The following is a 57,671-nucleotide window of genomic DNA, read 5'->3' as shown; positions in this document are numbered from 1 at the left end:
CTTAAACTCATAGTGTTAGCGTAATCTGTTTTTAATCCCTGGAGAATGTAAGTCGTAGGCACCAGCCGGGATAGTTGTTCCTCGTTAATGCCTGCTAACTCCAGAGCTTCTTGATCCCAGGCCAGGTTGTATATGTTAAAGAGGCCGGTGGCCGAGGCCAGGGAATAATCGATTACATAGGTACCAAAGAGGCGAAAAAAGATATATTCTTTTATGGAAATAAAACGAGCGCTCTTCTTGAATACCTCGGGCCGGTTTTCCCTCATCCAGATTAATTTACATAAAGGTACCATCGCGTGAAGAGGTACGCCGCACCGATTATATAACTCCCTTCCCTTCTGGTCGTGACGCAGTCTCCGGGCAATAGGGGCGCTCCGGTTATCTGTCCAGATCAAGCAATGAGTTAAAGGATTACCCCCGGCATCCACCGCCATAATACCATGCATGGCCGAACTAAAGGCGACACCCGCAATTTCCCCGGGACGGGCACCCGCCCTCCTGACAGCTACCCCTATTACTTCCAGGGTATCCTGAAAAATTTTTTCAGCATCCTGTTCGGCCCAGCCGGGTTGAGGCTGGTCGAAACCGCTTTCTTTGGCGGCCTGCCCTCGTATCTGGCCGTGGAGATCGAAGACTACGGCTTTGGTGGTGGTAGTTCCCAGATCTACACCAATAAATAGACAGGTTTTTTTCATGTTATTCTCCTCTTAAATTCATATAATGTATTCTACATATTTTCTTCAATTCCTGCTGGATAGAAAAAAATTTTCTTAGTGTAAATTAAAAGCGTTTGTTGGCGATAGCACGGCGAATTTTTTGCAATCCACTCAGGGCTTCATCCTGACGCCGCAAAGATACACCTACCACCAGGGAGTCGATGATGGCCAGCTGGCTTATCCGAGAAGACATTGCTTCCGAGCGGAAACGTGTTTCCCGGGCGGAAGTAAAGAGGCAAATGTCGGTTACCCTGGTCAAGGGGGATTTCATGAAATTGGTGATGCCGATGGTTCTCGCCCCTGCTTCCCGGGCGATTTTCAAGGCTTCATAGACGTCTTTATTGGCCCCCGTATGGCTGATGCCCACCGCTACATCTCCAGGGCCGAGAAGAGAAGCGGCCATGACCTGCAAATGGGCATCGGTATGAGCCTGGCACCAGATCCCGGTGCGCATAAACTTATGATAGGCATCCATCGCTATGGCACCCGAACCGCCGGAACCATAGAACTCTACCCGCCGGGCGTTGAGTAGCATTTCTACTGCCTGTTCCAGGGATTCCTTCTCCTGGATTTTCAGGGTTTCCTGAAGGCACTGGACATTAGATTGAAATACTTTATGGGCGATAATCAACATGTCATCACTCGGCTGTACGTCTTCATGGATATTCTGTACAGGGTCTACCATTTCACTGGCCAAGGCAATTTTGAAGGCCTGGAAGCCGCGATAACCCAGGCGCTTGCAGAGGCGGAAAATAGTGGCCTCGGCCGTTTGCGCCTGTTCGGCCAATTCGGTAATTGACAGATGAATTATCTCTCCTGGGTTCTCAAGGATATAGGTGGCCGCCCTCTGCTCAGCTGCGGTAAGGCTGGGATAAATGCTCCGCAAACGCAAAAGCCCGCCTTGAGCAGGCGTATCATTGTTAGGAGCCATTAGGCCCCTCCTTTCTGGAGAAAATTTTTTTCACGAGAATAGGATAACATAATATTTAAATTTTGAGAAGCAAAAATTAAAACCCCGGGCGGACCGGGGTATAGAAGCAAGTAAGTAAATATAACCTTTACTGATGTGGTACCAACACGGGAAGACTATTTAACTGCTATAACTTCACGCATACGCTCCAAGAATACCTGGAGATCCCAGCGTAAGGCTACCAGCGTTTCCGGCAGCTTCTGGACCAGTCTTTCTAACCGTTCGGCTGCCAGGTTGAAACCGTAAACGTTACGAAAAACATGGCGGAAACCGCGGTATTCGTCCAGCAAGGCTGCTGTTTCTTTCCGGATTACATGGGGGCGTAGTTCCGGTAAATCGAGGGTCATTTGTACCAACAACTGGCGGTGCCATTCCGGATCGGCGGGTAAGCTGCGTATGCGGCCTTCTAAAACAAGGAATTGTTCACCGGTCATAATTCCTGTCCCCTTTTTTGGACTTCTAGCAATAAACCCGGTACTGCATCCTCGGCCAAGACAATACTGGGTGGAAAAGGTGCCGTGATGGCTTCTACTTCCGACCACATACGCCAGTAAAGTTCTTTAGTTGTAAACCCTTCTACCAACAAATCAATGTCTGAATAGGGTGTAAAATACTCACTCCAGGCCAGGGAACCATAAAGGTAGACCTTTTTAACCTGGTATTTCTCTTTTAACCAGCTGGCAGCCAGACGAGCCTTGATTAGCGCTTCCTGGCGGCGGTTTATTTCAGCCTGCTTTTCTATTTCAACCCGTCGCTGCCAGGTCTTCCGCATGGTACTAATGTCATCCAGCACCAGATTCCCCGCCTTTCTTAATTTAAGCTCACCAAATTTTACCTCTCACTCTCCCGCTCCCTGTATTACATTGTATCGTTACTTTTTTTACCAGTCAACGGCCATATCTTAAGAAGTGAAAAATAAAAGACGCCGTTATGGCGTCCTGTAAAAATGGTCGGAGCGACTGGACTTGAACCAGCGGCCTCTACCACCCCAAGGTAGCGCTCTAGCCAAACTGAGCTACGCCCCGTTCTTCCTCTGTGCAAGGAAAAGTATATCACCTGACGAACGGCATTGTCAAGGGGCGATTCTGGCGCAGCCCGGGGCAAGCAAAATTATTTATTCTGCAGGGCGCTGTGCAGCTCGCACAGGTGCCGCCTTTCCTGGCGTAACAACTCATCAATCATGGCTGTCTCAGTTACAGAAACAAGGTTCTTTAAACCGCTGAAAAATAGCAAGGCATCCTTTTCAAACTGGATGGCGAAATTAAGGGCTTCTATATCAGTAGTAATCTGCTTGGGCAGGGTCTCAGGATGCAGGTCCTTAGGGAAAACATTGCTATCCACCAGGGCCTGCATGTATGCCTCATATTCCCCCGGGTAAGACTCCGGGGGATCATATGGAGTTGCTTTCGAAGCTAGTTGATCAAAATCCAGGATATGCTGGCCTTCTTCTAAGGCCAAACGTTGGAAAAGCTTTCGGACTTTATCATCCCGGGCGCTGGCAGCCATGGCTTGATAAAAGGCCTGGCCCTTTTGTTCAATGGCCCGGGCAAATGCAAAGACTTCACTGGCGTGGAACATAACTTGCCCCCTTCAAAGGTATAATACCTGCTATCAATTGCCGTGTTAACTATATAGAGCCGCCACCGCAATCAGGGATATAACAGTTGGCATCGACAAAACTACAGGTTGACTGGCAGGAAGGACATTTTTCCGGCGGGGCTTCCCCTTCAAAAGCATAACCACAGACGGAACAGCGCCATTTATTCATGCCAATATGCCTCCTTATGTCTCTAGCCCGGCGAGCCTTTATGGCGTTATTGCAAATACAACCAGCCATTATAGTAGGCCTTCCGCTTAACAAGCGTTTTCAGGCTTCAGGTTCAAACATCTCTTTGCCGGCGCTGCACACCGGGCAAACCCAATCTTCGTTTTCCATTAAGAATACACTCCCTGCTCTAATTGTTGGATTGCCAGTGACCGTGGAGGTTGCAATAGGCGCGGGCAGTAGCAGTGCTGGCTGCAGTGGCGAATACCGCTTCGGGGGCGTCGCCGGGATCCAGGTGCTGTCGCAAGACCTGGCCGCCGGCCTGCAGTTCGATCCACTCAATGTAATGCTTTTCTTCCATTGGATGGGGAACACTGCCAACGGTCACTTTAAAACCACCATTAACTTTAGTAACTACCGGGACATGCTTTTCCTTGCTGGCGTCTACGGTGTTCTCCGTCAATAACTCCATGGGTTTGCCGCAGCAGACCAGGGTCCCAACAGCGGGATGAAGGACCTCGACGATATTACCGCAAACATTGCACCTGTAAACCTGGCCGATTGCCGTCATAATGAAATTCCCCCTTTTAGTAAGGATTACTATTTACAATTAATATTCGCTATAATTCCCCTTTTTTCCTGCCGGTTATAAAAGTTTTTCAAAAAAAATTTGCCTTTTAATTGCTTAAACCAACTGATGCCTGCCTTGACTTCCTAACTTTGGTAAGGTAAAATGGGGTCGAAATCTTATAAAGGAGTGAGCACTATGCCCAGTCTCAAAGGCACTCGGACGGAAAAAAACCTGCTGACGGCCTTTGCCGGCGAGTCCCAGGCCCGCAACCGCTATACTTACTATGCCAGTCAGGCGAAAAAGGAAGGCTATGAGCAAATAGCAGCTATATTTTTAGAAACTGCCGATAACGAAAAAGAACATGCCAAGCGTCTCTTTAAATTCCTGGAGGGCGGCGAAGTAGAAATTAGCGCCGCTTTCCCGGCCGGTACCATTGCCACTACTTCCTTGAACCTGGCCGCCAGTGCCGACGGGGAAAATTACGAACATACCACCATGTATCCCGAGTTTGCCCGGGTAGCCGAAGAAGAAGGTTTTCAAGAGATAGCTGCTGTCTTCCGGGCCATTGCCCGCGCCGAGAAGGGACACGAAGACCGTTATCGCGCCCTGCTGGCCAATATAGAAAATAACCGTGTCTTTAAGCGGGAAGAAAAGGTGACCTGGCGTTGCCGCAACTGCGGTTATATACACGAGGGCAACGCGGCCCCAGAAATATGCCCGGCGTGTGCTCATCCCCAGGCGTTCTTTGAACTACTAGCGGAAAATTATTGAGGAGTGGTGATGGCCTTATGTCCTGCCCGACAATTATGGCCATCCTGATTGACAACCGGCGCGAAACGGCGACTAAAGTTCAGGAGATTTTAACCAAGTATGGCTGTATTATCCGGGTGCGCCTTGGCCTTCACGAAACTGAGGCCTGCAGCGACGAAGGCTTGATTATCCTGCAGTTATGCGCCCCCGAAGTCCAGGTCCAGCAGCTAAAGGACGAGCTTAACTCTCTGGGCCGGGTAAAAGCTGAGGTAATAAAGCTGGCATTGGATGATTAAGTAGCCGCCCTGTTTTACTGATAAAATCAAAGTTGACCTGGCTCCTATATAAGGCGATGATGGCAAATAACAAACCGAAAGGATGATTAAGAATCCATGAGCCAGCCCGTTACCATTGCGGAAGGTATTTACTGGGTAGGGGCCATCGATTGGAACATCCGCTACTTTCACGGTCCCGCCTTTTCCACCCACCGGGGTACTACATATAATGCCTACTATATTGTCGATGAAAAAACCGCCCTGGTGGATACCGTTTACGGACCCTTTAAAGAGGAATTGATCGCCAAACTGAAGCAGATCAAGGACCCGGTGAAAATCGACTACCTGGTGATAAACCATACTGAAAGCGACCATGCCGGCGCCTTTCCGGCCATCATGGACCTCTGCCCCAGCGCCCATGTCCTCTGTACCCAGCGTGGTTATGAGAGCCTGAAGGATCATTACCCGTATCTTGATTTCCAGTATACCATCGTCAAAACGGGAACCAGCATCAGCCTGGGCAAACGAACCCTTACATTTATTGAAGCCCCTATGCTCCACTGGCCCGACAGCATGTTTACATATATACCCGAAGAGGCCCTGCTGCTGCCCAACGATGCCTTCGGCCAGCACTTCGCTTCCAGCGTTCGCTTCGACGATCAAGTAGATGTAGGAATTGTCATGGATGAGGCAGCCAAGTATTACGCCAACATCCTTATGCCCTTTAGTAACTTGATTACTAAAAAGCTGGAAGAAATTCAGAAAATGAACTTGACTATTAAGACTATTGCCCCCAGCCACGGTATTATCTGGCGGCAGGACCCCAACCGAATCATAGAGGCCTACGCCCGCTGGGCTGATGGTAAAGGTACGGCGAAGGCCGTTATTGCCTACGATACCATGTGGCTGAGTACGGAAAAGATGGCTTATGCCCTCCTGGACGGCCTGGTGGCCGGGGGCTGCGAGGTCAAGCTTTTCAAGCTCTCCGTATCCGACCGCAACGACATTATCAAGGAGATCCTCGATGCCCGCGCCGTCCTGGTGGGCTCGCCGACCATCAATAACGACATCCTGCCGGTGGTTTCTCCCCTCCTGGATGACCTGGTAGGCTTAAGACCGAAAAATAAAATCGGCCTAGCTTTCGGTGCTTACGGCTGGGGTGGCGGCGCCCAGAAGATTCTGGAGGAGCGCCTGAAGGCCGCCAAAATCGAGCTTTTTGCCGAGCCCGGCCCCACAGTGAAGTGGGTGCCCAAGAAAGAAGACCTGCAGCGTTGCTACGAACTGGGGCGGGAAATGGCGGCCAGAATTAAGGATTAACTTAGGAGGTAGCATTTTTGGACACCAAAGCCCTGCATACCATCTCTTACGGGCTGTACATCATTACGGCAAAAAAGGGTGACCGCTTAAACGGCCAGGTTGCCAACACCGTCTTTCAGATTTCCTCGGAACCGCCGACGGTTGCCGTTAGCATCAACAAGCAAAACCTGACCCATGAATTTATCCAGGCCGGCAGGAGCTTTGCCGTCTCGGTCCTGGCCAGGGAGGCCCCCCTTTCCCTCATCGGCCAGTTTGGCTTCAAATCCGGCCATGAGGTAGACAAGTTTGCCGGGTTGAACTACAAGCTAACGCAGTCAGGTCTTCCTTACCTAGCTGAACACACCCTGGCCTACCTGGAAGCAAAAGTAAATCAAACGGTTGACGCCGGCACCCACAGCATATTTATCGGCACTTTAACGGATGCCGCCGTCCTCCAGCAGGGTGAGCCCATGACCTATGCCTACTATCACCAGGTCAAGCGCGGCACGACCCCGAAAACGGCGCCTACCTTCGCGGTCGCCCGGGTGGAAGCCGGGCCGGCTACCACTGCTCCCAGGTACCGGTGCACTATCTGCAATTATATCTATGACCCGGCCCAAGGCGACCCGGAACACGGCATTGCTCCCGGCACCCCCTTTGAGGACCTGCCGGGTGACTGGGCCTGCCCCATCTGCGGTGCCGGGAAAGAAGCCTTCGAGAGAATTTGATAGCTGCCCCCTCTGGATCAACAAAAGCCATCTGTCTCACGCAGATGGCTTTTTGTTCATTCCACTCAATAAGCATACAACGTGCCATATGGCCGTTTATTGTAGGGTACCAACTTGGTAAAGGGACGGGCCAGGATCTTTTCGGCCTCCAGGTCAAAGTAACGGGCAAAATCGCCAACAATTTCCCGCAGGCGCTTCTGGTCGGCGGCTGTAGGTGGTACTGCTTTAACTTCTTTACCCAGGTAGAAGGAATCTACCTGGCCGCGGATAAAGATCTCGCCGCCGTGCATCCCGGTGCCTACAAAATTACCCACCATGGCTTCCCCGGGTTGCAAATCCAGGCCCAGCAGGACCAGGGTACCGCCGGCCATGTACTCGCCGAAAAAGTCCCCGGCCTTGCCGCCGATGACAATCAGGGGGTTTTTATCCCGGAAGGCCTTCATGTGGATACCCACCCGGTAGCCGACACTGCCGCGGATAAAGATGCGGCCGCCGCGCATGGAGTAACCGGTAATATCGGTGGCGTTACCGTGGATAATTACCGTTCCGTCGTTCATGGTGTTACCTACGCCGTCCTGGGCATTACCAAAAACCTCTATTTCCAGACCATCCATAAGGGCCGCCAGGTTGTTGCCCGGCACGCCGTAAACCTCCAGCCGGGCCCGGCCCTGGACCCCGGCACCGATATAACGCTGGCCATTGACATTTTTTAAAACCAGTTCCCGGCAGCCGTTATCCAGGAGGGTCCTGATAAACTCATTCAGGGCTTGATAAGACAGGCCCCGGGCATTTAAAGTTTCCATAAAATCCCCTTCACCTCACACTGCCAGCTGTTGCTGCCAGATGGTTTCTGGTAAACTTAAGAGACCAAAATCTGGCCGCAGCAATTCATCTTTAAAGGACGTGACCTCAATGCCTTCCTCGAGCAACTGGCGGTAGATGCCGGCCCGGTCGATTTTATTGATCAGCAGTGCACCGCTCAAGCGGTTATCCTTTAAGACCAGCTTGCGGTAGACCAGGGCGGCAGGGTCTACTTCCGTCAGGAGTTCATATTCCTCACCGGTGGCCGCACTGTTACCCATGCTGATAATGTGCAGCCCCAGGAAACCAAGGGCGTTATAGGGCGGTAAGGGTTGATAGATCTCCCCTGCTCCGGCCATATTGCGCCCGGCTATTTTCCCCTGGATGGCCGCATGGGGCAGCAGGGGCGGGTTGCCATCCACCACATCCCCGGCGGCGTAAACGCCGGGTAGGCCGGTGCTCAGGTCCGGCCCGACGACAACGCCACGGTTAATGGTGACGCCGGGTAATCCCGTGAGCAATTCCACGTTGGGGCGGACGCCAATGGCGATTACCAGGATGTCGGCCTTGAGTTCCCGGCCGGATTTAAGCTCTATGAGGAGGCGTCCATCATCCTCCTGGCGGATGCTGGTCAGGGTATCGTTTAAATAAAGGTTGACACCATTATCCTGCAGGAAGCCGGCTACTAAAGCTCCCGCTTCCGGGTCCAGGGCCGGAGCCCAGATGCGGTCGGCCAGTTCAACCAGCGTTACTTTAACGCCCCGCTGCACCAGGCTCTCCATGGCCTTGAGGCCCGTCGGCCCGGCCCCCAGAATGACGGCTTCCCGCCCGGGGATGGCAAAAGCCTCCAGGCGGCGAACGTCGTCATAGTTTATAAAGGTAAAATAGTTGGCCGCGGTTAACCCCGCAATGGGCGGCACAAAGGGCCGGCCCCCGGTGGCGAGGAGCAGACGGTCGAAGGGTAGTTTTTCACCGTTGTCCAGGTGCACCTGCCGGGCTTCCGGATCCAGTTTTACGGCCCGGCGTCCCAGGATGACGCGGACGCAATTTTTTTCATAAAACTCTTGCGGCCGGTAGGGCATATCCTGATCCTGGACCCGTTTTTCCAGCCAGTAGGAAATCAGGGGCCGGCCATATGCATAATAGTTTTCCGCCGAGACGATGGTAATGGAGCCTTCCCGGTCATACTCCCGGATTCCTGCGACAGCGTTGACGGAAGCTACGGAATTGCCGATAAGGACGTAGTTCATGCCCCTGCCCTCCTTTCCTCAAAAACAAGGGCCCGGTTGGGACAACCGGCCACGCAGGCGGGTTCGCCTGCCTCCCGGCAGAGGTCGCATTTCAAAGGCACCGGGCGGCCGTTTTTCTCCCCGGGCCGGATGGCGCCATAAGGACAGCCGGCCACACAGGTCCAGCAACCCACGCATTTATCTTCCTGGCAATAGACAATACCCGTCTCCGAATCTTTGACCATGGCCCCGGAGATGCAGCCGGCCACACAGCGGGGATCATCGCAGTGGCGGCACTGGACGGCTACCGAGAGGGGCAACCGTTCTTCGACAATAACCCGTGCCGTACCCCTTAAATTCTCGCGCTTATAGGCCCGGAAAAGGTCGCGGCTGCGGGAATGGGCTACAATGCAGTTCACTTCGCAGAGGTGACAGTTCATACAGTAGGCCGGCCGGGCGTATACTTTTTTCACTGGTATTCCCTCCCCTGCTACATAGCTTCGCCGGCATGCTTGACACCCAGGAGCTTCAGTTCCACTTCGTTCAAGCCAACGCCCCGCAGGTGCAGGCGGTTGCCGCGCAGGCTTTCAATGGAGTTGATGCCCATGCCGCCCAGCATTTCTTTTATCTCGTGGGACCATCCCCGCAGCAGGTTGTAGAGGCGTTCGGCGCCGATTTCCGGGTTCAGGCGCCGGCTGCGGTAGGGATCCTGGGTGGCGATGCCCCAGCTGCACTTGCCGGTATAGCATTTCTGGCAGAGGTGGCAGCCCAGGGCAATCAAGGTGGCGGTGGCGATGTAGACCGCATCGGCGCCCAGGGCTATGGCTTTCACCACATCGGCGCTGCTGCGGAAGCCCCCGGCAGCCACCAGGGATACCCGGTTGCGGATACCTTCCTCGCGCAAGCGCTGGTCCACGGCGGCAATGGCCAGCTCGATGGGAATACCCACATGGTCGCGGATCATGGTAGGAGCTGCGCCAGTGCCGCCGCGAAAACCGTCAATGGCGATGATATCGGCCCCGGCCCGGGCAATGCCACTGGCAATGGCCGCCACGTTATGGACGGCCGAAATTTTGACGGAGACCGGTTTCTGGTAACGGGTTGCTTCTTTTAAAGTAAAGATTAATTGCTTCAAGTCTTCAATGGAGTAGATATCATGATGGGGAGCCGGTGACAGGGCGTCGGTACCCTCAGGTATCATCCGCGTCTCTGCCACAGGCGCGGTAATCTTTTCCCCCGGCAGGTGGCCGCCGATGCCCGGTTTGGCTCCCTGGCCGATTTTAATTTCGATCACGCGCCCGGCATTCAGGTAACCGGCGTGGACGCCGAAGCGGCCCGAGGCCACCTGGACTACGGCGTGATCGGCATACTCGTAGAGATCCTCGGGCAGGCCGCCTTCGCCGGTATTGAACAGGGTGCCGAATGCTTTTGCCGCCCGGGCCAGGGATTCAAAGGCCTCATGGCTGATGGACCCGTAGGACATGGCGGAAAACATGATGGGGGTCTCTATGGGCACCAGGGGGGTCCTGGTTTTATCTTTGCTTTCCTCCCTGCTTACCGGCTCGGCACGGCTGCCCAGGTAAGTCCGCAGTTCCATGGGTTCCCTTAAGGGATCAATGGAAGGATTGGTCACCTGGCTGGCGTTAAGGAGCAGCCGGTCGAAATAAGGGGGGAAGGGCTGGTCGTTCCCCATGCCGGTGAGGAGCACCCCGCCGGTTTCCGCCTGCTTGACAATGTTGCGTAAGTGTCCTTCCGTCCAGTGGGCATTGGGCCGCATGGGCGGCGGGTTTTTATAAATAGTCAGCGCCCCGGCCGGGCAGATGCTGACGCAACGCTGGCAATTGACGCAGTTGGCATCAATGGCATAGAGACGGTCGTCTTCCGCGTCATACTGCTGGGCGTCAAAGCCGCACTGGCGCACGCAGGCCAGGCATTTAATGCATTTGTTGTCATCGCGGACGACACTGAATTCAGGTGGCATCAGGCTGAGAGTCGGCATTGGGATTCCTCCTCCAGGCGGCCGATGACCGGCTCGCCGCCCTGCGGGTACCAGACCCTTTCCACGTCAGGGCAAATTTCCCGGATGGCTGCTTCTTCACTGGCTACATACAGGGTAGCACCTTTAGAACCGGCCACCAGAGGACGCAGCTTGATGCGGTCATTCAGGGCCATGATGCCGCCGCTGAAGCCGGCAATGATGGAAAAGGGTCCGTTCATCAGGAGGCTACCGTAAACTACCCGCAGGCGGGTATAAAGGTCGCGTTCCGCTGCCGGCAGGCGGTCAATTTCCTGCCAGAAGGGGGCCGCCAGGACCCTGGCCGCCAGTTCCAGGGGCAGTTTATGGCGCCGGACCAGTAAATCTATGGCATAGGCCACTACTTCGGTATCGGTCTGCAGGGTCATTTTATAACCGTACATTTCTAAAAAGCGCCGGTTGGCCCCGTAGGAAGATATCTCCCCATTATGAACTACCGACCAGTCCAACAGGGTAAAGGGATGGGCGCCTCCCCACCAGCCGGGGGTATTGGTGGGAAAGCGGCCGTGGGCAATCCAGCTGTAGGCCTCGTACTCGTCCAGGCGGAAAAACTCGCCAATATCTTCCGGGTAACCCACTCCTTTAAAGGCTCCCATGTTTTTACCGCTGGAAACGACATAGGCGCCGTTGACGCTATCATTGATGCGCATGACCAGCCGGGTCATGAAGTCGGCCTCTGTCTCCTGGGATTCTTCAATTTTCGACAGCCTCGGGGTTACAAAATAGCGCCATAGTAAGGGCGCTTTGCCAATGGACCGGACATGACGGGTGGGGATACGGTCTTCGGCTTCAATATAAAAATTATCCTTAATCAACTCTTCCACCTGGTTGCGGCTCAGCTTATCCTCAAAGAGCAGGTGCAGGGCATAATAATCTTGATATTCCGGGTAGATGCCATAGGCGGCGAAGCCGCCGCCCAGGCCGTTGGACCGCTCCTGCATCAGGGCGATAGACTGGATGATGGCGCTGCCGTCAACCCGGCGGCCGTCTTTATTGATAAAGCCGCTGATGGCGCATCCCGAAGGTATCCGGTATTCTCCCTCCCTGAGCATCGTTGCTCACTCCCTCTCTCTATTAAAACTTGGTCAAATACTGGTCGATCTCCCACTGGTGCACCCTGGTACGGTACTGTTCACATTCGAGTTTCTGGGCCAGGGTCAGGCGCTCATAGATGTGGGGACCCAGGGCTTCCTTGATAACCTCATCTGCGGCCAGGGCTTCCAGGGCTTCATCCAGGCTCCCCGGCAGGACGCCGATGCCTTCCGCCTGGAGTTCGGCCGGGGTCATGGCAAAGATATTTTTATCCGTCGGCGGCGGCGGGGTCAGGCCTTTTTTGATCCCGTCCAGCCCGGCCTTCAGCAGTACAGCCAGGGCCAGGTAGGGGTTGCAGGAAGGATCCGGGTGCCGCACTTCAATGCGGGTGGAAGAGCCCCGTTTGGCCGGCACACGGATCAAGGGGCTGCGGTTGCGCGGCGACCAGGCTATATAGACCGGCGCTTCATAACCGGGAACCAGGCGTTTATAAGAATTGACCGTCGGGTTGGTTACAGCTGCCAGGGCGCGGGCATGGGCCATGACGCCGGCGATAAACTGGTAGGCGGTCTGGCTTAGACCCAGCTTGTCGCTGGGGTCGTAAAAGGCGTTCTGTCCGTCTTTAGACAAGGAAATATTAACGTGCATACCCGAACCGTTAATACCGTAAATGGGCTTGGGCATAAAGGTGGCATGGAGGCCGTGGCGCTGGGCAATGGTCCGCACTACAAATTTAAACGTGGCAATGCGGTCAGCCGTGGTCAGGGCCTCGGCGTATTTAAAGTCAATCTCATGCTGGCCGGGAGCCACCTCGTGATGGGAGGCTTCGATTTCAAAGCCCATTTGCTCCAGGGTCAGGACCATGTCCCGGCGGGCGTCCTCCCCCAGGTCCACCGGGGTAAGATCAAAGTAACCGGCCCGGTCGTGGGTTTCCAGGGTCGGCCGGCCGGAAGCGTCGGTATGGAAAAGGAAGAATTCGGCTTCCGGCCCGGCGTTCATGGTAAAGCCCATGGCTGCTGCTTCGGCCATAACCTTCTTCAGGGTACAGCGGGGACAACCAGCAAAGGGCGTGCCGTCGGGGTTATATACGTCGCAAATGAGGCGGGCTACCGTCCCCTCATGGGGCCGCCAGGGAAAAACAACAAAGGTGTCTGGGTCGGGGCGCAGGTACATATCCGACTCCTCAATGCGCACAAAGCCTTCAATGGAAGAGCCGTCAAACATGAGTTCATTATTGAGGGCCTTGGGTAACTGGTCCACCGGAATGGCTACATTTTTCAATACCCCAAAAATATCGGTAAACTGGAGGCGAACAAATTTTACCCCCCATTCCTCGGCCCGGTTTAGGACAGCCGCCCGTTTTTCTTTGTCATCCATCAGCATAAACCTCCTGCTAAAACTTTTTAAAGAAAAAAAGCGCCCCGCAAGGTATAAAAGCCCCTGCTTCAGGACGCCGTTGCCCTAAAGGGTTAGTCTGTCTTTTTGGCCTTATTGCTGCCACCCTGGAGTTCATGGGCGACAATAATGGCTTCCGCAATGCTTTTCATGGGGACACAGCGGTCCATACTCTGGCGCTGCATGCGCCGGTAGGCCTCGGCTTCCGTTAGCCCCATGGTATCCATGAGAATGCCCTTGGCCCGCTCAATTATTTTCCGGGCGGCCAGGGTCTCTTTCAGCTTGCTAATTTCTTGTTGCAGGCGGCTCATTTTCTGGTAATTGGCCAGGGCTGCTTCTACCGCCGGCAACAGGGTGCTTTCCTGGACCGGTTTAATTAAATAAGCAAAGATCGGAAAATCGCGCGTACGGGTAAGCAGATTGCGGTGCCAGGAAGAAGCCAGGAGGATAATCGGTGCTACCCCATCTTCCTCGATAATCCTGGCTACTTCCAGGGCATTGGTACCCTGGAGTTCGCTATCTAGAATTATCAGGCTGGGCTGCAGGGTGCGGATCATCCGCAGGGCCTGGCTGCCGTCCGGGGCTTCCCCGGCAATCAAGTAACCTTCCCGCACCAGCATGTATTTCAAGTTTTGCCGGGTAGATGGGTCGGAACTGGCAATAAAAATTTTGGGCTGCTGCATAAAATTTAATCATTGCCCCCTCGCGCTACACCATTGTAGCTGCTTCAAGGACCCCTTTGCCCTGCGAAATGCTTTTTCATTTGGTATGGCACAATTATAAAGGAAAAACACTGAATTGACAATAGGCAAAACTGATGTATCCAGTATTTCAAAAAATATTTTCGCATAGTGAAAATGCGTAAAATCGGCGAAACTATGCTGGCTAAAGGTTATGATGTGGAATTTCACTGCTGCTCCTCCGATAACAATTCCCTGGATGCCGTGGTCATCCCGGCCATTAAAGTAGCTCTAATCGATGGTACGGCTCCCCACAGGGTCGTGTCTGCCCAAGAAAGCGGACAAGCCTTCGAGGTGGTGGTTTTTAAATAAGGTTTGCGGCGCTTCCTCATTACTGGCATGTTTCAGACAAATATTCTGGGACAAGCAAGTTTTTTCGGCAGTGAGTTTAGAGGACCCATTACGCAAGCGCCGCTAGAAAACGATCGGCGCGAGTTTAGATGAAGGTTTACAAATCCTGTCGAAGAAAACATTTTGTGAAAACTCGCCCGGCTGCAAGGCCTGGACACATTTAACTTTTTCTGTCAGCACCCTGCCCGCAAATTCCTCAAAAGACGGGTTACAGAAACCGCAGCGAGGCGGCGAGATCCTGGATGTGTTTTGCGTTTGCGTACAGAATACAGAATAAAGTAGTGGTATTTCTCGCCCATGATCGCCACGGGCCGCGGGTAGCGCACCACGCAGCAGGCTCCGGCCCCCCGCGCCCAGCTCCGGCGAGGGAAAGACGAAATACCCTTCCCTCCCGTTGACCGTGGTCTTCTCCAGCCGCGGCTTCTCGCCGTAGGGCTTTAGCTTGTGGAAGGCCTCTTGCCGCGCCACCTCTTCGGGCGTCCAGCCCTCCCCGTTCATCACATTTACCAGGAAGAAGCCATCATCGCCGCCGTAGCTTTCCGGGATACCCGCAACATCGCCGTAACCCGTGCGCGGCTGCCAGTGACGCGGGAATTCAAGGCACACTCCGAATGCCGGATTCAGATAGGGCACCTTTGCCCCAAAAACTGTCTCCTCGTCCAGGTGGCGCAAAATCTCCGTCCCAATCACCCTGCCGTTTAAATCAAGGAACCGGTCCTCAGGAGTGTTCCTTGCCTAATCGGTGACAACCCGCAACCGGAGGTAAGGCCTGGGCTTATCGCCGCCTTCAAGCTTATCCACCCGGAAATCCACCGCCGGCTTGTCGAAGCGCAGGTAGGAGGTGTAGACATGTGCCACGGCGCCCGAAGCGACGCCACCTTCCAGATGCCGGCGTAGCCGGGTTCGCCCTCACCTGCTTTCAACCGCTCGAAGGCAAGCCACTTGCCCGTCGGCGACCATGCGGGGCGAGAAGTATTCTCCCCGGCGCCCAGCGCCCGCGCTCTGCCGTCCGGCAAATCCTTGACCCAGAGCGGAGAAACCATTTCCACCACAGTTTCCCGTTCCGGTGCGTAGTGTCAGCAGGGCCACCTCCGGCGGGCAAAAGAGGCGCAGCGGCAGGACGGTGTTGCCCAGCCCGCGATTGCTGTAGACCCGCGTAGAGCTTCCCGGCACCTCGCGCAGGCCGAGCGGGCATTCGCACCCGAGGGGTGGACAGTACAGGGCCCTAACCCCCGGCAACCGGGTCTGGCCACCGTGGCTGTCGCCGGAAAGCTGTAGCTGAATCCCCGCACGTGCCACGCGAGGCGCGAAGGCCGGAGCATGAACCAGGAGGATTTTGAAGTCCCCGGGCGGTATGGGAACCACCGCCTTTACCAGGTCGGGGTCGCCGGTCAGTGGATCGTCCAGGCCAACGCCGGCCGCCCTTCTCGACGCGGACGCTCCGGTTGACCAGCACTTCCACCCCAGAGTCAGCAAGGGAGCGGGCTTATTTTTTTGCCGAAGTGGTGGTCGTGATTGCCCGGGACGGCGTACACACCCAGGGGTGCCTTAAGCCCTTGCAATGGCAGGGGTCCGCCAGAGCCGGGTCCGCCGAACGGTCCAAAAGGTCTCCCGTAAAAACAATCAGGTCACGATGAAGGGAGGAGATGAGCCTCGTTATCTGCACCACGGAATCCTCGCTGCGGAACCGGCCGGAACCATAATGCAGGTCACTGATATGAACTATGGTCAGCCCATCAAGTTCCGCCGGAAGTTCCTGCAGCGGCACCTCCACTCGTACCATGCTGCTGGATCTCGCCACCAGGCCGAGAAGGAGAAACAGAAGTAGGCCGGGAATGACCGGTTTCATCACGCGGCGTTGCAAAAGGCGGTGGATAACGTTTTCGCACATCGCCACCTCTCCCCGGAAGTCCCCTTATACTCGGCGCAACCGTTCCCGGTCCTACGGCCCCGACCCGATGCTCACGATCTGCCACGCTGCGGAAGTCGGCGGGTCGAGCGGGGCCAGCATGACGAAATAGATGTTGCGCCCCGTAGACTGTTAACCCGTGCCCGGACCGCGGGCGGAACCGCCGTCTCCGGCCAGTCGCAGTAGAGGCTCTCCGCCTGCTCCATAATGACCAGTATAACCGGGTAAAAACGCCGCCCCGCCTTCCTTAAACTAATTCTTCATCCGGCTGCTTTTCCGCCGACGTCCCATCCGTAAAGTAGAAGAACCAAGCACCTTCTGTAAAACGATCCGGCTTAAGCGGACCCGGATCTTTCCCCTCTGCTTTATAGTTCCGGTGTACCTCTTCGGCGTCCTCCCTCTTTCCGTAAACTTTAACATAAGAGCGGCCGTTCCTGGTCTTACCGGTTTCGGTGCGGCAACCGCAAGGATTTCCGTTTGCGGCCGCACCTTCAGGCGGAACATCCCATGTCCCGGACGGTGTTCCCTGACCGCTGAGCGGCACGGCACCGACCAGGGCTCCGGCTATAGCCTCTACCTGTTCCGGGCGAAGCACCGTATTTTTCCCCTGCCGGCGGATGTGCCAGGCCAGAGCTATGCCACTTTCGAATACCGGCATGGAACATTCCTCGACCCTGAGCCACTTCGCCCTCGTGAAGAGCACCACCGGAAAAAGCCACGCCTCTATTTCGGCCGGTATAGTGTCGCCCAGCGTATTCTCCAGCCAGTGCTTAAAAAGGCGCCGGTGGCGCTGATTTTGCTTCGTAGGACTCTCACACCGCACCCACGAACCGCCTTCCTTCCGCCGCCAGTTATCTTTATACCCTGTGAAAGCACCTTCCCAGGCTTTGGTTTCTATCAGGTAAATCCCCGGCGGCCCGATCAAGACGTGGTCTAACTGAATGAATTCGTCCGGCTTGGGCTCTAAAACCACATCGTTAACCAGTATCCATTCTTTGGACAGAAAAAACCAGAAATTAAAAGCGGCGCGGCTTTCGCCGCCCTCACCCAGGTTATTATTCCGGCGGCGCTGCATGTCAAAGGATATACCCGCAACCGGTTTCAAGGCCCACGCAATCCAGGAAGGGGTTTCGTCATCGATTCGCCTGAACATCTTTTCCTTTTCGCGGGCCACTTTCTCCTGAATCTTGCGGCGGAAAACCTCTTTGTTCGCCTCGTTCTGGCGCATCACCCGTGCCGGCATGCGTTTCCTCCCCAGATTAAAGTATCAGATAGGCCGCCAACGCCGCCATAATCCGCTTCTCCCGCGCCTGTAAAAAGCCTTCGTAATCATCGCGTTCCATCGCCATCAGCGCCGCCTCGTCAATCAGATGGGTAGCCATAATTTCTTGCTTCCTTTCCAGCGGGACCAACTTGGCCAGGTAATCGCTCGGCTTCATCCGGCTGATCCGGCGATTGGTGGCCTGGGAAATCAGCGTCCGGTTAAGCACCGTATTGATGTCCGGGTTTTGGTACTTACTTTTACCTTCAGCGTCTTTCACCGACGCCAAGAAGGCGCGCGGGAAAATATGGTGGTCGTCCAGCGCGTGAAATTCGATTGCGTCGTCGGCCTGGAAATCCTTTGCTCCCTGAATGGCCACCAGGTTGATGACCCCCCGGTAAACGGCGTTGACCCGCGCCGTATCCCGCAGCGAAAAATTAGAATTGCGAAGGATATTACGGTCTATTTGTTCGAAAACAGCCGGTTTATGGCCAGGGTCGCTGAACCACTGGACCAAATCCCGGTAATCGGCGAGGGTGATGCTCTCCACCGACCCGGCATAACGTTCAAGAAAAACAGACCCCCAGTACCACTTTTTCACCCCGCGGTAGGCCCGATTATCCAGTTTATCCCGGTCGATCCTATAGAGAAGAGCAGCCAGTACCGGCATCATTGTCGAATACGGGAGCCACTTCTGCGCAAACGCGCCGAACCCGTCCTGACTCGTCGAAGTGGTCCGCTTGAGGGCTTTTTCCATGTAAAGTACGGCGGTGTGCCAGTCTTTTTCGAAGCCTTCCGGCCGCAGGTTAATTAGGGACTTACTTTTAACCTCCTGTTCCCGGATAAGCGCTAATGTACGCAACACCAGAACCCCGTAAATATCTGGATCTCCACCCGAGAACTGGCGGAGCAATTCATTATCCTCCACCGCCTGCTGCCAGAGCCGGTGCAGGTCAACACCGAAACGGTATAACCGGGCAGTCAAAAGATCATATACCGAAAGAGCCACCCCGGTACTGTTGAGCTTCTCGAATATGGCGCATACTTCGGCAATGCCGTCAGCATCGTCTGGCTTTACCTTCGGGATTTCAATCGTCGGCACATAAAACTGCCGGATGACCTCAACGGCGCGGTTCCACACCGGCTTATGCACCTTAAAGTACTCGTTGAAGTACCGCTCCTGATCGCGCTCAATCAGCCAGCGTTCGTAATAGTTGAGCCAGCTTTCCCATCGCGGCAGTTCCGTGAACGGAACAACCAGGTTTTCAAACTGGTAGTCTTTGTCCAGGTAACGCCCGCTCAGGTCGGCTCGTTCGCTGAAGATGGCCGCATCCATGTCACCAGCAGTGATCTTACCCAAGTCTAAGAAAAAACGGTAAGGATACTTGGTCCACTTTAAAGGAAGCGGCGGCGCCGCAAAAGCGTAGTGCAGGGAGGTTAAGCGTTGCTGGCCATCGAGAATCAGCCAGTCTGGCTTGAGCTGCTCCGCCGGCTTCTCTACCCCGGCCACGGCCCGGAAAGCGAAGGGGCTGCTCTCCGCATCCACTTTTAAAAGAAGGAACGAACCAATAAAGTAGCCCTTCAGCACCGAGGTCAGAAGGTCTCTTACGTCATCCCGCGTCCAGACGAAGTTGCGCTGAAACTCGGGCAGGGCGATCTCCCCGCTCCTCGCCCGCTCCACCAGGTCGAGTAACCTTTTCTTGTCCGGCGTGATATCCAAGATGCTTCACCATCCTTTACCTCTGGCCTTCCGAAACCCTACGCCGCCTCTGGCCAGTCGCGGTAGAGGCTTTACGCCTGCTCCATAATCACGACCATCAGCGTCTCGCACGCCGCCGGCTTGTACCCATAGCGGCGCAACAACCGCTTCACCGTCGCCCGGATCTTCGCCTTCACATTCTCGTGGTCGGTCCAGTCGATGCTCAGGTTCTTCTTGATCGCCGCCACCAGCTCGCGGGCGATGGTTTTCAGTTGCTCGTCACCGGTGATATGCTCCTGCCCCTTAGCCACCGCGTCGTAAAAGGCCATCTCCTCATGCAGACGACCATGGCCTTACCGTCTAAAACCTCCATTCGCCTTTCGAAGTAAGGCACGGCGTCGCGTAGCTGCCGGTCTAAGCCGTCGATGACGTCGTACTGGCTACCTCGCGCTGCCTGGTTCGCTGTAGGTCAGTGCGAATATCGTATCGGTCAGCCAGCGACGGAACGACTCATTGTCGCTGAACTGCTTGAACAGCTCGGTGTCATCCTTGAGTAGCGCGGTCATCACCCGAACGAGGGCCTTGTCGTGCTCGATGCGTGCGTTTTGTTTGTCGGAATGCTTGCGTGCATTCTGGTAGGCCGTGTCAGCCGCTACGCGTGCAGGAATCTCCTCGGTGATCAGTTTGCGCACCCGATCGGCGTTGGTCCAGGGAATGTTGCCGAACTGATCGTTAAAAGCCTTGATGATGTTCGAGAGACGGTCGAGCTCCGGTTCGGGCTTGTGTCCACCACCCACAGTGGGCACCGGTTCGATCTCGGCATCCGCATCGGAAAGCGCGATCCTCATACTCGCCTGCTTTTCGACCCGGTAGCTGTCCATGTCGATCGCCTCGAGGATGCCCTTTGAGAGGTCTTCCTCTTTCGGCGCCGGCAGCTTGGGTACCAGGAAGTTGAGGAAGATCGATAGCTTCTCCCACTCGGTGTTGGTGTAGGGGAGGATTGAAGACAGAAAGTTATAGGTTCGCAGAAACGCCTTGGCTTTGCCCTTGAAGTCGACCTGACCGTCCTCGTCGAGATGCTCCATGTAGGTGGCGACGCAGGCGTCGAGGATCGGGTCGAGCTGGTCGCGGTCGGCCCCGCTCAGGTAGAGCCGCACCAGTTCATCAACTTGCTCAGGCGCGTACACCTGGTAGCCGTCAAGGTCGGCCTTAAGGTCGTGCAGCTTGTTCGGGTCGGTCTCGTCGGCGAGGATGGTCGTCCGGTAGTAGGGCTCGAAGGCCTTCCGGATCGTCTCCGGGTCGTTGACGAAATCGAGGACGAAGGTGTCGTGCTTCTGGGGGTGGGCGCGATTGAGGCGCGAAAGTGTCTGCACCGCCTTGACCCCGGAGAGCACCTTGTCCACGTACATTGTGTGCAGGAGCGGCTCGTCATAGCCGGTCTGGAACTTATCGGCGCAGATCAAAAACCGATACGGGTCCTCCCGGATCTTGTCAGCGATCTGGTTCGAGGGAAAGCCGTTAAGGCTGGCCTCGGTGACCTGTTGACCGCCATACTCGTGCTCACCCGAGAAGGCCACAATCGCCCGATAGGGGCTTTTGCGCTCGGCAAGGTACGCCTTAAAGGCATGGAAGTACTGAATAGCTCGCTCGATGCTGACGGTCACCACCATGGCCCGCGCCTGGCCGCCGATCTTGCCCTTGGCGATCACCTGCTCGTGAAAGTGGTCCACCATGATCTCGGTCTTGAGCCGGATGGCGTACTCGTGCCCCTCGACGAAGCGGCGCAGCTTCTTCTGCGCCTTTTTGACGTCGAATTCGGGGTCGTCCTCGATGGTCTTGATGAGCCTGTAGTAGCTCTTCACCGGCGTGTAGTTGGCCAGCACATCCAGGATGAACCCTTCCTGAATGGCCTGTTTCATGGTGTAGCTATGAAACGGCCTGTGTTTAACCGTGCCGTCAGGCTGCGGGTCGGGTTCACCAAACATCTCCAACGTTTTGTTCTTAGGGGTGGCGGTAAAGGCGAAGTAGCTGGCGTTCGGCAAAAGCTTCCGGGCCTCCATTAGCCGGTTGATCTGATCTTCGAAGGTCTCGTCTTCGTCCTCGGCACCGGCCTCCGACAAGGCCATGCTCATCTTGGCCGAGGTGCGGCCACCCTGGCTCGAATGCGCCTCATCAATGATGATCGCAAAACGGCGCCCGCAGTGCTCGTTGCCGATTTCGTCGAGGATGAACGGGAACTTCTGAAGCGTCGTGATGATGATTTTCTTGCCGCTCTCGATGAATCGCCGCAGGTCGCCGGAATGCTCGGCGTGCCCCACCGTGGCGCTCACCTGGGCAAACTGCTTGACCGTGTCCCGGATCTGCTGGTCCAGGATGCGCCGGTCGGTCACCACGATAATGGAATCGAAAACGGGTCTTCAGTCCTTCGCGAGACCGATCAGCTGGTGGGCCAGCCAGGCGATGGAGTTGGACTTGCCGCTGCCGGCGGAATGCTGGATCAAATAGCGCCGGCCCACGCCGTGCGTCGCCGCGTCCGCCAAAAGTTTTCGCACCACGTCGAGCTGGTGATAGCGGGGGAAGATCTGCCGTCGCCGTTTCTTGCCGGTCTTGAGGTCTTTCTCCTCAACGAGTTGAGCGTAGTTTTCGAGGATGTCGGTCAGGCTCTCACGGGTGAGTATCTCCCGCCACAGGTAATCGGTCTTGAGCCCCTGCGGATTGGGAGGATTGCCCGCACCGTCGTTCCATCCCTTGTTGAAAGGCAGAAACCACGATGCCTTGCCCGCAAGGTGCGTGCAGAACCACACCTCGTTGTCGTCAACCGCGAAGTGCGCCACGCAGCGGCCCAGCTCGAAGAGCTTTTCGCGCGGGTTACGGTCGCGCCTGTACTGCTCGATGGCGTCATGCACCGTCTGTTTGGTGAGGCGGTTTTTGAGCTCGAAGGTGAAGACCGGCAGGCCGTTAATGAAGAGCACCAGGTCCAGCGCCCGCTGCGTCTCGTCGCGGCTGTAGCGGAGCTGGCGCGTGACGGTGAAGCGGTTCTGCTCATAGAGCGCCCGCGCTTGCTCGTTTCCGGGGGAAGGCGTGCCGTAGAAGAGCTCAATGCGGTAAGGCCCGTGCTGGATGCCGCCTCTCAGCACATCCACTACTCCGCGCTTGCTCACCTCGCCCTGAAGACGCGCCAGAAACTTGCGCCGCGTGGGGCTGTCGTTATCCAGATCGAGCGCTTCGGCGACCTCAGGCTGCGTCGAGTGCAGAAACGCCGCGAGCTGAACCAGATCGACGCAGTACTCCCGGTCATAATCGGCCGGATCGCCGGGGAGCCAACCCACACCGCCGTAGGGTGCCGGCGTCTCGGCAACGAACGCCGAAGTGCCGGCAGGTCGGGGTACGCAGTCGCTGCCAGTCAGTGCCCAGCAGATCAGAGTTTCGAGCCCGGCTTCGCTGGTGTCGGTTGGTTTCATGGTGTGACCTCCTCGGAAATCGCCTCCGTGCCAGCACCAGATGCAACGATGATTTTAGTTTCAGTGAGATATCGGATGGTACTGCAAGAGGTGCTGCCATCTATGACGGTTGTATTTTTGACCGTTAATATGTAGGTCGCTCGACTCGTGCTTTGGATGAGCCAAGCTTCTTTCCGGTCGACTTTCGTTTTCTCGATATGCACCGTCATGTACAAGCCTTCGCCGGAACGACCATATGGATCAAACGACTTTCGTTCGCCGTTATAGTCGAACTGAAGTGCAGTCGATGATTTGGTAGAGCGCTGACGAAGTCGTGCTTGTCTGTCTGATAGAAATTCCGCAGGACGAATTCGACGAACCAGCGTGGGGTCAGTGGTGCCGAAACAGGAATGCGACAGCCTTTGACATCTCCCAAAGTGAGATGACAACAAGGGTGAACGACATCGCGAGCGGCGGCTTCATCGAAGTCAAATCGTAGTGGGAAAGGAATGATGCGTCTAGATACGATGTCGAGGAACAGCTCATCACGCAGGTACGCATCAGGGTCTTCATGGAACGGCCGAAGATTCGGTGAAGGATAATATGCCAAGCGATGCCGGACGAGGCGCTCGTCTTCAAAGCGATACATCAGTTGCAACAATCCCCCGTCAATCAGTTTTGCGGTATAAGACCTCTTTTCCAAGAACTCTCTATGGATCGCTGCGTAATCGATATCATCCATCGCAATTGACACATGCTCGGCGCCGCCGAAAGTAACCTCCCATACACTGTTCGATGTATGGCACAGCACCGGAAAGTTCTGATCATCTGCGACCCCTCGCTCGATCAATGACGCGAGCAGTCCTTCTAAGTCGCGCTTGATGGCCTGCGCCTTCTTAAGATGCTTCTTCATTTGCCACCTCCGAGCAGCCGAAGCAGTTTCTGCTTGGTTTCGGCATCCAAGTCATCCGGTGTTATTTCGCCTCGCTCCAAGGCATCAGCTAACTCGAGGGCACGAGTCTTCTTTTGCTCTAAGCGCTGCTTTTCGTGCGGCGAGAGATCTCGGTGTACAATCCTCAGCTTTTTGAGGAGCTCATCGGTCGGATACGTGAAGTCGAGTCTGAAGTTGCGTTGTTTCAAGCATTCGAACTCGTGAATAAGATTAGCCATCCCCTGCCCGTAACCGATTACCCGTACCCAGGCTTTACTGCGGGTGATGGCAGTAAACAAGCGGTTACGTAGGCTGGCCAGCCCTGCGCCGACGCCATCACACTCCTGAGCATTGATCACATAGACCATGCCCGCCTCGTTGCCCTTGGCCCGGTAGATACTGGTGAAGGTCACGGAAGATGTCTCGGTTTTAAAGAACACATCGGGATCTGTGTCGACGCCGGCGAGATGGTTCTGGATACCAATCTCGAACAGTGCCTTACGGATCGGCCCCAACCGCTCACGGGCAGTACGAGGATCAGGATGAATGATGATGATGTCTTCATACCGCAGTTCGTCTTCTTTGATGTTTTTCTTGATCTGCTCGACCAACCACGCGTTCTGTTCGGCTTCGTTACCGAACTGCAGAAAAACGACCAGATCGTCGATCGGGGAATGGTCCTCTAGAAACCTGGGGCTGGTCTCGTCGGTTCGTTCGAGGACGACGTGCTCTCCCTTAGCCAAACGTCCCTCTCGCACCCGATATCCGATCTCTTCCCACAAAGCAGGTTGGTCGAACATCTGTACCAACCCTGTCTCGGCGCCCTTTGGCTGCTCACGGTAGATGCCGAAGCCGAGGGCGTGGGCCGTCACCAACACGGGCCGCGAGTTGCGGTAGCACTTCTGTAAGATCACGTCTCGGCGCGGGTCGTCGCCAAGGGACACCAATGGCTGACCTCGATCATCGGTACCGAAGATCTCTTCGGGTGGCGGCAGTGAGGTCCCCGACAGATTCTGGAGTTCATCGTAGGCATAAACGAGCCGCTTCGGCGGCTTGAGCATTGTGTAGCACAAGCGCAGAAAACTCGGGGCAAAGTCTTGCGCTTCGTCAACCAGGATCGCGTCGTAGAGTTCTGGGGGAGTAGCAACCGCGGTCAAGGCCGCTTGGCAAGCCCCATCGAACGCCCTATCGCCGCCACCGAATCGATTGCTGGCGGACCTGAAATCATGGAACTCCTGCCCTGTGACGCGGCAGAACTCGTAATAAATTCCGTCACGCTCGTCACCGCCGGGCGCACCCCAGGCATTCACGACACGGATCCTGGTCCAGTCTGGCTCCTCACCACTTTGCTCAACACAGAAATTGTTGATGAGGCGCTTGAATTGTCCTTTTAGCGAGCGAGTGTGGAAGGTGACGGCGATCCGCCAGTCCGGATGCTGGGTGTGGAGATACGCAGCCTTGAGAGCCAGTACGATCGTCTTGCCGGAGCCGGCCAGGCCGCGGATACGCTGCACGCCTTCGACGGTTTCAATGACCGCGCGGTTTTGCCGACGATCCAGCGTGGCGATGGAGTCCTCTAGTTTCTTGAGCTTCGCCCCTCGAGAATCAGGCCTGCTCACCTCGCGCTTGGAGCGGCTCTTGCGGATCGACGACAAACTTTCGATGGCAGAAAGTGTCATTCGATACAGGTCGTCCGAGCTATCTTGCCAAGAAAAGGCCGAAAGGATTTTTGCGAGGTCCCTTTCGTTGGCGAGCGGATAGTCCTCTTTGGCCAACCTGTCGACGGCGTCGATGGCAGGTGCAAAGGTGATGACGTTTAACGGCGGGATCAGACGTCGCCCTTTGACCAACTCCTTGTGTAGCTTCAGCTTGGCTTCAATCTTGTTGGCAAGATCATCCTGCCGCGCCGCGTAGTCGCCTACCTCTGTACCTTCTACCAGGTCGAAGAGTATGACACCTTTTTCGCGGCTCACCAGAATAGCATCGGCGAAATACCTGCCCTCCGGCGTTGGGATCAATGGATAGCCGAAAAAGCACTCTCCCGATAGCCCCTCAATGGTGGTCAAGGTTTCTTCGAGCGCCTGAGAGGCGGCGGGCTTGCCATTGATACCGCGTGTAAAGTTGACTTTGTTCATGTTCAGTCTCCATTCGAAAATTTGTTTATAGGAAGTCTATACTGCGACCCGCATTTTCCTATCCTGCGACCCGCGCTTTCATATCCTGACATCTGACAAGGCAACGTTCTGAATATACATGAGATCCATTATCCATCCTCCTCTGATATAGCAGCGTGATCACCTTCTCCATTCAGGGCCTCGTCTTGCGCGCTCTCTTCTTCGTCCGTCCAAGGGGCGTCTTCTTCGCTTGGCTCCTCTGGCAGCCGCGCCGCGACCTCGCGCACATCCACCTTGCCGGTGACCACGTCGGAAATGAGGCGGGTGCGGTATTCGCGCAGGAGGTCAATTTCGCGGCGAGCGGCGGCAATGGCGGTGTCGATCTTGGCCGTCTGGGCGTCGAGGTATTCAACGATAGCGGTTTGTTCTTCCTTGGTCGGTAATGGCATCTTGGCCGTCAAGAATGCGGACTTGGTGATGACCTTGCGGAGTCCTGTGTACAAAGGCTTTAAGAATTTCCCGTTGTCCATTGCCAGATAGAACAAATAGACGTAAGCCCTGACGACTGGATCAGTGCACTCAAATACCGTGTAAGCACCCGTAATCATGCCATGGAGTGATGATAGACCTATCGCTCGGGGTGTTTCATCGATATCAAATAGGCAAAAGATAATGTCACCGGGCTCAACGACTTGGTAAGTATCGAAACTCGTCGGGAATTTGCCTTCTGGGTTCTCAAGGTCGCGAACAACGATGCCGCCTTTCGTAAGAGATAGCAACGTGTAATCTGTAGATGCCTTGCCAACCAAGTGTTTCTTTAGTCGGAGCACTGCACGGTTTGGCACGATGTCCCAATGAACCGGCACATCGCCCAGCCACTCCACGCCGGAGGGCTTATAGGCCGGATATGGCTGGCAGGTGCGGACGTCTATCTTCCCGGTGACGGCGCGGTGGATGAGGGCCTGCTTGTACTCCTCCAGCAGCTTGATCCGCCGCTGGCGCGCCCGGATCACCCGCCGAATCCGCCGACCCGCCCAGTCCAGAAACCGCACGATGGCAGTTTGCTCGAGGAGGGGTGGAAGTGAGAAGTAGATACACTTGAATTCCTCTGCCCGCAAACTCCACTGATCCGAAGTAATGCCATACGACCATCGCTCGGCCTCCGAAGCGAAAAGGGGTGTACGAAGAAGAAAGTGCATGTAGCGGGCCAAGTTCTCGGCGCTTCTTAGCCGTTGGACGATGTAAGCCGGGCTCACGATCCCCCGGTAAGCCGAGACGCCCACCGCCCCTTGCCAGGCTCTCATCTTGTTGTACACCAGGTCACCCGGTTGAACGAGTTTGTAGTTGGACTTGTCCTCGTTCGAGGAGTCTTTCTTGGAACTGTCCGCGAGCAAGTCTGCTTGACGCAGTACGCCGCGTGTGATGGTTACCGACAGCATCTGTTCGTCAGGGTGACCACGGTCATTGATTTCACGAAACACCGTACGCCCGGGCAACACCTCCCAATGCTCCGGCACCTGGCCGAGCCATTCTACGCCGGAGTCTTTGTGCGCGGGGTAGGGTTTGAGGGTACTGATTACGCGTTCTCCTTCCCGAGGCGGATTTTTTTCGAGCAATTCGGCACGCCTGGAAAACATTTCACACCCTCCTTCCCAGGCGCTTCCAGCGCCGCTCGAAGGCGTCGCGCCCGCCTTCCATCACGCGGCAGACCTCTTCGCGTACTGAGTTCTCCTGAAGTGCACCGCGCTCGACCACACGGCATTGCCCGCCTCGAAAGTCGAGCACGTGCACCAGCTCAGCGTCGCCGTTGACAACGATATTAGGATTGTGAGTTACGATGACGAGTTGCCGGCGCAGCTTGTTTTCGCGGATTTGGCGGACGATGAGGTCGTAAATCAAATGATTGTCCAGATCGTCCTCGGGCTGGTCCAGAACCAAAGGTTCCTCGCCGAACGCGAGCAAGAAAGCAAGCAGTGCCGCCGAGCGTTGGCCCTGCGATCCCTGGGTGAGGGCCGCCCAGTCGGTGCCGTTGGCCCTGCGACTGTACTCGATGCGCAGATCGTCTTCGGGGAACCAGCATTGGATGTGGTCGGCAAACTCAGGCCTCTCCAGTTTCTTTTTGAGGTAGTTCTTGAAGTGGCCACCAAATGCATCTGCGATTGTCTGCAGCTGTTTCTTTGAACTATCCAGAGCTGCCTTGCGGTCATCGGCTTGGGCGATCTCGAAGGCCAGGCCACCCGTGGGATTGCCCGCCGCGTCCATCGCCAAGATGTCGTTTTCGAACCGATCATCCGTGGCCTCGAGAAGCTCGCGCAGACTGCGCTCGATTACACGCGCGTCGAAGCCGAAAGGCACGACTTCGATGCGCACGTAGGGATTGCCGTCCAGCGTTTTCTTGACGAATTCTGCTCGCGCTGAGGTGATGGCCTCGCGCGCTTCCACGACTTTTTGCCATTGCGCGGCGATCGCCTCTTCGAGCGTGTCCCGCTCTGCCTTGATCTGATCGAGGCGCTTGAGCTGTGCCTCGAGGTACTGACGCTCCTGCACCAGCTGTCCGAAGGCTTGTGGGTCGTTCACGCCTTGCGCGGCCAAGGCTTGCTGCAAGGCGTCGAAATCTGCCCGGGCCTTGTCGGTGCGCTTGCGCCAGGCGGCGAGCAGCGGGTCTTGTTCGAGCAGTCGCGCGCTTTCGGCCAAGGCGCGGCTTGCTTGCTCAAGGGCTTGCCTCGCTTGCCGCACGGCGTCATCTGCCTTCTTGCGCCACTTCAGGACGTCCGCATCACTCGCGTCATCAAAAACGCCAGAAGGCCAGTCGTCAAGGATGAGGTCTTGCGCGACCTCTTCAATTCGCCCAGGCAGCGCGCGCATTTGTTCAAGGAGTTGCTCGACCTCTCTTCGCTGATTCTGGGCATGCGCATGGGCCTTCAGGACCTCGGCATGATGTGCCTGGGCAAAAGCGTCGAGTTTCCTAACCACCTCATTTAACCTTCGTTCTACCTCGTGACGGTCGGCAAGCTTTCCTTCCAGCTCGCGAAGGCGCGCCCGCTGGGTGAGAAAGCTGCGTTTTTCCTCTTCAAATTCTCGTTTGAGTTTTCCGACCTGGGCTGCCTCGTCGATCACGGACAGGAGCGCTTGACGGCTTTCACCCGCCATGGCCGCAATCTGGCCCTGGGAGAAAAGGCGGATTGGGAAGCGCTCGGGATTAACAGCCTGGCTTCCTGACTCGCACCAAGTCCCGTTCGCGTCCTTCTCTTCGACTATGATTTGTGGTGATCCGGGGTTCTGCCAGCGTAGCCTGGACAGTTGCCCTTCGCGCATCAGTTCCACACAAATCTCGGTCTCCTTACGTAGCGCGCCTTCGTCATCGCGCGCTTTAGGCACCTTGCGGAAGGATTCGAACTGACGCAAAGGCTCTGCATTGCCGCTCAAGCTGTTCAGCTCGTCGTCGCGTCCATAGGCCAGGCGCAAGGCATGAACGAAGGTGGATTTTCCGGTTCCACGTCCACCGATCAGGGCGTTGTAGAAAGGTGTGAGCTCGATCCGCTCGGCCTGACCGTTTCCCATATAGCGGGCACTGCCAATCTCAATAGCAGTGATGAAATGCGCGGGCGTCTTGAAGGGGTCGAACGTGCCCTCGTCACTGCGGCGGATCGAAACGCCGTTCCCATCCAGCAGCGCAAGCCTTAGGCCCTCCAGCGTGGGCTTGGCCATCTTGACCCAGGTGTAGCGGCTGCCGGGGACTGCGTTGCCATGAAAGGTGTGGCAGTCGCTACCGAGTATACTCGTGAGTTTCTTGGCTTGTTTTTCTACGCAAGTGGGATAGGCCTTATTCGAATCGACCCATTCCACAGCGAGAACGCCCTCTACATCCAGCGCTTGGCGGACGGTGTATACATCAATACAACTTTCCTGGGTGCCAGGTCTAACAGCCAGCAAACCCTTGTCCGCATCTGCGTGTGCAGGGATGGGAATAGCTCCACTTTCTAAAATGGCTTCCAAAACCGCTGCGATACCTTTCCTGGTAACGCCGTCGCTGTCACCTTTGGTACCATCGTAGTCCACTTTGCCAAGCAATGTGTCGATGTCGCCGGTCTTGGCGTCAGGTTCGAAAATCGCCAATAGGTGAATGCCGCCCTGTACTGAGATTTCCACTCCTGGGAAGATTGTCAACTCGCGGAAGCCTTCGGGCGGGTTGCCGGCCTCGGCTTGCGCCTTCATATTCGCATAGGCCTTTTTGAGATCGTCGATCCACGCCCCGCTATTATGATCCGTCACGGCCACGCAATCGATCTCGGCGACCATGTACTTGAGCAACCACTCTTCTGGCGACAAATTAATGTTGTTTTTCGCCCAGTATGTATCTCTTGATGCCGGCGTATGGGTGTGAAAATCGAACTTCCACCACCGCGAACCGGGATAGGGCCAGAGCGGTTTATTCATGGTTCGTTCCTCCCCAAAATCTCCTCCAACAACCCCTCAGCCTCTCTCTCCACCGCCAGCAAGTCTGCCCGTATTTCCTCGAGTGAACGCAGGGCCTTTGGCTTGTAGAAGTACCGGTTAAAACTGATCTCGTAGCCCACCTTGACGCTGGCCGGGTCGTACCAGGCATCCGGCGCGTAGGGCAGCACCTCGCGGCGCAGGAACGTTTCGATGGCCGTGCGCTGGTCTTCCGGGCTTGGCAGGTAGCCAGGCTGATGGCAGGCGGGGCACTCGAGGAACGGGATCTGCTCGCTGTCGCGAAGCTCCGTGTCCGGCTCGTATTCCACCACACGCGGCTTGCCACCGATGACAACATCAAACAGCCCGCGTAAAGGATCAGGCGCTGTGCCAGGCTTGTGAATTTTCTTGATGACCGGCGGCGCATCCTCGGCGCGCTCGGCCGTTTCCCGAAGCGCTTTGATCTCCTTGGGGGTGTAGGCGCGCTCGGGGTCGATACCTTTCAAGCGCAGGGGGCGCTCCACCGTCACCTTCCAGTAGCCGAAGGCCGCGTTGGGGAAGATCTTGGACTGCTCGGTCTCCTCGAATTTGAGGAAGGTATCAACAATGCGACGGATGTCCTCTTCGGACAGCTCGCAGTTCTTCTTGCCCAGGTTCTTGCGCAGGGGCTTGTACCACTGCGTGGCATCGATGAGCTGCACGCGGCCTTTGCGGTGCTCGGGCTTCCTGTTCGTGAGCACCCAGACGTAGGTGGCGATGCCGGTGTTGTAGAACATGTTGAGCGGCAGGGCGACGATGGCCTCGAGCCAGTCGTTCTCGATGATCCAGCGGCGAATGTTGCTCTCGCCCTGGCCGGCGTCCCCCGTAAACAGCGACGAGCCGTTGTGCACCTCGGCGATGCGACTGCCGAGCGAGGTGTCATGCTTCATCTTGGAGAGCATGTTCACCAGGAACAGCATCTGGCCGTCGCTGGTGCGGGTGATCAGCGAAAGCTCCTCGCCCCGGTGCTGCACGACAAAGCGCGGGTCCTTGATGCCAGCCTTGCCGCCCATGCGTTCCAGGTCGCTCTTCCAACTCTTCCCGTAGGGCGGATTGGAGAGCATGAAGTCGAAGGTGCGGCCGGGGAAGGCGTCGTTGGATAGGGTCGAATGCTCCGGTCCGCCGACGATGTTGTCGGCGGCATCGCCCTCGCCCTTCAGCAAAAGGTCGGCTTTGCAGATGGCGTAGGTCTCGGCGTTGATCTCCTGGCCGAAAAGATGCACCGAGACCTGTTTGCCACGTTCTTTCGCCATTTGCAACAGGGTTTCCTCGGCCACCGTGAGCATCCCGCCGGTGCCGCAGGCGCCGTCATAGAGCAGGTAGGTGCCGGATTCGATCTGGTCGGCGACCGGCTCGAAGATCAGGCGGGCCATCAGCCTCACGGCGTCGCGCGGGGTCCAGTGCTCGCCGGCTTCTTCGTTGTTTTCCTCGTTGAAGCGGCGCACCAGCTCCTCGAAGATGGTGCCCATGGCGTGATTGTCGAGGCCGGGCAGCCGGACGGTGCCGTCGCTGTTGAGCACAGGGTAAGGACTCAGGTTGATGGACGGGTCGAGGAACTTCTCGATGAGCGTGCCCAGGGCGTCGGCTTTGGCCAGGCGGGGGATTTGGTTGCGGAACTCGAAGTTGTCGATGATCTCCTGCACGTTGGGCGAGAAGCCATCGAGGTAGGCGCGAAAATCCGCCTCCAGTTGCTGGCGGCTGGCACGCGCCTTGAGGTCGCGTAGCGTGAAGGGGGAGGTGTTGTAGAAGGCTTGACCAGCGGCCTGTCGCAGAGCAGCGTCTTGGTGTACGATCCCCGCTTTGTCTAGCGAAGCTTTCATGTTGAGCACGGCCTGCTTGGTGGGCTCCAATACCGCATCCAGTCGTCGGATCACGGTCATCGGGAGAATGACGTCACGGTACTTGCCGCGCACGTAGAGGTCGCGCAGCACGTCGTCGGCGATGCCCCAAATGAAATTGGTGATCCAGGTCAGTTGGCCGTTTTCCATATCAAACTTTCCTCCAAAAAGGTCGCATACTTTCTAGTGACGGCGAGCCGAACATCCAGCGCTTGTCCTTGCGCAGCTGCTCGCCGCCCCACTCCTTCATGTTAAAGGGCGGATTGGTGATGATGAAGTCGGCGCGCAGGTCCTTATGCAGATCGTTAGTAAAGGTATCGTCTAACAGGATATTTTCGTTGGGGATGCCCCGGATCGCTAGGTTCATCTTGCAGATGCGCCAGGTGGCCTCGTTACGCTCCTGCCCATAGATGGAGATGTCGTTCGGGTTGCCGTTGTGGGCCTCGACGAACTTGCGGCTCTGTACGAACATCCCGCCGGAACCGCAGGCCGGGTCGTAGACCCGCCCCCGGTAGGGCTCCAGCATCTCGACCAGCAGCCGCACGACGCACTGCGGGGTGTAAAACTCGCCGCCCCGGTGCCCCTCGGCTTTGGCGAACATCTTAATGAAGTATTCGTAGGTCCGGCCGAGAACATCCCGCGCCACGGCATCGCCGTTGACCAGGTCAACCGCCGAAAAGAGGTTCAGCAGTTTCCCCTAAGGTCTGCGCCGGAATGGCGGCGCGGGCGTAGATCTTCGGGAGCACGCCGCGCAACTGCTTCGGGTTCTCTTTTTCGATGGCGGCCATCGCCTCGTCAATCAGCCGACCGAGATGCGGTTGGTGCGTGTTCGCCAAAAGAAAAGACCAGCGGGCTTGGGGCGGGATCCAGAAGATGTTGGCGGCCAGGTACTCGTCCTTGTCCTCAGCGACGGAAGCGATGTATTCCGCCGACGCCTCCTTGACGTAGTATTCCGTATTGGCCGGGTCGGTAACGGCGCGCGTCAGGAACCGGTGCCGGTTTTCAAAAGCGTCCGTGAGGTATTTCAGAAAGAGCAGCCCGAGGATGATGTGCTTGTATTCGGCTACCTCCCCCGTGCCCCGTAGCCGGTTGGCCGCCGACCAGAGCCGGTTGGCGAATTCGAGGTCGCCGTTGCCGTTTTTTACCGCGCTTTTCCTTTTCGCCATAACCTTCTCCTGCAGGATGAACAGTTTACCAAACAGCCGGTTTTTAGAGGTTCAAACCGTAAAGGAGCGTACTGCCGTAACGGCCGTTTTTTGTTTTATTCTCCAATCGCCGCCATTTTCCTGCCGAAGCCCTTACAGCGTCAACCGTCTCTTCTTCCCCATTTTCTCAGCCGACGTTCGCACTCGGCGCGGGGCAGGCGGCTTCCCATCGCCCGCATCTTTTCCAGCGCTCGAGCCGCTTATTGGGGCGTAACGATCCGCTGTCGAACCAGTTCGTCCAGTATCCAAAGCGTCCCGTGCACTGATACTTTCTCTTGTTCCGTGGCTTTCCGCAGGTGCCTGTCACCGGTTAGCAAAACAGCGCCCCTTGCTTTGGCCAGCGCCAGGGCAAAAAGGTCCACGCGCGAGGGCGCGGGATACCGGCTTGCTAATTGAATGACAAGGTGGACCCCGTCGCCGGCAAGTTCCTCCTGCTGCAATCCGAGGGATACCAGGGTTTGTCCATCGGGCACCCGTAATTCGGCAATAACCACATCAGGGGCGATAAACCGAAGCGGCAGTTGGAACGCTTCGTGAATAATCCCGCCGGCATACAGGTCAATCCAGATGTTCGTGTCATTCGCGTGGATCCGCCGGGAATCCGCCATGCCGCTCGGCCACCTCCCGCCAAAATTTAGCCAGGGATTTGGCGAACAGTTCGGCGGCACGGGATTCTGAGATCAGATCCTCCGCAAGCGCACGCATCACGAGCCGTTCCATCCGCTTTGGTTCCTCGGGGGGCAGAGCATCGCCTGGTTCTTTCTGGTCCCAACCACGGCGGCGAAATTCGCGGAACAAATTCGTGGCGAGCGCTTCCGAAATGATGCAGTTCGTAGAGGCTAAGCGCCTGCCGCTGCTCCCCCAATTCGCGGCGCGCCGCCAGTGCGGGGACTAAAAAAGCACCGGCAAACCGGTGCGCCGCTTTCTCTGCACTCGCCCCTTTTTCGGGCCGGAGAATAATGTGCCCTAATTCGTGGGCCAAATTGAAGCGCTGGCGGTCGCCGGCAAGACTACGCCGCATAACAATGACCGGGGTGTTGTCCTCCATCATGAAGGTGCAGGCGTCAAAGCCATCCACACCGTCTACCAACCCAACCTTGATCCCTTTATCCTCAAGAAGTTCGGTCAGGTTTTCGATGGAGGCCAAGCCTAACTGCCAGGCCGCCCTTAGCTCTTCCGCCACCCGCTCCGCTTCTTCCAGCACGGTAATCCTGGGATTTACGCCCTCCGGTAAAACAAAGCCGCGTACGGCGTCGCCGGGCGGGAAAAGCGCTTCAATCTCGAGATATCGTTCAAGCCACCCCTGGATTTGGGCAAGGACCGTTTGTTCTTGCTTGCGGCGCAGCGCAGAATTTTTACGGTAAGCCGGCACGGAAAGGTTCACCCTACGCGTCCGGAAAAAATATTCAACCTTGACCCCGAGCGCCTCTGCCAGACGGAGCAGGACACCGGAACTTGGTATGTCTAAGCCTCCTTCATACTTTGAAATGGCCTGAGGCGACACACCCACACGGTTGGCTAATTCCCGCAAACTCAGTCCAGCGGTCCGCCGGGCCAGCCTGAGCCGTTCTCTGACCATCACCTTTTCACCCCGGTTGACATTCTATCAAAAATATTGCATTTTGTAAGCCGAAGAATAATTGGAAATCAGGGGGGACACCATACTCAATCTGCTCAGTTCCTCGTCCGCCGGGGTCCTTTGGGTCCGCTCTTGCGCGGCCGCAGGATCCGTTCGCAAGGTGCGCCGCGGCACTGCTCAAAGGATACTGCCAGACCTCTTCTACCAGCCCTGCACGGACGGGATTAAGCTCCGCCATCAGGTGCAGGTATGCCCTGTATCATCTTCGCAAAAGAATGTTTGCTGCACCTCCACTCGTTCCACAACCATGCTGCCGGATTTCGCCGCCAGACCGAGAAGGAGAAACAGAACCAGGCCGGGAATGACCAGTTTCAGCACGCGCCGCGGAAAATGACGGTGGATAACATTTTCGCACGTCGTCACCTCTCCCTGATATAATCTAGCTGGACATCTCCAACACCTCGATTTTCTCCCGCTGCTAAGTTTACTGACCATTAGCAGCAGGATTCGATTTGTTGGGGGTGGGTTCCTTTTTGTTTACCATTTCCTTAAAAGTGGGTCACTTTTAGATTACCATACACAAGCGGCGTCTTAGAAAATATTTTCTATCAGGTGTTCTGGGGAATCCGCAAAATTAGTGTGACACGTCTTTATCCTTTTCGCCGTAAGGGAACTCCGGCCTTTCTGTGACACACGGTTTTTGATGGAAATTCTTCCTGATCAGGGGTGCCTTGAGCCTCTGCTTACGGTTTCTTCGATTATGCTCAGCTGTCTATCGATTTCAATGAGCATTTCCTGGATGGTCCGCCCTGGCCTGCCAACCACAGGTACCGGTCGAGTTGCCGAGTGGTCACGGGAAAATCCAGGGCATCCTTCAACGCTGAAAAGCCCGCCGCAAACTGCTTATACGAGAGCCCTTCCCTGCCTTTCCCATTCAAATGGTATGTGAGCATCTTAACCGCATACGAGTCGTAAATCGGGAATTGATTCTGTTACAGATTTTTTCAAGGTGACGATATCACAGATGGATTATAATAAACATAAAGTTGAGGACGTGTATCTCTTATGGTATGATTTTACTAAAGTTAGTATTACCGGAAGGCGATAAAATGCCGGACCAAACTATAAGGATTGATCTCGAGTTGCCAAAAGAACTGTTAATCAAATGAAGTGGTACTAAAGGGAACTGAACTTCCCGGTGTGAAAGAAATCAGAGAAGCTACCGACCCAATCCTCGATAGTCTGGAACAGAATGGGTTCCGCTTTAACGAAAAGGTAAAAACAGTAATTAAGGAAGAATATGGGAAATGAACTGACGGCGGAAACGTATACCAGACTCTTCCCCAGCAAGATAGTTTTTTGGCAATAAAAAAGCCCCTCACCTGAACAGTGAGGAGTGTTGAAACAAAGGCTATTTGGAGTAAGGAATCACCTTATCCAGCGGAACGCGATATCTTCCCTGGTAGCAATAAGGTCGAACTCATGGTGATCCGCAGTTACAAGGCTGGCAGCGATCCTTTTCCAATTACTTGGACTGCAGGTACTTTTCTACGTTAAAGCCCTTTCCCTTCAAAATCCCCCGTGCCTCACGAATTGGATCTTCCACGGGTTTGAGAAGAAATCCCTCGCGCACCTCCACGATGGTTACTCGCTTACCTTTCAGTTTTCGCGCTACCTCTGCCGGCAAATTCAGTTCATCCGCGTTCACTTCAGGGGTTAGCAACACCTTCACCTCCATAAACGTCCTGTATAGAGACAACAGTGCTATTTGTAAAATTGTACCACAAGGAACGTCCTGATCTCAACCATTGCTCGCGCTTCACGCCTTCCTGTAGCCAGATGGAAAAAATTGAAGCTATAGCAAAGTATAGGACCGTAAGCATAAGATTTAAGTAAGTTAATTTTACAGGGAGGTTAAAACATGGGCCAGGGCAAGTTGCGAAGGGTTTTCCCCGGCGGCAATACCTGTGAGGGCTTTTATTCTTTTTATGATTACATTATCGAACCAGATGCCACCCGGATCTTCGTCGTTAAAGGCGGCCCGGGGGTGGGCAAGTCCACCTTCATGCGCAAAATCGGCGAAACCATGCTGGCTAAAGGTTATGATGTAGAATTCCACTGCTGCTCCTCCGATAACAATTCCCTGGATGCCGTGGTCATCCCGGCCATTAAAGTAGCTCTAATCGATGGTACGGCTCCCCATATCGTTGATCCTAAGAACCCCGGTGCTGTAGATGAGATTATTCACCTGGGAGACTACTGGGATGAAAGCAAAATGCGGGCCCATAAAGAGGAAATCCTTAAAGCCAACGCACGGGTGGCGCGCTTGTTCCAGATAGCCTACAGTGCCCTCCGGGAAGCCAAGGTTATCCGCGATGAGTGGGAAAGCTATATTTCCGAGTGCATGATTGAAAGTCAGGTAAACAAGGCTGTGGCCAACCTGCTTCATGCCATTTTCAGCGGTGTAGCGCCACGCTATGACCGGCCGGCCAAGGTGCGCCACCTCTTTGCCACGGCTATTACCCCTGATGGCATCATTACCGGCCATGTAGAATCCCTGCTCCAGGATGTGCAGCAGCTATATACCATCTCTGGCGAGCCCGGCTCCGGCGTGCCCCAGGTGCTGGCCCGTATCGCCGACCTGGCCCATGAAAAAGGACTGCATACGGAGATTTACCATTGCCCCTTCAATCCTCGGAATATCGATCTGGTTATTATACCGGAAATAAAAGCAGCGGCCATGAACGTCCAGCCGCCGCATACCTACGATCCCTCGTCTTTACCGGACCTTATGGCCATGAAACTTAACCTGTCGGCCTATATCGACCGGGATAAGCTGGCAACTTACGCCCACGAGATCGGCAGCGCCGCCTACCGCTATCAGGCCTGCCTGGACCGGGCCGTGGCCTATATCCGCCAGGCCAAGTTAACCCATGATTATATGGAGACCTTCTATATACCGGCCATGAATTTTGAGGCTATTAACGCCAAACGCCAGGAGGTCCTGCAGCGGATCTTGACCTATGCCTCTGAATTTCCTGAAACTCTGATAAAAGCAAGCTAAAGCTTTAAACCCTTCCCGATCGGTAGCATTGGGAAGGGTTTTTAGTAACTGTTCATGGAACAAAAGCATAAGTTAACATGAGTAAAAAAGAAGAAAAAACGGGGTGATACTCCTGGACCGGCAAATAGCTATTTTTACACCCAACCTGCTGGCCTGGAATGGTCAAGAACCAGTAATCGGTGGCCTGGAAAGATACCTCCACGCCCTGGCAGAACTCCTGACAGAGATGGGTTATGAAGTTTCCTTCCATCAGAACGCCCACCGGGATTTTCAAACTACTTTCCGCGGCTGGCCGGTATACGGCTACCAGGCCGATCAGCACCATTTGCACTTAACTGTTAAACGAATGGAGGAAACTGTCCGCGGGAGAGTGCTTTATTCCTCTATTCTCCAGCAAGTCTATTACCGACCCCGTTCTATTTGCATCTCCCATGGCGTCTGGTGGGAACTACCGGGTTACAGTCCGGCCCACGCCCGGGCTGCCTATGAAAACTATGTCGCTGCAGCCCTTATTCAGGCCACTTTAATCATATCTTGCGACTACAACTTTCTTAATGTTGCTCGGGCCATCTACCCTAATCTGGCCGACCAGAAGGTCCGGGTAATCCCAAACTTTGTCGATTTAACGCAATTTTATCCCCGCGAAAAGGAACAACAGCCCAGGGTACGCGTCTTGTACCCGCGCCGGCTGGCCCCAGAACGGGGCTTTGACCTGTTGAAAGAGGTTATCCCTCCTTTATTGGCTGAGTACCCCGACCTGGAATTTCACTTTGCCATTGATAAAAATACCCCCCGGTACCTGGAGATTTTTCATGCCTGGCGGCAAAAGGAGGCCCATAACGGGCGTGTCCTTTACTGTCATCCAGACTTTAACGCTATGCCGGAGGTTTATGCCGCTGCCGATATAGTTGTTATTCCCAGTATTTATTCGGAGGGTACCAGCTTTTCATGCCTGGAGGCCATGGCCATGGGTAAGGCCGTTATTGCCACCAATGTTGGCGGACTTACCAACCTGATTATCGATGGCTATAATGGCCTGTTAATCCATCCCACCAGGGAATACCTGACCCAAGCCCTGCGCTTTTTAATTGATCACCCCCGGGAACGCCTGCGCCTCGGTGCCAACGCCGCTGCTACCGCCCGGGCCTTTGACCGTCGCCTCTGGGAAGCCCGCTGGCGCCAGTATATCAGCAAGGTTTATCCTTTGGAAAGGCTATAGTTCGGAGGAGAAGTAAGTTCTATGCCCAAGGTTACGGCCATGATGATCGTCCGTAATGAAGCCAATCGTTATTTGGAGCGCTGCCTTAAAGCTTTGACTAACTATGTTGATGAGCTGGTCATCCTGGACGATGCCTCTACGGATGCTACTCCTGAGATCTGTTTGAGTTTCCCCATGGTTAAACTTTATTGCCGCGATACCCCGCTATTTCTTAAGGATGAAGCCCAGTTGCGCCACGAACTCTGGCACTATACCGTAGCTACCAACCCCGAATGGATACTGGCCCTTGATGCCGATGAATTCCTGGAGACTAGGGCAGTCCGGGAACTCCCTTATTTGCTAAAACAGGATTTTTTTCCAGCCATTAGCTTTCGCCTTTTTGATTGCTGGGGCAGGGAAGACTACTACCGCGTCGACGGCCTCTGGAATCCCTGGCTGCGTGGTTTTTCTATCTACCTTGTCAAGTACCAGCCCTGGCTGGATGCCGCCTGGCCATTACAAAAATTTCACTGCGGCCGCCTGCCTCTAGCCTACCGCCACCTGCCCCACCTGGAAAGCGATCTAAGGATCAAACACCTCGGCTGGGCCAACCCGGCTGATATCCGGGCTAAATACGAGCGCGCCGTTAGCCAGGATCCGACCTTTAAATATATGCCCCGGGAACATTATGAAAGCATCCTCTGGCCAGCGGATAAAATTAAGCTCGAAAAATGGCAGGACTAGATAACTTCTCCGTGCTAAGATGCATATAGTAATACTAATCCAGAAAAAGGAAAGACCCTCTTTGCCAATACCCAAAAGGCATAGGGGAAAGAGAAAAGCTTGTAAAAGGAGTGATCTGCATGGCTCTAACCGCCAGTGCCACTGTTACTGGCAGTACGGCAGGAACTGCCGATGTAGCTCTAACCTTAAGCCCGACCACGGCCCTTTTTTCCCCGGCCAACCTGGTTCCCGGCCAGGCTGTCGGGTCGCCCCAGCTGCAAGTGTCAAATACCGGTACCGTGGACGAGTATTACTTTATCTTTGCTGACTGGAAGGAAGTAAGCCCTACTACTCCCCGCGAGGCCCAGTTACTTGCCGACCGCTTAAACATTTATATCGAAGCCAGCCCAGCAACAGTCCTCTATAATGGCACTCTTTCCGGTCTATACAACCAACCTTCTAGTGGGCGCCTGCTAGTTTCGCCCTATGATGACCTGCTGACTTTCGTCGTCAGCCTGCCTAGTAATACGGGTACCATAGCCCAGAACCTGGACTTGAGCGTCGATCTGGTCTTTACGGCCCAGGCTTCCCCCCTCGCTTAAAGCATAGCCCGGCCCCGGCCGGGCTTAACTTTGTAGAGCTAATTGCAAGAAGGTGATAAAGAGATATGACGACTAAAAAGGTAGCTTTATTAACGACTAACTTTTTTCACCCTACTAACGAAAGAATTATTATGGGCGGTGCAGAGCGTTACCAGGTTGACCTCTGCCGCCTGCTCCGCGAACTAGGTTTTTATGTTGAGGTCTGGCAGATAGGCAGCGGTTGGACCCGGGAATTCGATGGCGTGCGTATCCGCAGCATCCCGGTTTCTAGAAGCGAATACCATACCTTTCCCGATCTCAGCACAGCCTTTTACGAGAATTCCATGGCCTTTGATTACGCCATTTATTTCATCCTTACCCTGGCTTACCCCATAGCCCGGGAAAAAAGCATTGCCATTAGCCACGGGATCTTTTGGGATTGGCCGGGTTTCGACCTCATGGCCGGACGCCTGGAGGAACGCCAGGAATGGTTAAGGCGGCTTGGTATTGCCCTGACAGGGCCACAAAAATTAATCTCTGTAGATACCAACACCATTAACTTCTTCAATGCCACCCTCCCCGGCTTTTATCACAAATGGGAGTACATCCCTAATTATGTTGATACTGACCTTTTTCACCCACCTGAGGAGGAAAAAAATAGCACGGATACCATCCGTGTCCTCTTCCCCCGCCGGCTGGTTCCCGTTCGCGGGATTAATGAAACAATGCGGGCAGCAGAAAAATTGACGGCTCGCTATCCCTGGATTGAATTTCATTTTTGTGGACGCGGCCATGATGACAACGCCGAAAGGCTCATGTCCCAGTGGATTGCTACCCAGGAACGTTGTTTTTACTACTGGAAGCCCCTGGAGATGATGCCTGAGGTTTACCGCCAGGCGGATATTGTCATCATCCCTTCACGCTCTACCGAAGGCACGAGTCTGGCCGCCCTGGAGGCCATGGCCAGCGGCCGGCCGGTAATTGCCGGCCTGGCAGGTGGCTTGAGCGATATTGTTTTGCACGGCTACAATGGTTATCTAATTAAACCGACTGTGGAAAATCTGGTGGCGGCCATCGAAGATTTGGCCCGGGATAAAGCTAAAAGGCAGATCATGGGCCAGAGGGCTCGGGAAGTCGCTATGACTTTCAACCGTAAGATATGGGCTGAGCGTTGGGCCAGGGTCCTGGAAACAGTCTTTCGCTAATTGTCTGGTTTTGGACTCACCGGATGGGTGAAGGTATGTGCCCTTTACAGCTCCTACTGTGGCCAATAAAGGTAACCTCTTCCATGTCGGTCCCAGTCCGATTATCCTGGTAACGGTACAGGAATGGGTGGTCTTTAATATCGTGCAATCAGCTTTGTTGTTAATTCCAGCCTGGGGAATACAGCCAGTAAGTCCGCCTGTAAATGCGCTTGCTGCCCATGCCGGCCGGCCTTTATTATATGAGGAACTACAGCCGCGACATATTGAATTAATCACTGCGGAAAGGGTGCTGGATTCGGTTTACCTGGCCACGGAAAACTTATTCCAGTGGTCTTATAGTTCCTCCTCACCTACCCCAGGCGTGCCGGTTAAAATTATTGCCTGCGGGGTTAAAAATATTACCGCCAGGCAGCAACTGGTGCCCATTCCCCCCGGCAGCCATGCCCTGGCTAGGGCTTTCTACAATTATGAAATTCTTGTGACCTATGCCGATGCTGCCGGCCACACCGCTACCATTACCCTGATGTCCGGGCCCCGCTGGCAGCGGGCCTTTGTTTCCGCCGGACCGGGCCGCCTGGAGGTACAGGTCAAGGTTGCCTGTTCACGTATTGAGATTACCACTCCACCTGCCCCGGAACCCGGGCCGGCCTCGCCGTATAAGCCGGTCCGGGTATGGGTTTGTGTGTAACAACCCGGGCGTGTCCCTGGTCGCGAAATTGGCGGCACCTCATGCTGATTTCAAAACATGGTCAAGTATTGCTCTACTTCCCACCGGTGGACCTGGACGCGGTACTCGTCCCATTCCTTTTCTTTGGCTTCGACAAAGCGTTCATAGATATGGTCGCCCAGGGCTTCTCTGATTACTTTATCACGGGAAAGCTCATCCAGGGCTTCCTTCAGGTCCCCCGGCAGGCTGCCGATACCCAGGTCGCGGCGTTCGGCTGCCGTCATTTCGTAGATATTGCGCTCTACAGGCGCAGGGGGCTGGATCTGCTTCTTTATCCCGTCCAGGCCGGCTTTGAGCATGACGGCCAGGGCCAGGTAAGGATTGCAGGCCGGGTCGGGGTTGCGCAATTCTATTCTAGTTGAGGCCCCGCGCTTGGCCGGCACGCGAATCAAGGGGCTGCGATTGCGGGGGGACCAGGCGATATAGACCGGGGCCTCAAAACCTGGTACCAGGCGTTTGTAGGAATTAACTGTCGGGTTGGTAATGGCGGCAAAAGCCCGGGCATGGTGCATCAGGCCGCCAATATAGTAATAGGCTGTCTGGCTTAACTGTAAGGGATCTCCCGGATCATAAAAGGCGTTCTGCCCGTCTTTGAACAGGGACTGGTGGGTATGCATGCCCGAACCGTTAATGCCGGCTACGGGTTTCGGCATAAAAGTGGCATGAAGGCCATGGCGCTGGGCGATGGTGCGGACAACGAATTTAAAGGTAGCAATTTTATCGGCCGTGGCCAGGGCGTTATCGTATTTGAAGTCAATCTCATGCTGGCCCGGGGCAACCTCATGATGGGAGGCCTCGATTTCAAAGCCCATGGCTTCCAGGGCCAGGACCATATCCCGGCGGGCGTCTTCACCCAGGTCAACCGGTGACAGGTCAAAGTAACCGGCCTGGTCATGGGTTTCCAGGGTGGGCTTACGGCCATCGGTATGGAACAGGAAAAATTCCGCCTCGGGGCCGGCATACATGGTATAGCCCATGGCTTCCGCCTCGGCCAGGACTTTTTTAAGCACTCCCCGGGGGCAACCGGCAAAGGGGGTGCCGTCAGGGTTATATACATCGCAGATAAGCCTGGCCACCGCTCCATCTGCCGGCCGCCAGGGAAAGATGGCAAAGGTAGAGGGGTCGGGCCTGAGATACATATCGGATTCTTCGATGCGGACGAAACCGTGGATGGAAGAGCCATCAAACATTAATTCGCCGTCAAGGGCTTTCTCTAATTCCTTGGTAGTAATGGCAACATTCTTTAAAACCCCGAAGATGTCGGTAAACTGCAGGCGGATAAAACGGACGTTAAGTTCCTTTACCCGCTGGAGAATATCCTCCCTGGTTAGTTTTTCATTTACCATCAAAAATCCTCCAGTTAAAATTTTTCCCCAAAAGTATAAAGCCCTCTTAAGCTACTACTTTCCATAGCTTCAGAGGGCTTCTTTACCCCTTTGGGAACACCATTGCTCCCGTTTAAGCCATTTTGCCGGTCACCGACTTTTGCAGTTATTATATCATACTTTATAGATCCGTCAAGGCTTTTTATGATAGAATGTTTACCAGGGCCCGGTTATAAAATGGATTAGCCAGGTTAACCGGGTACAACTACCACTGAGGTGAGATAAAATGTTATGGTCGCTACTATTCCTTTTTTTATTTATCCCCATGCTGCTGGCTTCCCTGTTCCTCAATTTAGCCGTTTTTTCCTTTGCCCGGCTGGGACTGACACCGGCAGGGGCTTTTACTTTACTTGCAGCCTCAATTATCGGCGGGCTCATTAATATCCCTATTTCCCGCCGGCGTCTTTATGTTGAACAACCCCAGTTCGGTCGCTTCCCCTTTTTTTTCTATTACCCGCCCCAGGTGAGCTACCAGCTCCTGTGCGTTAACGTTGGCGGGGCGGTGATCCCCGTCCTCTTTTCCCTCTACCTCCTGGCCACCCGGGCGCCGTTACTTCCGGCCCTGCAGGCTACGCTTATTGTTACCATTGTGGCCAAGATCCTGGCCCGGGTAGTACCGGGAGTGGGTATTTCCATACCTACCTTTATCCCGCCCATTGTCGCCGCCCTGGCCGCCATTATCGTTTCTCCCCATAATGCCGCCCCGGTGGCCTACATTGCCGGAGCCCTGGGCACCCTCCTGGGAGCCGACATTTTAAACCTCGGCGCCATCCGCAGCTTGCGCTCCCAGGTGGTCAGCATCGGCGGCGCCGGCGTCTTTGACGGCATTTTCCTGGTGGCCCTGGCCGCATCTTTATTAAGTTAAAGCATTGACTTAAAGCTGCCTGTCGGGGACAAAAAACCCTGCCCTTACTGGCAGCAGGGCAGGGTGAAGAACTTTGCCTAAATATCGTAGTACAGGACAAACTCGTAGGGATGGGGCCGGAGTTTAATCTGGCTGATTTCCTTTTTCGTTTTGTATTCAATCCAGCTATTGATGAGGTCCTCGTCAAAGACGCCACCCTGGAGTAAAAACTCGTGGTCTTTTTGCAGAGCAGCAACGGCTTCTTCCAGGGAGCCGGGCAGAGAGTTTATCTTGGCTGCTTCTTCCGGCGGTAAATCGTAGATGTCTTTATCCAGGGGGTCACCCGGATGAATCTTGTTTTTAATCCCGTCGATACCGGCCATTAAAAGGGCGGCAAAGGCGAGGTAGGGGTTGCAGGAAGGATCGGGCGGCCGGTATTCGATTCTCTTGGAGTTCGGGCTGTTGGAATACATGGGAATACGGATGGCCGCGCTGCGGTTGCGCTGGGAGTAAACCAGGTTTACCGGGGCTTCAAAGCCGGGCACCAGCCGCTTGAAAGAATTGGTGGTAGGGCTGCAGAAGGCAGCCAGGGCCGGGGCGTGCTTTAACAGCCCGCCGATATAGTAAAGGGCGAGTTCGCTTAGACCGGCGTAGCCGCCGGCGTCAAAGAATAACGGCCGGCCGTCTTTCCACAAGCTCTGGTGGACGTGCATTCCCGAGCCGTTATCCTGGAACACCGGCTTGGGCATAAAGGTAGCCGTTTTGTTATGCTTGATGGCTACGTTTTTGACCACATATTTAAACATCATCAGCTGGTCGGCCATCCGGGTGAGGGGAGCGTACTTCATATCAATCTCACCCTGACCGGCCGTGGCTACCTCATGGTGGTGGGCTTCCACGGCGATGCCCATCTCTTTGAGCAGTAACACCATTTCTGTACGCAGGTTTTGCAGGGTATCAGTAGGGGGAACCGGGAAATACCCTTCCTTGTAACGCGGCCGGTAGCCAAGGTTGGGATGGCCGTTCATTTCCGCTCCCGAATTCCAGAACCCTTCTATGGAGTCAATGAAATAGTAGCCGGCATACTGGCTGTGATCAAAACGAACGTGATCAAGGATGAAAAACTCGGCCTCCGGGCCCCAGAAACTGGTATCGGCAATACCCGTTTCTTTGAGATAGGCCTCCGCCTTCTGGGCTATAAAGCGGGGATCGCGATTGTAGTTTTTACCGGTAACCGGGTCATACACGTTGCAGATCAGGCTTAATGTCGGGATTTCACAAAATGGATCGATAAAGGCTGTTCCCGGATCGGGAATGAGGATCATGTCGCTCTCATTGATGGTTTTAAAGCCGCGGATACTGGAACCGTCAAAACCTACGCCGCTGGTAAAAACCTCTTCCCCAAACTGTTCTATGGGGACCGTGAAATGCTGCCATGTGCCGGGCAGGTCGATAAATTTAAGGTCAACCATCTGGACATTGTTTTCCCTGGCCATGGCGAGCACTTCTTTTGCCGTCATGCTCATGGAGAAACCCCTTTCATTATTAAATTATAGTCTTGGACTACCATTTTCATCCTCCCAGGAACAAGCTATTCCTTCCACCTCCCCCTGCTTCAGGAAAAAGAAAAACGCCCCATCGGGGTTTTACCCCTGGAGCGTCTTTGCTCACACTGGCATGCATCGCCGTTTGATTTAATAAGTTTAAGGACACCCTTGCCCCTTGCTATTAATATATACCACAATTAAATTTTTTGCAAGCACAAATTCAGCAATTTACCCTGGCAGGCAGATATTCTGGCCGACCTGGAGATTGTAGGGATCGACATGGGGATTTAGTTCCAGCAACTTTTCTACCGTCGTCCCGGTGGCCCGGGCAATGCTGTACAGGGTGTCGCCGGGAGCTACCTGCCAGTACACGCCCGAGGGACAGGGCGGTTCAGGTGGCAGGCAGAGCACCTGGCCAATCTGGAGGTTATAAGGATCAACCCCGGGATTCAGGCGTTCCAGTTCGGCTACCGTAGTACCCGTACGCAAGGCTATTAGATACAGGGTATCCCCTGCCTCCACCCGCCAGTAACGGCCGGACGGGCAGGGTACTTGGAATAAGCCCACCCATAATCACCCCTTACAGGTTTTCTTCCTGCATCTTATGCGTGGGCTTAAAGAAAGGTACTACGGCTTATTCCTTCTCCAGGCCGAAACGGCTGTGGAGGGACTGCATGGCGCGGGTCAGGTATTCCTCATCAATGATACAGGAAACCTTGATCTCGGAGGTGCTGATCATGTGAATATTGATCCCTTCCTCCGCCAGGCAGGCAAACATCTCAGCGGCCACGCCGGGATTGGTGATCATACCGGCGCCGACAATGGATACCTTGGCTACCTTATCATTATAAGTTACCTTGCTGGCACCGATCTCGGCCCGCACCCTTTCGGTAACCTCCACTGCCTTGCGGAGATCGTCGCGGCCGACGGTAAAGGCAATATCGTTAATCCCATCCCGCATGGCGCTCTGAACGATCATATCGACATTAATGCTTTCCCTGGCCAGGGCGACAAAGAGGGCCTTGGCAATCCCCGGCCGGTCGGGAACATCATGGAGGGCTATCCGGGCTACGTTACGGTCACCGGCTACGCCGCTGACCACCATTTTCTTTTCCATTTCCGTCACCTCTTTCACCAGGGTTCCTTCATTGTCGTTAAAACTGGAACGTACCTCTAAAACCACATGGTTTAGCTTGCCAAACTCCACTGAGCGGGGCTGCAGCACCTGGGCCCCGAGGCTGGCCAGTTCCAGCATTTCGTCGTAGGAGATAACCGGGAGTTTCCTGGCTGCAGGTACGACCCGGGGGTCAGCCGTATAAACCCCGTCCACGTCGGTATAAATCTGGCAAACGTCAGCCTTCAGGGCGGCAGCTACGGCTACGGCCGTCGTATCCGAACCACCCCGGCCCAGGGTGGTGATCTCGTTATCGCAGGTCATGCCCTGGAAACCGGCGACAATGACGATTTTGCCTTCCGCCAGTTCCCGGTGCAGGCGGTCACAGCTAACCTCCAGGATACGGGCCTTGGTGTGGACATTGTCGGTTAAAATGCCCACCTGGGGACCCGTCAGGGAAATGACCGGTTCCCCCAGTTCATGAATGGCCATGGCCAGCAAGGCAATGGATGTCTGCTCCCCTGTAGCCAGGAGCATGTCCATTTCCCGGGCTGGTGGGTTGGGACTAATCTCGTGGGCCATAGCGATCAGGTCGTCGGTCATATCTCCCGGGGCCGAGACAATGACCACCACCTCATTGCCCGCCCGGCGGGTGTTAACCACCCGGCGGGCGACATTCTTGACCCGTTCGGGGCCATTAACGGAAGTTCCGCCGTATTTTTGAACTATAAGTGCCATAAAGAACCTCCTGTAAAAGAGATGTGAGAGGATATTAAACGATCAATGCGCCCTGGGGGCACGGGGCCAGCTCTTTCACGGTACAGGCCACCCCGTGGCGGGCAAAGGCTGCTGCCATGGCCGGTCCTACCTCAGGCTTACGGCCACGGCAAAAGGCAATTACCGACGGCCCGGAACCGCTTAAAGCGACCGCCAGGGCCCCGGCCTCCCGGGCGGCGGCAAAAACCTCCCCCATCCCCGGCACCAGGGGTAAGCGGTAGGGCTGGTGCAGTTTATCCTCCATCATCTTGCCCATTAGCTCCAGGTCACCGGCCTGGACGGCAGCCAGGAGGAGACCCACCCGGCTGAGGTTAAAGACGGCATCACTTAAGGCCACCCTGGCTGGCAGGACACCCCGGGATACCCTTGTTGACAGGGTAAACTGGGGAATGGCTACCACGGTCATTAACCCTGCCGGCGGTTCCAGGCGCCGGCAGTAGACCTTATCCCCGTCCCTGGCGGCTACCACCAGGCCGCCTAAAATGGCCGGGGCTACATTATCGGGGTGCCCTTCCAGATTCGTGGCCAGGTTTACTAGTTCGTCCCGGCTTAATGGTTCACCCAGAAGGGCATTGGCCCCTACCAGCCCCCCTACCAGGGCTGCCGCGCTGGAGCCCAGTCCCCGGGCCACCGGGATGCTATTATACATGGCTATTTTCAAATTAACCGCCGGCCGCCCGGCCCGGGCAAAGACGGCCAGGGCGGCCCGGTAAGCGATATTTTCCGGTCCCCGGGGGATGGTTGCCTCGCCTTCACCCGTCACGGTAATCTCCAGGGCAGGAGCTGCTTCGATTAGCAGTTCATCGTAGAGATCCAGGGCCATCCCCAGGGTGTCAAACCCCGGCCCCAGGTTGGCCGTAGTAGCCGGCACCCGCACCAGTGGCATAAATTATCCTACCTTCATTTCTCCATCTCCAGGGCGGGACCCTTAAGGTACTCTGCCCTTTGTTATGGCTGTTTACTACAATACTACCTCTAATACCTTGGCTTCCTCAGGTGGCAAGGATATGGGCTCGGCCACCTGCTTGATGGCGATATTTGGATCCTTCAGACCGTGACCGGTAAGGACGCAGACGACCCGGTCACTGGAATGGAAATAACCCTTTTTAACATACTTGATCACACCGGCCAGGGAAGCGGCCGAAGCCGGTTCGGCAAAGATGCCTTCTGCCGTAGCCAGCAGGCGCTGGGCCGCCAGGATTTCTTCATCGCTGACACAGTCGATAAAGCCACCGGATTCTTTAGCCGCCCGGACGGCCGGCTGCCAGCTGGCCGGGTTACCAATGCGGATAGCTGTGGCCACCGTTTCCGGGTTGGGCACCACTTCTCCCCTCACTATCGGGGCCGCGCCTTCGGCCTGGAAGCCGATCATCTTCGGTAAATAATGGCTGCGGCCGGCCTGGTAATACTCGTTAAAACCTTTCCAATAAGCAGTAATATTACCGGCGTTGCCTACGGGAATGGCCAGGTAATCCGGGGCCTCACCAAGCCAATCGCAAACCTCAAAGGCGGCCGTTTTCTGGCCTTCAATGCGAAAGGGGTTAATAGAATTGACCAAGGTAATGGGATGTTTGGCCGTAATCCGGCGTACCAGGTCCAGGGCGTCGTCAAAATTACCCTGGATGGCAATTACCCTGGCACCATAAAAGAGGGCCTGGGCCAGTTTTCCCAGGGCGATGTTGCCTTCCGGGATAAGAACACTGCACTTTAAGCCACAACGGGCGGCATAGGCAGCAGCCGAAGCCGAGGTATTGCCAGTTGAGGCACACATAATGGCCTTCGACCCGGCCTCCATGGCTTTGGCCACCGCCATGACCATGCCCCGGTCCTTAAAGGACCCGGTGGGGTTAAGTCCTTCATACTTGAAATAGAGTTTTATACCCAGCTCCCGGGAAAGATTCCCAGCGGCTATCAGGGGGGTGTTGCCCTCCTGTAAAGTAATCAAGGGAGTTGCCTCCGTCACCGGCAGGAACTCCCGGTAAGCGCGAATAACTCCCGGCCAGCTCAACCACTTTCTCCTCCTTCTACCCGCACAACACAGGCTATTTCTTTAACAACCGGCAAACCGGCTAAGACGCCCAGGGCATCCTGCATGTTTTGCTCCCGCACACGGTGGGTAATGAGGACCAGTTCGGCCAGTTCCCCCAGCATTCGCTCCTGGATGACCGAAGCCAGGCTGACTTCCCGCTCGCCAAAGACACCGGCAATACTGGCCAGGACCCCCGGCCGGTCGACAACTACCAGTCTTAAGTAATACTTAGTAATAATGGCTCCCATGGGTTTCAGGGGTTTATCATAAAAGCAGGTACAGGATATGCGGCCGCGGGTTTTGTGCTGGATGTTGCGGGCCGCTTCCATAATATCGCCCACCACGGCGCTGGCCGTAGGCATGGAACCGGCACCCCGGCCGTAAAACATGGTTTCCCCTACGGCATCGCCTTCAACAAAAATGGCATTAAAAACATCGCTGACTGCCGCCAGGGGGTGGTTTAAGGGTACCAGGGCCGGGTGGACCCGTACCTCTATTCCTTCTTCGTCCTCCCGGGCAATCCCTAAGAGCTTTACGGCATAACCCAGGTCGGCAGCGTAACTGATGTCCTGGGCCGTGAGATTGCTGATGCCTTCCCGGTAAACATCCGGGTAAGTAATGCGGGTACCAAAGGCAATGGAAGCCAGGATGGCCATTTTGCGGGCGGCATCGTCCCCTTCAATGTCGGCAGCAGGATCAGCTTCAGCATAACCCAGGGACTGGGCTTCCTTGAGGACTTCAGCAAAATCCCGCCCTTCCCGGCTCATCTTGGTGAGGATATAATTGGTGGTCCCGTTGACGATGCCTATGACCTGGCGGATACGATTGCCGGCTAGGCATTCCTTCAATGGGTGGATAATGGGAATACCCCCACCCACACTGGCCTCAAAGAAAAGGTCAACACCGCTGGCCTCAGCGGCATCAAAAAGCTCCTTGCCGTAAAGGGCGAGGAGATCCTTGTTGGCCGTAACCACGCTTTTACCCTGGCTGATAGCCTTAAGGATGTATTCCCGGGCCGCGCCGGTGCCGCCCATCACCTCGACTATAATGGGAATATCCGGGTCAGCCAGGATCGTTTCCGGATCGGTAGTAAGCAAGTCGGGACTAACTTCTACCTGGCGGGTTCGATGCCTATCCCGCACCAGGATGCGGCTGATTTTTAAAGGCCGGCCCAGCTTCTGGGCGATGGCACCGCCGTTCTGCTGCAGGAGCCGGACCACGCCGCTGCCAACGGTCCCCAGGCCCAGGAGGCCAATATTTATTGGTCCTGACACACCCTCACTCTCCTCGTACCTTTCAATTTTACCTTATCCCTCCCTGTTGGGCAATACTTTTTTATCCAGACAGGTCGGGGCGTAACTCAGCCAGGTAAGGTTTAATAATAGCTTCCAGCTGTTTAAATTCAATAAGAAAAGCGTCATGACCATAGGGAGAATTGAGTTCCCGGTACCGGGCGCGGCCACCGCCGGCCTTAATTAACCGGACAATCTCTTTGACCTGGTAGGGAGGGAAAAGAAAGTCGCTGGATATGCCTATCCCCAGGCAGGGAGGTAAATTATTCCACACTTCGGTATAATTTCCCCGGCCCCGGCTGACATCATGGAGATCAACAGCCTTGGTGAGGTAGAGATAAGCATTGGCGTCAAAGCGCTGGACCAGCTTTCTCCCTTGGTAAGCCAGGTAGCTTTCCACTTCAAACTGGCCCTCAAGGTGGTAGTATTTTTCCGGGTCCACCACGGTCCGGCCGAATTTCATGGTCCAGGAAGGGTCGCTCTTATAAGTAATGGTTCCGATCCGCCGGGCCAGGGCCAGTCCCCGCCGGGGTCCCGGGGTGCCGTAGTAGTCGCCGCCCTGCCAGTCCGGGTCGGCGTAGATGGCTTCCCGCTGGACGTTATGGAAGGCTATCTGCATAGGCGTCGTCCGGCCGCAGGCGGCAATGGGAATAATGGCGCTGACCATTTCCGGGTAAAGGAAGCCCCATTCCAGCACCTGCATGCCGCCCATGGAGCCGCCGATGGCTGCTACCAGGTGCTTGACGCCCAGGTAATCCAGCAGTATTTTCTGGGCCCGCACCATGTCACGAATAGTAATTATTGGGAAATCCAGGCCATAGGGCCTGCCGCTGGCAGGGTTTATGCTAGCCGGTCCTGTAGTCCCATAACAGCTGCCCAGGACATTGGCGCAGACCACGAAATAACGCCGGGTGTCCAGGGCCCTGCCCGGCCCCACCAGGGGGTCCCACCAGCCGGGCAGCCGGTCGTCCGGGGAATGGCGGCCGGCAATATGGGCGCTGCCGGTAAGGGCATGGAGGACCAGGATGGCGTTATCCCCGGCAGCATTCAGCTCGCCATAGGTTTCATAGGCTATGGTAAGGGGGCCCAAACGGGCCCCGCTTTCCAGCTGCAGGCTTCCTGGCCAGTCATAAAACCGGGTGGCAACAATACCGACATCGCCCATACTATAACCTGCTCCTGCTCAGGGCCTGGTCCAGGTCGGCAATGAGGTCGTCGACATCCTCCAGGCCGATGGAGAGACGGACCAGGTCCTCGGTTACTCCTGAAGCCAGCTGTTCCTCCGCCGTCAACTGCTGGTGGGTAGTGCTGGCCGGGTGGATGACCAGGGAACGGGCGTCACCGACATTGGCCAGGAGGGAGAACAGCTCCAGGCTATTGATAAATTTTTTCCCAGCTTCCCTGCCACCCTTAATGCCAAAGGTCAAGATCGCCCCTGCTCCCCGGGGCAGGTACTTTTGCGCCCGTTCATAGGAGGGATGGGAGGGCAGGCCGGGGTAACTCACCCAGGCTACGGCCGGGTGTTCTGCCAGCCAGCGGGCAACCTGCAGGGCATTCTGGACGTGGCGCTCCATGCGTATGGGCAGGGTTTCCAGGCCCTGGAGGAAAAGAAAGGCATTGAACGGGCTCAAAGCCGGTCCCAGGTCGCGCAGGAGTTGTACCCGGGCCTTGACGATATAGGCCGCCGGGCCAAAAGCTTTCAGATAACTGAGGCCGTGGTAGCTGGGATCCGGCTCCACCAGGCCGGGAAATTTGCCGTTGTCCCAGTTGAATTTACCGGAGTCGACAATAACCCCGCCGATGGAGGTACCGTGGCCGCCGATAAACTTGGTGGCCGAATGGACCACAATATCGGCTCCGAAGGCAAAGGGCTGGCATAAATACGGCGTGGCAAAGGTATTATCAACGATTAAAGGTATACCAGCCGCGTGGGCGATGGCCGCGAGGGCTTCCAGGTCCGGAACATCCAGTTTGGGGTTACCGATGATCTCTACATACAGGGCCCGGGTTTTATCGTTTATGGCGGTCCGGAAATTTTCCGGGTCCGCACTATCGACGAAGCGGACCTTGATGCCGAATTTAGGCAGGGTGGAGTTAAACAGGGTGAAGGTCCCCCCGTAAAGGCTGGTGGAAGCCACAATTTCCTGCCCGGCGGTTGCAATATTGGCAATGGCTAAGGTTATAGCCGCCTGGCCGGAAGCCGTGGCCAGGGCGCCGACACCGCCCTCCAGGGCGGCCATTCTCTTTTCGAAAACATCGGTAGTGGGGTTCATGATACGGGTGTAAATGTTGCCAGGTTCGCTTAAGGCAAAAAGGGCCGCCGCATGGTCGGCATCCCGGAAAACGTAGGAAGTGGTCTGGTAAATGGGTACGGCACGCGCTCCTGTAGCCGGGTCAGGTTCCTGGCCGGCGTGGACCGCCAGGGTGGCAAAACGGTACTGCTGCTTGGACATGGGTAATTCCCCTCTCTTTTTTAATTAGCCGGCCGCGGGGGAATAAAAAAACCTCTCCGATAAGAAGAGGCATTAACTTGCTTACCCCCCTTATCTCTCAGGGCAAATGCCCTGCAGGAATTGGCACCTGTCGCCCCCGGGTAAACCGGGACAGCGGGTTGCCGGGCTTCATCGGGCCAGTCCCTCCACCACTCTTGATAAGAGTTTTTAGTTCCTGTATTCAATTAAGCCAGCTTGATATAAACTATAAACCCTGTTTCAAAGGGTGTCAAGCACTTTTTTATATTTATCCCTGGCGCCAGGCGGCAACAACCTGCTCCTCGACGTCTTCCAGGTGCCGCAACATGGCTGCCGCAGCCTCATCGCCATCACGGTTGATTAAAGCCTTTACAATCTCATAGTGTTCATCAACCGACCGTTCGCCGCGGCCGGGAATGGCCAGGCTGCGGGAGCGGCTGTCGGCCAGGAGATCGAGCATGCTGTGCATCAAGCGCACCAGGACGGTATTACCGGTGGCCTGGGCCAGACGGTAATGGAAATTGCTGTCGTGCCCTGCCAGGAGGGAAAGGCGGCCGCTACGCAGGCGTCCCAGCTGTTCCCTGGTGGTGGTCACCATGCTGGCCAGCTCCTGGATATCAGCCTGGCTGGCCCTTTCTGCCACCCAGCGGGCCGCTTGTGGCTCCAGGACTTTACGCACTTCAAAAAGATGCAACACCGTATCCCTGTTCACCGGCAGGTGGCTGGCAAAGCGCTTTAAGTATTCATCCGGGTCCTGCTCGCTGATAAAGGCCCCCTGGCCGTGACGGATGCTTACCAGGCCCTCGGCAGCCAGCATTTTTAAGGCTTCCCGGACGGAAGTCCGGCTAACCCCAAGCATTTCCGCCAGCTCCCGTTCGGCCGGCAGGCGGTCGCCGGGCTTCATTCGCCCCTCAAAAATGCTTTTTTTTATTTCATCTACCACCCGGTGATAGACGCTTTTAGGATTGCGGTAAATAGGCTGGAAAAGTTTTTCCGTTGAACTATCGCTCAATGGTTATCGCTCCTACCCCTGGGACAAGTGGTCTTACCTCTTTATACATTGTACCATAGCCCGGGGTAGCAGTAAATAACCAGTTGCCCCTTAAAAAATAAACCGGGGCAATACCCCGGTTGTCTTGCAGTTGTTCCTAAATTATAATGCAGATCAGCCCACCGCCGCCGTCGTTGACGATGCGTTCTACTGTTTCCTGGAGTTTTACCTGGGCGCTTTCCGGCATGCGGTAGAGTTTACTCTGGATACCTTCCCGCACCAGTTCGCTTAAGGACTTGCCGAACACATTGGTCTGCCAGATCTTCTGGGGATTATCTTCAAACTCCTCCATGATATATTTGACCAGGTCTTCGCACTGCTTTTCGGTACCGATGAGGGGCGTTACCTCAGTGGTGATGTCGGCGCGGATGAAGTGGTAAGATGGGGCTGTGGCCTTCAGCCGCACGCCGGAACGCCCGCCCTGCTTGATAAGTTCCGGCTCGGCCAGTTCCATTTCTTCTTCGGTGGGCGTTACGACGCCGTAGCCGGTGTTGCGGACTTCCTGGATACCATAAGCGATTTTATCCCATTCCTTCTTGATGCCGGCCAGTTCGCGAATCCAGCGCAGGATATCCTGGTCACCGCTGATGTCCAGGCCGCTGACTTCCCGCAGGATCTGGTAGAAGAGCCCTTCCCTCATTGCTAGGTCAATATGGGCAGTACCGGTGCCCAGGTCCATGTCCTTCAGGGCTACCCGTAAAACATATTCATTTTCGTTAAGCCTGTCAATAGCGCCATTGATATCCCGCAGGCGCCGGACCTCCCCCACTGCTTCCCGGACGGCATTTTCCAGCTGCTGCCGCAGCCAGTGGTCGCCTGCCAGTTCATCCACCCAGCGGGGCAGGTTGACGTTGACCTCGGCCACCGGGAATTCATAGAGGGCCTCTTCCATGATATGCAGGATGTCCTCTTCGCTTAAATGTTGGCAGTCCACCGGGAGGACCGGGACATCATAGGCGGACTCCAGTTCCCCGGCCAGGGTAATTGTTTCCTCGGCCAGAGGATGGACGGAATTGAGCAGGACGACAAAGGGCTTACCTAAATCCTTGAGTTCCCAGATGACCCGTTCCTCGGCATCGACATAATCTTGCCGGGGAATCTCCGTAATACTGCCATCGGTGGTAACAACTATGCCAATGGTGGCGTGGTCGGTGATCACCTTGCGCGTTCCTGTTTCTGCCGCTTCTTGGAAGGGCACCGGCTCTTCAAACCAGGGCGTCCGGACCATCCTGGGCCCCTCGCCGTCCTCATAGCCCAGGGCGCCGGGCACGGTATAGCCGACGCAGTCGACCAGCCGCACGCGCATCTTCAACCCTTCCCGGATGGTAATCTCCACCGCTTCATTGGGAATAAATTTGGGTTCGGTGGTCATGATCATGCGCCCGGCACCGCTCTGGGGCAATTCATCCCTGGCCCGGTCCCGCTCATTGGGATTTTTGATGTTCGGCAACACCAGCTTTTCCATGAATTGAGTGATAAAAGTTGACTTGCCGCTGCGTACCGGCCCCATGACGCCGAGATAAATATCACCGCCGGTACGTTCGGCTATATCCCGGAAAATATCCCGCTTTTCCACCCCGTATTCTCCCTCCCCAGGCCATTTAGTTTACCGTTCAGCCCGACTGGCATGTTTTAACAATACATCTATATGATTTGGTAGCCAGAATATGACCCGAAATCATTTTTAGGGGTCAACCTTTTACAGATCTATGCGCCCGGGGACAAGAAAAGAACCTGCGATGAATAGTGATTGGAGGAAACTGGCACCGAAACGGTACGGGGGTTTACCAGATACCTATTTCAACCTCATGGGTGCGCGGCCGCTCCATGAGGGCCGCCACACACTCCTGCACTGGTTTGCCTTCATAAAGGACCTTATAAATTTCTTCGGTTATGGGCATCCGGATCTGGTGCTGGCGGGCCAGATCCCTAGCGGCCGCCGTAGTCCGCACACCTTCGACCACCATACCCATGCCGGACAGGATTTCGGCCAGGGCTTTACCCTCCCCCAGCTGCATCCCGGCGCGGCGGTTACGGCTGTACATGCTGGTACAGGTGACAATCAAATCGCCAATACCACTTAAACCGGCAAAAGTCATGGCTTTCCCCCCCAGGGCTACCCCCAGCCGGGCAATTTCAGCCATGCCCCTGGTCATAAGGGCCGCCCGGGCATTATCCCCCAGGCCCAGGCCATCGGCAATCCCTGTGGCCAGGGCAATAATATTTTTTAAAGCGCCGCCAAATTCGACCCCTGCCACGTCGGGATTGGTATAAACCCGGAAAGTTGGATCCATAAAAATATCCTGGACATATTCAGCTATCTGCCGGTCGGCAGCAGCTACGACCACGGTCGTCGGCAAGCCGCGGCCGACTTCTTCGGCATGGCTGGGGCCGGAGAGCACTGCCACCTGCGCCAGGCCTTCTTCGGTAAGGACTTCTGATAAACGTTTTTTAGTGTCCAGCTCCAGCCCTTTCGCAGTATTTACGACTATTATTCCTGGAGGTAAAAAAGGTTTTACTTGCCGGGCTGTTAAACGGACGGCATGGGATGGAACGCTTA

General features: G+C 55.5%; 55 protein-coding genes, 1 tRNA gene, 1 pseudogene and 1 riboswitch (2 of these 58 cut by a window edge). Of the genes and pseudogenes, 12 read left to right on the top strand and 45 right to left on the bottom strand.

The genetic code is table 11. The features are described 5' to 3' along the window. The 8 genes from MOMUL_RS04365 to MOMUL_RS04335 form a co-directional block, all read right to left on the bottom strand. Positions 1-695, bottom strand: the 5' portion of a protein-coding gene (locus MOMUL_RS04365) for a gluconokinase (protein WP_062282013.1). The gene continues 859 nt to the left of window position 1, outside the view; only the first 695 of its 1,554 coding nucleotides appear in the window; its start codon is at positions 693-695; the stop codon falls past the left edge of the window. A gap of 85 nt (positions 696-780) precedes the next feature. Beyond that, positions 781-1,647, bottom strand: coding sequence for a MurR/RpiR family transcriptional regulator (locus MOMUL_RS04360; protein ID WP_062282011.1), 867 nt, complete (start codon positions 1,645-1,647; stop codon positions 781-783). Positions 1,648-1,802: 155 nt separating this feature from the next. Then, entirely contained in the window at positions 1,803-2,120 is a 318-nt protein-coding gene (locus MOMUL_RS04355; RefSeq protein WP_062282008.1) for a ribonuclease toxin HepT-like protein, read from the bottom strand. Continuing rightward, positions 2,117-2,479 (bottom strand): nucleotidyltransferase family protein, encoded by a 363-nt coding sequence (locus tag MOMUL_RS04350; protein WP_201786462.1) that lies wholly within the window; start codon positions 2,477-2,479, stop codon positions 2,117-2,119. The genes MOMUL_RS04355 and MOMUL_RS04350 overlap by 4 nt, the downstream gene beginning before the upstream one ends. A 154-nt stretch (positions 2,480-2,633) precedes the next feature. Next, a tRNA-Pro gene (locus tag MOMUL_RS04345) sits at positions 2,634-2,711 on the bottom strand. A gap of 85 nt (positions 2,712-2,796) precedes the next feature. After that, positions 2,797-3,264, bottom strand: a complete 468-nt coding sequence (locus tag MOMUL_RS04340) for a ferritin-like domain-containing protein (RefSeq protein WP_062282005.1) — start codon at positions 3,262-3,264, stop codon at positions 2,797-2,799. 49 nt (positions 3,265-3,313) lie between these two features. Then, positions 3,314-3,454 (bottom strand): rubredoxin-like domain-containing protein, encoded by a 141-nt coding sequence (locus tag MOMUL_RS16525; RefSeq protein ID WP_129588675.1) that lies wholly within the window; start codon positions 3,452-3,454, stop codon positions 3,314-3,316. A gap of 187 nt (positions 3,455-3,641) precedes the next feature. Continuing rightward, on the bottom strand, positions 3,642-4,022 hold the full coding sequence (locus MOMUL_RS04335) for a desulfoferrodoxin (protein ID WP_062282002.1): 381 nt from the start codon (positions 4,020-4,022) through the stop codon (positions 3,642-3,644). 195 nt (positions 4,023-4,217) lie between these two features. Here MOMUL_RS04335 and rbr point away from each other — a divergent pair, with 195 nt between their 5' ends. The 4 genes from rbr (at position 4,218) to rd (ending at position 7,071) form a co-directional block, all read left to right on the top strand. Beyond that, positions 4,218-4,793 (top strand): rubrerythrin, encoded by a 576-nt coding sequence (rbr, locus tag MOMUL_RS04330; RefSeq protein ID WP_062281999.1) that lies wholly within the window; start codon positions 4,218-4,220, stop codon positions 4,791-4,793. A 17-nt stretch (positions 4,794-4,810) separates the two neighbouring features. Next, on the top strand, positions 4,811-5,068 hold the full coding sequence (locus tag MOMUL_RS04325; protein WP_062281995.1) for a CPF_0552 family protein: 258 nt from the start codon (positions 4,811-4,813) through the stop codon (positions 5,066-5,068). A 96-nt stretch (positions 5,069-5,164) separates the two neighbouring features. Then, positions 5,165-6,364, top strand: coding sequence for a nitric oxide reductase FrpA (fprA, locus tag MOMUL_RS04320; RefSeq protein WP_062281991.1), 1,200 nt, complete (start codon positions 5,165-5,167; stop codon positions 6,362-6,364). A gap of 17 nt (positions 6,365-6,381) precedes the next feature. Next, the gene (rd, locus tag MOMUL_RS17620; protein ID WP_062281989.1) at positions 6,382-7,071 is read left to right on the top strand and encodes a rubredoxin; all 690 of its coding nucleotides are present in this window, start codon (positions 6,382-6,384) and stop codon (positions 7,069-7,071) included. 65 nt (positions 7,072-7,136) lie between these two features. Here the strand turns inward: rd and MOMUL_RS04310 are convergent, their stop codons facing one another. The 7 genes from MOMUL_RS04310 to MOMUL_RS04280 all read right to left on the bottom strand — a co-directional run bounded on the left by MOMUL_RS04310 (position 7,137) and on the right by MOMUL_RS04280 (position 14,246). Continuing rightward, positions 7,137-7,874, bottom strand: a complete 738-nt coding sequence (locus tag MOMUL_RS04310; RefSeq protein ID WP_062281986.1) for a GltB/FmdC/FwdC-like GXGXG domain-containing protein — start codon at positions 7,872-7,874, stop codon at positions 7,137-7,139. 15 nt (positions 7,875-7,889) lie between these two features. Further along, a complete protein-coding gene (locus tag MOMUL_RS04305) occupies positions 7,890-9,122 on the bottom strand; it encodes an NAD(P)/FAD-dependent oxidoreductase (RefSeq protein ID WP_062281984.1) in 1,233 nt (410 codons plus the stop codon). Further along, positions 9,119-9,574, bottom strand: coding sequence for a 4Fe-4S dicluster domain-containing protein (locus tag MOMUL_RS04300; protein ID WP_062281981.1), 456 nt, complete (start codon positions 9,572-9,574; stop codon positions 9,119-9,121). Before MOMUL_RS04300 ends, MOMUL_RS04305 begins: the two co-directional genes overlap by 4 nt. A 17-nt stretch (positions 9,575-9,591) precedes the next feature. Beyond that, positions 9,592-11,100 (bottom strand): glutamate synthase-related protein, encoded by a 1,509-nt coding sequence (locus MOMUL_RS04295; RefSeq protein ID WP_062281978.1) that lies wholly within the window; start codon positions 11,098-11,100, stop codon positions 9,592-9,594. Then, positions 11,082-12,188, bottom strand: coding sequence for a class II glutamine amidotransferase (locus MOMUL_RS04290; protein ID WP_062281975.1), 1,107 nt, complete (start codon positions 12,186-12,188; stop codon positions 11,082-11,084). Before MOMUL_RS04290 ends, MOMUL_RS04295 begins: the two co-directional genes overlap by 19 nt. A gap of 22 nt (positions 12,189-12,210) precedes the next feature. Then, positions 12,211-13,545 (bottom strand): type I glutamate--ammonia ligase, encoded by a 1,335-nt coding sequence (gene glnA, locus MOMUL_RS04285; protein WP_062281971.1) that lies wholly within the window; start codon positions 13,543-13,545, stop codon positions 12,211-12,213. A 92-nt stretch (positions 13,546-13,637) separates the two neighbouring features. Further along, a complete protein-coding gene (locus MOMUL_RS04280; protein WP_062281968.1) occupies positions 13,638-14,246 on the bottom strand; it encodes an ANTAR domain-containing response regulator in 609 nt (202 codons plus the stop codon). A gap of 174 nt (positions 14,247-14,420) precedes the next feature. On the opposite strand from MOMUL_RS04280, the gene MOMUL_RS04275 reads away from it, so the two are divergent. Continuing rightward, the gene (locus MOMUL_RS04275; protein WP_201786470.1) at positions 14,421-14,615 is read left to right on the top strand and encodes a hypothetical protein; all 195 of its coding nucleotides are present in this window, start codon (positions 14,421-14,423) and stop codon (positions 14,613-14,615) included. Between the two features lie 102 nt (positions 14,616-14,717). Here MOMUL_RS04275 and MOMUL_RS04270 read toward each other — a convergent pair whose 3' ends face one another. The 18 genes and pseudogenes from MOMUL_RS04270 to MOMUL_RS04185 form a co-directional block, all read right to left on the bottom strand. Next, positions 14,718-15,344, bottom strand: a complete 627-nt coding sequence (locus MOMUL_RS04270; RefSeq protein ID WP_062281964.1) for a hypothetical protein — start codon at positions 15,342-15,344, stop codon at positions 14,718-14,720. A 45-nt stretch (positions 15,345-15,389) separates the two neighbouring features. Then, positions 15,390-15,512 carry a hypothetical protein gene (locus MOMUL_RS17480; protein WP_269085181.1) on the bottom strand — a complete coding sequence of 41 codons (123 nt, stop codon included), beginning with the start codon at positions 15,510-15,512 and terminating at the stop codon, positions 15,390-15,392. Positions 15,513-16,140: 628 nt separating this feature from the next. Further along, a complete protein-coding gene (locus MOMUL_RS04265; protein WP_062281961.1) occupies positions 16,141-16,545 on the bottom strand; it encodes a metallophosphoesterase in 405 nt (134 codons plus the stop codon). Positions 16,546-16,810: 265 nt separating this feature from the next. Next, on the bottom strand, positions 16,811-17,806 hold the full coding sequence (locus tag MOMUL_RS04260; protein WP_062281960.1) for a nuclease-related domain-containing protein: 996 nt from the start codon (positions 17,804-17,806) through the stop codon (positions 16,811-16,813). A gap of 16 nt (positions 17,807-17,822) precedes the next feature. Next, positions 17,823-19,544 (bottom strand): GmrSD restriction endonuclease domain-containing protein, encoded by a 1,722-nt coding sequence (locus MOMUL_RS04255; RefSeq protein WP_062281956.1) that lies wholly within the window; start codon positions 19,542-19,544, stop codon positions 17,823-17,825. Between the two features lie 71 nt (positions 19,545-19,615). Beyond that, positions 19,616-19,852 carry a type I restriction enzyme endonuclease domain-containing protein gene (locus MOMUL_RS04250; RefSeq protein WP_084785454.1) on the bottom strand — a complete coding sequence of 79 codons (237 nt, stop codon included), beginning with the start codon at positions 19,850-19,852 and terminating at the stop codon, positions 19,616-19,618. 111 nt (positions 19,853-19,963) lie between these two features. Beyond that, positions 19,964-22,984 (bottom strand): annotated as a pseudogene (locus MOMUL_RS17800) (type I restriction endonuclease subunit R). A 205-nt stretch (positions 22,985-23,189) separates the two neighbouring features. Continuing rightward, positions 23,190-23,876 carry a DUF2290 domain-containing protein gene (locus tag MOMUL_RS04235; RefSeq protein WP_062281948.1) on the bottom strand — a complete coding sequence of 229 codons (687 nt, stop codon included), beginning with the start codon at positions 23,874-23,876 and terminating at the stop codon, positions 23,190-23,192. Beyond that, entirely contained in the window at positions 23,873-26,029 is a 2,157-nt protein-coding gene (locus MOMUL_RS04230) for a DEAD/DEAH box helicase (RefSeq protein ID WP_062281945.1), read from the bottom strand. The genes MOMUL_RS04235 and MOMUL_RS04230 overlap by 4 nt, the downstream gene beginning before the upstream one ends. Before the next feature lie 128 nt (positions 26,030-26,157). After that, positions 26,158-27,645 carry a restriction endonuclease subunit S gene (locus MOMUL_RS04225; protein WP_062281943.1) on the bottom strand — a complete coding sequence of 496 codons (1,488 nt, stop codon included), beginning with the start codon at positions 27,643-27,645 and terminating at the stop codon, positions 26,158-26,160. A 1-nt stretch (position 27,646) separates the two neighbouring features. Continuing rightward, positions 27,647-30,445 carry a TrlF family AAA-like ATPase gene (locus MOMUL_RS04220; protein WP_062281941.1) on the bottom strand — a complete coding sequence of 933 codons (2,799 nt, stop codon included), beginning with the start codon at positions 30,443-30,445 and terminating at the stop codon, positions 27,647-27,649. Then, the gene (locus MOMUL_RS04215; RefSeq protein WP_062281937.1) at positions 30,442-32,469 is read right to left on the bottom strand and encodes a type I restriction-modification system subunit M; all 2,028 of its coding nucleotides are present in this window, start codon (positions 32,467-32,469) and stop codon (positions 30,442-30,444) included. The genes MOMUL_RS04220 and MOMUL_RS04215 overlap by 4 nt, the downstream gene beginning before the upstream one ends. A gap of 1 nt (position 32,470) precedes the next feature. After that, complete coding sequence (locus MOMUL_RS17045) at positions 32,471-32,965, bottom strand: HsdM family class I SAM-dependent methyltransferase (protein WP_062281934.1); 495 nt, start codon at positions 32,963-32,965, stop codon at positions 32,471-32,473. A gap of 19 nt (positions 32,966-32,984) precedes the next feature. After that, positions 32,985-33,485 (bottom strand): type I restriction-modification system subunit M N-terminal domain-containing protein, encoded by a 501-nt coding sequence (locus MOMUL_RS17040; protein ID WP_062281932.1) that lies wholly within the window; start codon positions 33,483-33,485, stop codon positions 32,985-32,987. A gap of 239 nt (positions 33,486-33,724) precedes the next feature. Further along, complete coding sequence (locus MOMUL_RS04200) at positions 33,725-34,132, bottom strand: PIN domain-containing protein (protein ID WP_084785453.1); 408 nt, start codon at positions 34,130-34,132, stop codon at positions 33,725-33,727. A 26-nt stretch (positions 34,133-34,158) separates the two neighbouring features. Further along, complete coding sequence (locus MOMUL_RS04195) at positions 34,159-35,055, bottom strand: helix-turn-helix domain-containing protein (RefSeq protein WP_201786460.1); 897 nt, start codon at positions 35,053-35,055, stop codon at positions 34,159-34,161. A 285-nt stretch (positions 35,056-35,340) separates the two neighbouring features. Further along, complete coding sequence (locus MOMUL_RS16095) at positions 35,341-35,526, bottom strand: hypothetical protein (RefSeq protein WP_153018234.1); 186 nt, start codon at positions 35,524-35,526, stop codon at positions 35,341-35,343. 1,102 nt (positions 35,527-36,628) lie between these two features. Next, positions 36,629-36,829 carry a hypothetical protein gene (locus MOMUL_RS04185; protein ID WP_084785452.1) on the bottom strand — a complete coding sequence of 67 codons (201 nt, stop codon included), beginning with the start codon at positions 36,827-36,829 and terminating at the stop codon, positions 36,629-36,631. 195 nt (positions 36,830-37,024) lie between these two features. On the opposite strand from MOMUL_RS04185, the gene MOMUL_RS04180 reads away from it, so the two are divergent. The 6 genes from MOMUL_RS04180 to MOMUL_RS04155 all read left to right on the top strand — a co-directional run bounded on the left by MOMUL_RS04180 (position 37,025) and on the right by MOMUL_RS04155 (position 42,562). Further along, positions 37,025-38,167, top strand: coding sequence for a PRK06851 family protein (locus MOMUL_RS04180; RefSeq protein ID WP_062281918.1), 1,143 nt, complete (start codon positions 37,025-37,027; stop codon positions 38,165-38,167). 103 nt (positions 38,168-38,270) lie between these two features. Continuing rightward, the gene (locus MOMUL_RS04175) at positions 38,271-39,386 is read left to right on the top strand and encodes a glycosyltransferase family 4 protein (RefSeq protein ID WP_236712974.1); all 1,116 of its coding nucleotides are present in this window, start codon (positions 38,271-38,273) and stop codon (positions 39,384-39,386) included. 21 nt (positions 39,387-39,407) lie between these two features. Beyond that, the gene (locus tag MOMUL_RS04170; RefSeq protein WP_062281915.1) at positions 39,408-40,109 is read left to right on the top strand and encodes a glycosyltransferase; all 702 of its coding nucleotides are present in this window, start codon (positions 39,408-39,410) and stop codon (positions 40,107-40,109) included. 119 nt (positions 40,110-40,228) lie between these two features. Then, positions 40,229-40,690 (top strand): hypothetical protein, encoded by a 462-nt coding sequence (locus MOMUL_RS04165; protein ID WP_062281912.1) that lies wholly within the window; start codon positions 40,229-40,231, stop codon positions 40,688-40,690. A gap of 65 nt (positions 40,691-40,755) precedes the next feature. Beyond that, positions 40,756-41,874 carry a glycosyltransferase family 4 protein gene (locus MOMUL_RS04160; protein ID WP_062281909.1) on the top strand — a complete coding sequence of 373 codons (1,119 nt, stop codon included), beginning with the start codon at positions 40,756-40,758 and terminating at the stop codon, positions 41,872-41,874. 58 nt (positions 41,875-41,932) lie between these two features. Continuing rightward, positions 41,933-42,562, top strand: coding sequence for a hypothetical protein (locus MOMUL_RS04155; RefSeq protein ID WP_169802161.1), 630 nt, complete (start codon positions 41,933-41,935; stop codon positions 42,560-42,562). Between the two features lie 50 nt (positions 42,563-42,612). On the opposite strand, the gene glnA (MOMUL_RS04150) is transcribed toward MOMUL_RS04155, so the two are convergent. Next, the gene (gene glnA / locus MOMUL_RS04150) at positions 42,613-43,947 is read right to left on the bottom strand and encodes a type I glutamate--ammonia ligase (RefSeq protein ID WP_062281903.1); all 1,335 of its coding nucleotides are present in this window, start codon (positions 43,945-43,947) and stop codon (positions 42,613-42,615) included. A gap of 265 nt (positions 43,948-44,212) precedes the next feature. Between glnA (MOMUL_RS04150) and MOMUL_RS04145 the strand changes: the two genes are divergently transcribed. Then, a complete protein-coding gene (locus MOMUL_RS04145; protein WP_062281900.1) occupies positions 44,213-44,851 on the top strand; it encodes a DUF1614 domain-containing protein in 639 nt (212 codons plus the stop codon). Between the two features lie 77 nt (positions 44,852-44,928). On the opposite strand, the gene glnA (MOMUL_RS04140) is transcribed toward MOMUL_RS04145, so the two are convergent. From glnA (MOMUL_RS04140) to MOMUL_RS04090, 11 genes are all read right to left on the bottom strand, one after another. Then, entirely contained in the window at positions 44,929-46,356 is a 1,428-nt protein-coding gene (gene glnA, locus MOMUL_RS04140) for a type I glutamate--ammonia ligase (RefSeq protein ID WP_062281897.1), read from the bottom strand. Between the two features lie 249 nt (positions 46,357-46,605). After that, complete coding sequence (locus MOMUL_RS04135; protein ID WP_062281894.1) at positions 46,606-46,944, bottom strand: LysM peptidoglycan-binding domain-containing protein; 339 nt, start codon at positions 46,942-46,944, stop codon at positions 46,606-46,608. Between the two features lie 67 nt (positions 46,945-47,011). Next, entirely contained in the window at positions 47,012-48,229 is a 1,218-nt protein-coding gene (locus tag MOMUL_RS04130) for an aspartate kinase (RefSeq protein ID WP_062281890.1), read from the bottom strand. A 34-nt stretch (positions 48,230-48,263) separates the two neighbouring features. Further along, positions 48,264-49,154 (bottom strand): homoserine kinase, encoded by an 891-nt coding sequence (gene thrB / locus MOMUL_RS04125; protein WP_062281887.1) that lies wholly within the window; start codon positions 49,152-49,154, stop codon positions 48,264-48,266. A gap of 75 nt (positions 49,155-49,229) precedes the next feature. After that, positions 49,230-50,276, bottom strand: a complete 1,047-nt coding sequence (thrC, locus tag MOMUL_RS04120; RefSeq protein ID WP_062281884.1) for a threonine synthase — start codon at positions 50,274-50,276, stop codon at positions 49,230-49,232. Then, complete coding sequence (locus MOMUL_RS04115; protein ID WP_062281882.1) at positions 50,273-51,571, bottom strand: homoserine dehydrogenase; 1,299 nt, start codon at positions 51,569-51,571, stop codon at positions 50,273-50,275. The genes thrC and MOMUL_RS04115 overlap by 4 nt, the downstream gene beginning before the upstream one ends. A 61-nt stretch (positions 51,572-51,632) precedes the next feature. Beyond that, entirely contained in the window at positions 51,633-52,754 is a 1,122-nt protein-coding gene (gene metX / locus MOMUL_RS04110; protein WP_062281878.1) for a homoserine O-acetyltransferase MetX, read from the bottom strand. 1 nt (position 52,755) lies between these two features. Beyond that, positions 52,756-54,042 (bottom strand): homocysteine synthase, encoded by a 1,287-nt coding sequence (locus tag MOMUL_RS04105; RefSeq protein WP_062281876.1) that lies wholly within the window; start codon positions 54,040-54,042, stop codon positions 52,756-52,758. Between the two features lie 87 nt (positions 54,043-54,129). Then, a riboswitch (SAM riboswitch) is annotated at positions 54,130-54,246 on the bottom strand. Positions 54,247-54,328: 82 nt separating this feature from the next. Next, the gene (locus MOMUL_RS04100) at positions 54,329-55,072 is read right to left on the bottom strand and encodes a FadR/GntR family transcriptional regulator (RefSeq protein ID WP_062281873.1); all 744 of its coding nucleotides are present in this window, start codon (positions 55,070-55,072) and stop codon (positions 54,329-54,331) included. Between the two features lie 136 nt (positions 55,073-55,208). Continuing rightward, the gene (spoIVA, locus tag MOMUL_RS04095; RefSeq protein ID WP_062281870.1) at positions 55,209-56,687 is read right to left on the bottom strand and encodes a stage IV sporulation protein A; all 1,479 of its coding nucleotides are present in this window, start codon (positions 56,685-56,687) and stop codon (positions 55,209-55,211) included. A gap of 208 nt (positions 56,688-56,895) precedes the next feature. Beyond that, positions 56,896-57,671: the 3' portion of an NAD(P)H-dependent glycerol-3-phosphate dehydrogenase gene (locus MOMUL_RS04090; protein WP_062281867.1), read on the bottom strand. It continues 232 nt past the right edge of the window; 776 of the gene's 1,008 nt are visible here — the last part of the coding sequence; the start codon falls outside the window, past its right edge — the gene reads right to left on this strand; its stop codon occupies positions 56,896-56,898.

This window comes from Moorella mulderi DSM 14980, from assembly GCF_001594015.1.
GTDB classification, from domain to species: Bacteria; Bacillota; DSM-521; order Neomoorellales; family Neomoorellaceae; genus Neomoorella; species Neomoorella mulderi.
Note: the sequence above shows the minus strand (reverse complement) of the source record. Positions and strands in the feature narration are given on the sequence as shown.

Coding starts and splice junctions, on each gene's coding strand:
- glnA (WP_062281903.1), bottom strand. CDS start 43,947: ATGGTAAATGAAAAACTAACCAGGGAGGATATTCTCCAGCGGGTAAAG.
- MOMUL_RS04180 (WP_062281918.1), top strand. CDS start 37,025: ATGGGCCAGGGCAAGTTGCGAAGGGTTTTCCCCGGCGGCAATACCTGT.
- MOMUL_RS04325 (WP_062281995.1), top strand. CDS start 4,811: ATGTCCTGCCCGACAATTATGGCCATCCTGATTGACAACCGGCGCGAA.
- MOMUL_RS04275 (WP_201786470.1), top strand. CDS start 14,421: ATGCGTAAAATCGGCGAAACTATGCTGGCTAAAGGTTATGATGTGGAA.
- metX (WP_062281878.1), bottom strand. CDS start 52,754: ATGGGCGATGTCGGTATTGTTGCCACCCGGTTTTATGACTGGCCAGGA.
- MOMUL_RS04265 (WP_062281961.1), bottom strand. CDS start 16,545: ATGTGCGAAAACGTTATCCACCGCCTTTTGCAACGCCGCGTGATGAAA.
- MOMUL_RS04165 (WP_062281912.1), top strand. CDS start 40,229: ATGGCTCTAACCGCCAGTGCCACTGTTACTGGCAGTACGGCAGGAACT.
- MOMUL_RS04230 (WP_062281945.1), bottom strand. CDS start 26,029: ATGAACAAAGTCAACTTTACACGCGGTATCAATGGCAAGCCCGCCGCC.
- MOMUL_RS04200 (WP_084785453.1), bottom strand. CDS start 34,132: ATGGCGGATTCCCGGCGGATCCACGCGAATGACACGAACATCTGGATT.
- MOMUL_RS04160 (WP_062281909.1), top strand. CDS start 40,756: ATGACGACTAAAAAGGTAGCTTTATTAACGACTAACTTTTTTCACCCT.
- MOMUL_RS04295 (WP_062281978.1), bottom strand. CDS start 11,100: ATGCCGACTCTCAGCCTGATGCCACCTGAATTCAGTGTCGTCCGCGAT.
- MOMUL_RS04145 (WP_062281900.1), top strand. CDS start 44,213: ATGTTATGGTCGCTACTATTCCTTTTTTTATTTATCCCCATGCTGCTG.
- MOMUL_RS17040 (WP_062281932.1), bottom strand. CDS start 33,485: ATGGCGAAAAGGAAAAGCGCGGTAAAAAACGGCAACGGCGACCTCGAA.
- MOMUL_RS04335 (WP_062282002.1), bottom strand. CDS start 4,022: ATGACGGCAATCGGCCAGGTTTACAGGTGCAATGTTTGCGGTAATATC.
- MOMUL_RS16525 (WP_129588675.1), bottom strand. CDS start 3,454: ATGAATAAATGGCGCTGTTCCGTCTGTGGTTATGCTTTTGAAGGGGAA.
- MOMUL_RS04290 (WP_062281975.1), bottom strand. CDS start 12,188: ATGCTCAGGGAGGGAGAATACCGGATACCTTCGGGATGCGCCATCAGC.
- glnA (WP_062281897.1), bottom strand. CDS start 46,356: ATGAGCATGACGGCAAAAGAAGTGCTCGCCATGGCCAGGGAAAACAAT.
- MOMUL_RS04340 (WP_062282005.1), bottom strand. CDS start 3,264: ATGTTCCACGCCAGTGAAGTCTTTGCATTTGCCCGGGCCATTGAACAA.
- MOMUL_RS04105 (WP_062281876.1), bottom strand. CDS start 54,042: ATGTCCAAGCAGCAGTACCGTTTTGCCACCCTGGCGGTCCACGCCGGC.
- rbr (WP_062281999.1), top strand. CDS start 4,218: ATGCCCAGTCTCAAAGGCACTCGGACGGAAAAAAACCTGCTGACGGCC.
- glnA (WP_062281971.1), bottom strand. CDS start 13,545: ATGGATGACAAAGAAAAACGGGCGGCTGTCCTAAACCGGGCCGAGGAA.
- MOMUL_RS04250 (WP_084785454.1), bottom strand. CDS start 19,852: ATGGCCTTTTACGACGCGGTGGCTAAGGGGCAGGAGCATATCACCGGT.
- fprA (WP_062281991.1), top strand. CDS start 5,165: ATGAGCCAGCCCGTTACCATTGCGGAAGGTATTTACTGGGTAGGGGCC.
- thrB (WP_062281887.1), bottom strand. CDS start 49,154: ATGCCACTGGTGCGGGTGCCGGCTACTACGGCCAACCTGGGGCCGGGG.
- MOMUL_RS04170 (WP_062281915.1), top strand. CDS start 39,408: ATGCCCAAGGTTACGGCCATGATGATCGTCCGTAATGAAGCCAATCGT.
- MOMUL_RS04235 (WP_062281948.1), bottom strand. CDS start 23,876: ATGAAGAAGCATCTTAAGAAGGCGCAGGCCATCAAGCGCGACTTAGAA.
- MOMUL_RS04355 (WP_062282008.1), bottom strand. CDS start 2,120: ATGACCGGTGAACAATTCCTTGTTTTAGAAGGCCGCATACGCAGCTTA.
- MOMUL_RS04305 (WP_062281984.1), bottom strand. CDS start 9,122: ATGAACTACGTCCTTATCGGCAATTCCGTAGCTTCCGTCAACGCTGTC.
- MOMUL_RS04225 (WP_062281943.1), bottom strand. CDS start 27,645: ATGTTTTCCAGGCGTGCCGAATTGCTCGAAAAAAATCCGCCTCGGGAA.
- MOMUL_RS04280 (WP_062281968.1), bottom strand. CDS start 14,246: ATGCAGCAGCCCAAAATTTTTATTGCCAGTTCCGACCCATCTACCCGG.
- MOMUL_RS04220 (WP_062281941.1), bottom strand. CDS start 30,445: ATGAATAAACCGCTCTGGCCCTATCCCGGTTCGCGGTGGTGGAAGTTC.
- MOMUL_RS04130 (WP_062281890.1), bottom strand. CDS start 48,229: ATGGCACTTATAGTTCAAAAATACGGCGGAACTTCCGTTAATGGCCCC.
- MOMUL_RS04260 (WP_062281960.1), bottom strand. CDS start 17,806: ATGCCGGCACGGGTGATGCGCCAGAACGAGGCGAACAAAGAGGTTTTC.
- MOMUL_RS04310 (WP_062281986.1), bottom strand. CDS start 7,874: ATGGAAACTTTAAATGCCCGGGGCCTGTCTTATCAAGCCCTGAATGAG.
- MOMUL_RS04215 (WP_062281937.1), bottom strand. CDS start 32,469: ATGGAAAACGGCCAACTGACCTGGATCACCAATTTCATTTGGGGCATC.
- MOMUL_RS04360 (WP_062282011.1), bottom strand. CDS start 1,647: ATGGCTCCTAACAATGATACGCCTGCTCAAGGCGGGCTTTTGCGTTTG.